Annotated in this window: 40 protein-coding genes, 1 tRNA gene and 2 pseudogenes; 28 read left to right on the forward strand and 15 right to left on the reverse strand. The window is 58.0% G+C overall.

The genetic code is table 11. The features are described from left to right. Positions 1–106 precede the first annotated feature (106 nt). Both WB650_RS11310 and WB650_RS11315 read left to right on the forward strand, forming a co-directional pair. The gene (locus WB650_RS11310; protein ID WP_423960474.1) at positions 107–592 is read left to right on the forward strand and encodes a hypothetical protein; all 486 of its coding nucleotides are present in this window, start codon (positions 107–109) and stop codon (positions 590–592) included. 77 nt (positions 593–669) lie between these two features. Beyond that, complete coding sequence (locus WB650_RS11315; RefSeq protein WP_423960475.1) at positions 670–1,497, forward strand: IS1 family transposase; 828 nt, start codon at positions 670–672, stop codon at positions 1,495–1,497. A 97-nt stretch (positions 1,498–1,594) separates the two neighbouring features. Here WB650_RS11315 and WB650_RS11320 read toward each other — a convergent pair whose 3' ends face one another. Then, a complete protein-coding gene (locus tag WB650_RS11320; RefSeq protein WP_423960477.1) occupies positions 1,595–5,491 on the reverse strand; it encodes a choice-of-anchor D domain-containing protein in 3,897 nt (1,298 codons plus the stop codon). A gap of 426 nt (positions 5,492–5,917) precedes the next feature. Here WB650_RS11320 and WB650_RS11325 point away from each other — a divergent pair, with 426 nt between their 5' ends. After that, positions 5,918–7,201, forward strand: coding sequence for an alpha/beta hydrolase (locus WB650_RS11325; protein ID WP_422305171.1), 1,284 nt, complete (start codon positions 5,918–5,920; stop codon positions 7,199–7,201). Positions 7,202–7,629: 428 nt separating this feature from the next. Here WB650_RS11325 and WB650_RS11330 read toward each other — a convergent pair whose 3' ends face one another. Continuing rightward, on the reverse strand, positions 7,630–9,789 hold the full coding sequence (locus WB650_RS11330) for an amidohydrolase family protein (RefSeq protein ID WP_423960478.1): 2,160 nt from the start codon (positions 9,787–9,789) through the stop codon (positions 7,630–7,632). Between the two features lie 100 nt (positions 9,790–9,889). Here WB650_RS11330 and WB650_RS11335 point away from each other — a divergent pair, with 100 nt between their 5' ends. After that, the gene (locus WB650_RS11335) at positions 9,890–10,843 is read left to right on the forward strand and encodes a TIGR03560 family F420-dependent LLM class oxidoreductase (protein WP_422305249.1); all 954 of its coding nucleotides are present in this window, start codon (positions 9,890–9,892) and stop codon (positions 10,841–10,843) included. Here the strand turns inward: WB650_RS11335 and WB650_RS11340 are convergent. Next, complete coding sequence (locus WB650_RS11340; RefSeq protein ID WP_423960481.1) at positions 10,798–11,625, reverse strand: class I SAM-dependent methyltransferase; 828 nt, start codon at positions 11,623–11,625, stop codon at positions 10,798–10,800. The two genes, WB650_RS11335 and WB650_RS11340, sit on opposite strands and share 46 nt — an antisense overlap. Positions 11,626–11,814: 189 nt before the next feature. Between WB650_RS11340 and WB650_RS11345 the strand changes: the two genes are divergently transcribed. From WB650_RS11345 to trbL, 18 genes and pseudogenes are all read left to right on the forward strand, one after another. After that, a tRNA-Thr gene (locus WB650_RS11345) sits at positions 11,815–11,890 on the forward strand. Between the two features lie 290 nt (positions 11,891–12,180). Then, complete coding sequence (locus WB650_RS11350) at positions 12,181–12,846, forward strand: VirB8/TrbF family protein (RefSeq protein ID WP_423960483.1); 666 nt, start codon at positions 12,181–12,183, stop codon at positions 12,844–12,846. A 12-nt stretch (positions 12,847–12,858) separates the two neighbouring features. Then, positions 12,859–13,800, forward strand: coding sequence for a P-type conjugative transfer protein TrbG (gene trbG / locus WB650_RS11355; protein WP_423960485.1), 942 nt, complete (start codon positions 12,859–12,861; stop codon positions 13,798–13,800). Positions 13,801–13,803: 3 nt separating this feature from the next. Beyond that, a complete protein-coding gene (locus tag WB650_RS11360; protein ID WP_423960487.1) occupies positions 13,804–14,982 on the forward strand; it encodes a TrbI/VirB10 family protein in 1,179 nt (392 codons plus the stop codon). Positions 14,983–14,998: 16 nt separating this feature from the next. Then, positions 14,999–15,184: pseudogene (locus tag WB650_RS11365) on the forward strand (DUF2274 domain-containing protein); the annotation flags it as partial. 64 nt (positions 15,185–15,248) lie between these two features. Continuing rightward, on the forward strand, positions 15,249–15,524 hold the full coding sequence (locus WB650_RS11370; protein ID WP_423960488.1) for a DUF2274 domain-containing protein: 276 nt from the start codon (positions 15,249–15,251) through the stop codon (positions 15,522–15,524). Positions 15,525–15,612: 88 nt separating this feature from the next. Continuing rightward, positions 15,613–16,158, forward strand: coding sequence for a conjugative transfer signal peptidase TraF (gene traF / locus WB650_RS11375; protein WP_423960490.1), 546 nt, complete (start codon positions 15,613–15,615; stop codon positions 16,156–16,158). A 3-nt stretch (positions 16,159–16,161) separates the two neighbouring features. Then, a complete protein-coding gene (gene traD / locus WB650_RS11380) occupies positions 16,162–16,551 on the forward strand; it encodes a conjugal transfer protein TraD (protein WP_423960492.1) in 390 nt (129 codons plus the stop codon). Beyond that, on the forward strand, positions 16,544–17,806 hold the full coding sequence (locus tag WB650_RS11385; protein WP_423960493.1) for a DUF3363 domain-containing protein: 1,263 nt from the start codon (positions 16,544–16,546) through the stop codon (positions 17,804–17,806). The genes traD and WB650_RS11385 overlap by 8 nt, the downstream gene beginning before the upstream one ends. Further along, positions 17,803–19,713: a type IV secretory system conjugative DNA transfer family protein gene (locus tag WB650_RS11390; RefSeq protein WP_423960495.1), complete on the forward strand. Its 1,911-nt coding sequence runs from the start codon at positions 17,803–17,805 to the stop codon at positions 19,711–19,713. Before WB650_RS11385 ends, WB650_RS11390 begins: the two co-directional genes overlap by 4 nt. Before the next feature lie 29 nt (positions 19,714–19,742). After that, positions 19,743–20,225: a hypothetical protein gene (locus WB650_RS11395; RefSeq protein ID WP_423960497.1), complete on the forward strand. Its 483-nt coding sequence runs from the start codon at positions 19,743–19,745 to the stop codon at positions 20,223–20,225. Further along, on the forward strand, positions 20,149–21,168 hold the full coding sequence (gene trbB / locus WB650_RS11400; RefSeq protein ID WP_423960499.1) for a P-type conjugative transfer ATPase TrbB: 1,020 nt from the start codon (positions 20,149–20,151) through the stop codon (positions 21,166–21,168). Before WB650_RS11395 ends, trbB begins: the two co-directional genes overlap by 77 nt. After that, a complete protein-coding gene (locus WB650_RS11405) occupies positions 21,149–21,499 on the forward strand; it encodes a TrbC/VirB2 family protein (protein ID WP_423960501.1) in 351 nt (116 codons plus the stop codon). Before trbB ends, WB650_RS11405 begins: the two co-directional genes overlap by 20 nt. A 25-nt stretch (positions 21,500–21,524) precedes the next feature. Continuing rightward, entirely contained in the window at positions 21,525–21,857 is a 333-nt protein-coding gene (gene trbD / locus WB650_RS11410; RefSeq protein ID WP_423960503.1) for a conjugal transfer protein TrbD, read from the forward strand. Between the two features lie 12 nt (positions 21,858–21,869). Next, positions 21,870–24,389: a helicase HerA domain-containing protein gene (locus WB650_RS11415; RefSeq protein ID WP_423960504.1), complete on the forward strand. Its 2,520-nt coding sequence runs from the start codon at positions 21,870–21,872 to the stop codon at positions 24,387–24,389. Beyond that, positions 24,386–25,132, forward strand: a complete 747-nt coding sequence (locus tag WB650_RS11420; RefSeq protein WP_423960506.1) for a hypothetical protein — start codon at positions 24,386–24,388, stop codon at positions 25,130–25,132. The genes WB650_RS11415 and WB650_RS11420 overlap by 4 nt, the downstream gene beginning before the upstream one ends. Positions 25,133–25,146: 14 nt before the next feature. Further along, the gene (locus WB650_RS11425) at positions 25,147–25,488 is read left to right on the forward strand and encodes a hypothetical protein (RefSeq protein WP_423960507.1); all 342 of its coding nucleotides are present in this window, start codon (positions 25,147–25,149) and stop codon (positions 25,486–25,488) included. 9 nt (positions 25,489–25,497) lie between these two features. After that, positions 25,498–26,589: a P-type conjugative transfer protein TrbL gene (gene trbL / locus WB650_RS11430; RefSeq protein ID WP_423960509.1), complete on the forward strand. Its 1,092-nt coding sequence runs from the start codon at positions 25,498–25,500 to the stop codon at positions 26,587–26,589. Between the two features lie 85 nt (positions 26,590–26,674). Here trbL and WB650_RS11435 read toward each other — a convergent pair whose 3' ends face one another. The 3 genes from WB650_RS11435 to WB650_RS11445 all read right to left on the reverse strand — a co-directional run bounded on the left by WB650_RS11435 (position 26,675) and on the right by WB650_RS11445 (position 29,540). Continuing rightward, positions 26,675–26,974 (reverse strand): hypothetical protein, encoded by a 300-nt coding sequence (locus tag WB650_RS11435; protein ID WP_423960511.1) that lies wholly within the window; start codon positions 26,972–26,974, stop codon positions 26,675–26,677. Between the two features lie 417 nt (positions 26,975–27,391). Then, entirely contained in the window at positions 27,392–28,597 is a 1,206-nt protein-coding gene (locus WB650_RS11440; protein ID WP_423960513.1) for a hypothetical protein, read from the reverse strand. Between the two features lie 82 nt (positions 28,598–28,679). Next, the gene (locus WB650_RS11445) at positions 28,680–29,540 is read right to left on the reverse strand and encodes a serine/threonine protein kinase (RefSeq protein WP_423960515.1); all 861 of its coding nucleotides are present in this window, start codon (positions 29,538–29,540) and stop codon (positions 28,680–28,682) included. A gap of 1,172 nt (positions 29,541–30,712) precedes the next feature. On the opposite strand from WB650_RS11445, the gene WB650_RS11450 reads away from it, so the two are divergent. Genes WB650_RS11450 through WB650_RS11470 form a run of 5 tightly spaced genes read left to right on the forward strand, consistent with a single transcriptional unit; the run spans position 30,713 to position 39,969 of the window. Then, positions 30,713–31,045, forward strand: coding sequence for an XRE family transcriptional regulator (locus WB650_RS11450; protein WP_423960516.1), 333 nt, complete (start codon positions 30,713–30,715; stop codon positions 31,043–31,045). Positions 31,046–31,076: 31 nt separating this feature from the next. Then, positions 31,077–34,283 (forward strand): helicase-related protein, encoded by a 3,207-nt coding sequence (locus WB650_RS11455; RefSeq protein WP_423960518.1) that lies wholly within the window; start codon positions 31,077–31,079, stop codon positions 34,281–34,283. After that, positions 34,280–35,047, forward strand: coding sequence for a DUF4391 domain-containing protein (locus WB650_RS11460; RefSeq protein WP_423960519.1), 768 nt, complete (start codon positions 34,280–34,282; stop codon positions 35,045–35,047). Before WB650_RS11455 ends, WB650_RS11460 begins: the two co-directional genes overlap by 4 nt. Positions 35,048–35,058: 11 nt before the next feature. Then, positions 35,059–36,948, forward strand: coding sequence for a site-specific DNA-methyltransferase (locus WB650_RS11465; RefSeq protein ID WP_423960521.1), 1,890 nt, complete (start codon positions 35,059–35,061; stop codon positions 36,946–36,948). Positions 36,949–36,957: 9 nt separating this feature from the next. Further along, positions 36,958–39,969 (forward strand): type III restriction-modification system endonuclease, encoded by a 3,012-nt coding sequence (locus WB650_RS11470; protein ID WP_423960523.1) that lies wholly within the window; start codon positions 36,958–36,960, stop codon positions 39,967–39,969. Between the two features lie 30 nt (positions 39,970–39,999). On the opposite strand, the gene WB650_RS11475 is transcribed toward WB650_RS11470, so the two are convergent. The 9 genes and pseudogenes from WB650_RS11475 to WB650_RS11515 all read right to left on the reverse strand — a co-directional run bounded on the left by WB650_RS11475 (position 40,000) and on the right by WB650_RS11515 (position 53,056). Continuing rightward, entirely contained in the window at positions 40,000–43,422 is a 3,423-nt protein-coding gene (locus tag WB650_RS11475) for a TM0106 family RecB-like putative nuclease (protein WP_423960525.1), read from the reverse strand. Positions 43,423–43,448: 26 nt separating this feature from the next. Next, positions 43,449–44,576 carry a hypothetical protein gene (locus WB650_RS11480; RefSeq protein WP_423960527.1) on the reverse strand — a complete coding sequence of 376 codons (1,128 nt, stop codon included), beginning with the start codon at positions 44,574–44,576 and terminating at the stop codon, positions 43,449–43,451. A gap of 25 nt (positions 44,577–44,601) precedes the next feature. Continuing rightward, a complete protein-coding gene (locus WB650_RS11485; protein ID WP_423960528.1) occupies positions 44,602–44,970 on the reverse strand; it encodes a hypothetical protein in 369 nt (122 codons plus the stop codon). Further along, a complete protein-coding gene (locus WB650_RS11490) occupies positions 44,967–47,393 on the reverse strand; it encodes a hypothetical protein (protein ID WP_423960530.1) in 2,427 nt (808 codons plus the stop codon). Before WB650_RS11490 ends, WB650_RS11485 begins: the two co-directional genes overlap by 4 nt. Beyond that, the gene (locus WB650_RS11495) at positions 47,345–48,283 is read right to left on the reverse strand and encodes a PD-(D/E)XK nuclease family protein (RefSeq protein WP_423960532.1); all 939 of its coding nucleotides are present in this window, start codon (positions 48,281–48,283) and stop codon (positions 47,345–47,347) included. The genes WB650_RS11490 and WB650_RS11495 overlap by 49 nt, the downstream gene beginning before the upstream one ends. Then, positions 48,280–48,630: a helix-turn-helix domain-containing protein gene (locus tag WB650_RS11500; protein WP_423960534.1), complete on the reverse strand. Its 351-nt coding sequence runs from the start codon at positions 48,628–48,630 to the stop codon at positions 48,280–48,282. Before WB650_RS11500 ends, WB650_RS11495 begins: the two co-directional genes overlap by 4 nt. A gap of 56 nt (positions 48,631–48,686) precedes the next feature. After that, positions 48,687–48,965 (reverse strand): annotated as a pseudogene (locus WB650_RS11505) (DUF1801 domain-containing protein); the annotation flags it as partial. 125 nt (positions 48,966–49,090) lie between these two features. Beyond that, positions 49,091–51,256, reverse strand: a complete 2,166-nt coding sequence (locus WB650_RS11510; protein WP_423960536.1) for a CHAT domain-containing protein — start codon at positions 51,254–51,256, stop codon at positions 49,091–49,093. A 54-nt stretch (positions 51,257–51,310) separates the two neighbouring features. Beyond that, positions 51,311–53,056 (reverse strand): AIPR family protein, encoded by a 1,746-nt coding sequence (locus tag WB650_RS11515; protein WP_423960538.1) that lies wholly within the window; start codon positions 53,054–53,056, stop codon positions 51,311–51,313. Positions 53,057–53,317: 261 nt separating this feature from the next. On the opposite strand from WB650_RS11515, the gene WB650_RS11520 reads away from it, so the two are divergent. Continuing rightward, on the forward strand, positions 53,318–54,589 hold the full coding sequence (locus WB650_RS11520) for an IS110 family transposase (protein ID WP_423960539.1): 1,272 nt from the start codon (positions 53,318–53,320) through the stop codon (positions 54,587–54,589). The last annotated feature ends 346 nt before the right edge of the window (positions 54,590–54,935 follow it).

Here is a 54,935-nt window from a genome sequence, read left to right on the forward strand (position 1 = left end):
ACCCATGATAGTCGATATTGACCAAAATGCGGTGGCCGCTCCGGCGGCCACCGCCGTTACAGGATACGACTGCTACGCCTGCGCAGCATGATCGGAGAAGGTTCAAGTGCCTGAGCGCGAAGCAAACCTCGCAGCCGCCTTCAAGGTCGCAAGACGCGCGAAGCTAACCGACATCGTCGTTACGGCAATCACTGCGAAACGCAACGGCGAGTTGAGTGGGAAAATTGAACCTCAGCTATCTGATCGGTACGAAATACTCGCGGGCGAAGAGAACAAACTAAAAATTCTCTGTCGTCACAGTCTAGAAGCTGCCAGCGCCGATCAGCCCGTCGCAGAAATCCACGTTGATCTAAATCTCATCTACGACCTAGCGGCTGGAGACCCCATAAACGAAGCTGATTTAGTAGCATTTGCGAATGCAAATGGCGCGTATAATTCGTGGCCCTTCATCCGCGAAATGTTCAATTGTCTGACACTTCGATTAGGACTTCCCGGATTCGTCTTGCCGAGCTTGTTACTTGTAAACCCCAAACCGCCTGCTCCGCCCGCTCCTACAGCACCAGCAGCGCCAACCGAATCGCCAACGGAATAGCTTCTGAAGAAAGGCTGTTGGGTGCGTGGCACACTTGCGTCTTGACATTGCATGACTGCTCATGCATAATTGCTAATATGAACAAGTTGAGCGAAAGCGAAGAAACGACCGTCGTTTCGGCGTTGGTAGAAGGCAATTCGATTCGCAGTGTCGAGCGCATGACTGGCATCCATCGCGACACGATCATGCGACTCGCGGTTCGCGTTGCCGATGGTTGCGACAGCCTAATGGACGAAATGATGCGCGGCCTGACCTGTCCGCGACTCCAGCTTGATGAAATCTGGGCCTATGTCGGGATGAAGCAAAAGACGGCGCGTCGGCTTGATCAGACTGATGAATTTGGCGACGTTTACACGTTCGTTGCGATTGATGCGGATAGCAAGCTCGTTCCGTGCTGGCACGTCGGAAAGCGGACGTGGAATGACACGGCCCTCTTTATCGGCGACCTGCGCCCGCGCATCGTGAATCGTCCGCAGATCACAACCGATGCGTTTGCGGCCTACTACGGCACAATCCGGCGCGCGTTTGATTCTCAGGTTGACTACGCCCAGATTCACAAAGTGTTCGCATCCGAGTTGAACACTGGGCGCGGTCGTTACTCTCCGCCCGTTATGGTGGAATGCGCGCGGGAATCGCTGATCGGCTCGCCTGACGAGGATCACATTTCGACCAGCTACGTTGAACGGCAGAATCTCACGATGCGGATGCAGATGCGCCGGTTCACGCGCCTGACCAATGGATTCTCAAAGAAGCGGGCGAACCATGCCGCTGCTGTCGCTCTCCATTTCGCGCACTACAATCTGGTACGCATTCACAAGACACTGCGGATGACGCCCGCGATGGCGCATGGCATCAGCGATCATATTTGGACGGTAAGCGAATTAATCGAGCGAGTTTCAAATTAGGACACTACCGCGGCGCGAAGGCTGGCTGCGTCGGTGCGAGAACAATGCTGAGGGCGGCCGCGAGGTGATACTCGCGGCCGCCCGATCTTCTACGCGATCAGAACGCCACTACGACGGCTGGCGTGAAGGTGCACTCGTCCATGTTGACGCGAACCACCTTCGACTTCAGTTTGCCGCCGATCTTCAGCTGCACTTTGATCCGATAGGTACCGTCCTTGAGCTGGTACGGGTTGCCGAGATCGCCAAAATCCCCATGATACGAGAACGTCGGGCACGGCGCCGTTCCGGTTACCGTCTGCAAGGTCGCGTTATTGATGGTCCTGATCGTGAAGATTCCGTTTTGCTGTTCAGGCCCAAACGCCTCCTGCAGCTCGATTCTCTTCACCGTCCCCGTCACCGGGACTCCGCCCTCGGTCACCAGCACTCGCAGACCGCGACGAACTCCTTCGCCGCAGAACGGCACGTGAGTTGTTGTGGTAGCGCCGGTGATCGGATCGTTGACGTAGGTTACATCCACCGTGCCCGTGCTGAATTGCGCGATAGCGAATGGCGCGAAGACCAGGTCTAGGTCTCCCGAGCCGAGCTGTCCGCCAGCAGGCACCGACAGGGGCAAGGTTGGAAGTCCAGTCAGCGAATAATCCAGGCCCGGAGGCGAGACACTCGATTGAGTCAGGCCAATGCTGTTGATCTGCACCGGGCAGGTGCCTGCGTTGGCGATCGGGACCCCGAGTGTCGCGGAGCACGCGCCAGTCGCTTGGATGACAGTCGGCGGGAACGTGATACCGGTCGGGAACGTCAGCGAGCCGGAACCCAGCGCCGTATTTCCGGTGAGAGGAATAACGACCACTGGATTGACCGGGTCGTCGCTAGTGATTGTGAGACTGCACGACTTTGGTCCTGCGGAGGTCGGTGTGAAGTTAACGCCGACGTCGAGTGCAGAATCCGGACTGACCGCGGCGGGGAACTCAGCCGGGTTCACCAGGGTGAAGTCCGCACAGGAGATTACTGCCGACGACACATTCAGGTTGCAGGTGCCAACGTTGTTTATCTTCAGAGTCTGCGGTGGCGTCGTTCCGGAGCAGCTCGGCGTCCCGAAGCTACCGCTGCCTGTAACGTTGATGGTTCCGCTTCCTTCGCTGCCGGTCGCAGTAAGAGTGGTTATCGGTGCGCCAGGATCGTTGCTGCTGATGGCGATGGTCGCGGTCTGCGGTCCGACGATCGTCGGGGTGAATTGAATCGTGAAATCGACATGAGCATCTGGGCTGATCGTCACCGGCGTCGTTGGATTCGGTGCGACAGTGAAATCGGTCGAGCCCGCCGATCGCAGGACACTGTTGATAATGAGGTTGGTTGTGCCGACATTGAAGACCTCGAGGTTCAACGACACCGTACTGCCCGCGCAAGTGGGTCCGAACTCGAGGTTGTTTTGCGGATTGACCGCGATCACCGGTCCGGTCGCTGCAGCGAACTCGAAAACGCCGCGCCCAAAGGTCGAAGCGCGTAGCACTCCGGCAGTCGGATTGATCTGCAAGTCGGAGACGACCGCGTTGGGGAAGTGCAAGGCGTCGAGCGTCGTCCACGTCACGCCGCCATCCACCGATCGAAGTACGCCGAGGTCGCTGCCGGCGTAAATGGTGGTCGGCGTTGTCCCGCCGTCAAGCGCCAGTCCGTCGAACGGAACGTCGAGGGGCGGTGAGACGTCAGTAACCGTTCCGGGCACCACGGCGCCTGACGAAACCGTGAACTTGACTTTGAACACGTGGCCGCCCGGAAACCCGGAAAATCCCGACGTCACAAAATACAGGACCGTCGGGTCGTTCGGATCGAACGCCAACCGGGTTATGCCCAAAGCGGGCGTGCCGGGTATTAGAGTGAACGCGGGTGTCACGCCCAAAGCGTTGACGCTGATGTAAAGCGAGTTGCCGTCGATGACTGCCAGGTTGTTGGAATTCGCAGGCGCGACTGCAGAAGGACCGACATTCGAAAACGCTGTGAAGTTGGTTATCTGTGCCCAGGTTGTTCCGAAGTTTTTGCTCTGAAACAGCTGACCGGGAATGTTAGTTGGCGGCGCCGGCGGCGGCACGGTCGTGTTTGCGGCGCCACTAAAGTAGAGGAACCCCGCGTTGTTGGGATCTACCGTGATCGCATTTGCGAATGTCTGTACCTGGTTATTGGTGTGCGGGTCGGTCGGGATGTTGTTGGTGATGTCGGCCCATGTGCTACCGCTATCGGTCGATATATTCGGCCCACCGTTGTCTATCGCATACGCGGTCGCCACGTTTTGCAGGTCGAAGATCGTGTTGAGACCGTCACCGCCCAGGTGATTGATCCACCCGGGGGCCCCTGTCCATTTGTTATTTCCGTTGTCCTGAAATGCGCCGAGAGTGACGCTGGCAGTCGCGTCGCGCTTGATGTCCATGTGATAGAGAAGGCCGGTCTGCAATCCGCCCGCGTTAATCGTCGCGGGTCCAGCTCCGGTCCCAGTCCAGGTTGCGCCCATGTCGAGGCTGCGCCAGATGCCGCCGTCATTGCCGGCGTAAACGACTGAAGGCGTGCCCTTAACGAAGGCCCACGAATGACTGTCGGCGTGGATGCCGTTGGTGATGTCGGAGAAAGCGACGCCCGAGTTGGTCGATATCCAGGTATCAGTGCCGCCCCAATAGATTATGTCGTTGATGCCATCGCCCGGAGACGCCGGATCAACCGCGATCGTATTGGTGTAGAAGCATTGGCAGACGCCACCGGCCAGGTTGGGGCCGGTACCCTGGAAGGCCCAGGTCGCGCCCTGATCGGCACTCTCGAAGATACCCAGGATGTTATAGTAAGGATCGTTTGGGATCGGGAAGTTTCCGCCCGTACCCTCGATCGTAGCGTAAATCACCTGCACTCCAGCCGGATTGGGGATGGCGGTCGGAGGAGCGAGAGAAATCGCGACCTTGCCGATGGCGGCCGTGCTGGTCAACGTGCTGTGAGCCGCTAACTGGGCCGCAACGACCGGCGTGGTGCTGTTAAGAGATTGAGTCCAGCTCGTGCCGCCGTTGGTTGACTGCACGACGCCGAGGCCTTGGACTCCGGCGAACAGGACGCGACTTCCCACCGGCGAGGACGCGTCGAATCCCAACGAATCGGCCTGGAAGCCGCTGCCGCCAGTTCCCACCGTCCAGTTCTGTCCCGAGTCAGTCGAGAAATAGAGTCCGGTGCTCGCCGCAAGGTAGAGGTTGGCACTGTTGGCGGGATCCACTGCGATACCAAAGATGCTCTGCCCTACGAATTGATTCGCGTTACCGACGTTCCCGGCGGGAGTTCCGGAACCGAGCACGATCCAGCTTGCGCCGCCATCGGTGGACTTCAGAATGCCAATCGTGGTGTTGAGTTGTGTCCCTTGCGCACCAGTCACCTTAAGGAAGGAGGAAGTGCCGACATAGAGAATGTCGGTGTTGTTCGGATCGATTGCGATCGCGCCGGGCTCGCCGATCGCAAGCATCGGCTCGTGGTCGGTCAGCGGCGTCCAGGTGGCGCCCGCATCGATCGTTTTCCAAATGCCGCCGTCGGTCGCACCGATGTAAATCACGCTCGGGTTAGTTGGACTGATCGCGATCGAGTCGATACGGCCGTTCCAAACGGACGTGCCAGCGGTGATTCCACTAGGTCCGATCGGTTTCCAGACCAATCCAGTAACGCTGCTGGCTAGCGTCTTGGCTTTCGTCGATCCAAGACTCGTCACTGGCGATCCGATCGAAATCGCGGACCACTCCTTCATCGCGTTCTGATATGCGTCCGGAGGAATCGGACCTCCTGATGTGCGTTGATCGCCCATGATCCGGGCAAGCGCAGTCGCATCGCTGGCTATGTGCTTCGGTGTTTTTACTGCGCCCACTCCGTCCTGCGAAAACGAGACGCTCATCCATAGCGTCGGAACTACGACCAGCACTGTTGCGAAAACAAGTGCGCGGTGCCGGAACCTCTTGGCCAGCGATGCGAATTGAATTTTCATGATCCCCTCCCAACGTTTAGAACGGATACTCGACTTCAGCTCCGGTTGCGCGCGAGTTAGTCACGCCTTACCGATTTCCGAAATCACAACGAACTCTCACAAGCGATCGTTGGCTGTCACTAAAGCTGACGCGGCTCTTCGTCAGCTTTCTTCCGGACAGTTTCGCCAAACGATCTTCTGCGAGGTACGGTGCCGTTCGTTCTGGATTAAGTCAAATTTTTTAACTGACTGTAGGAATCAAAGAAACACGGTAAAACATGAAGAATTGGCAGTTAGCTTGGATTTGATAATTGGAACGTGCAAAAGATCACAATCTCGAACTGGTCCGCTCTGCTTTTTTATCAACAGTTATGGTAAACCGCGGAACATTGCGGACGGTTTGAGAGTCATCGTTGATTCTCGTGCGCGAGTGCGGGGGAGGCCCACATGCCCAAGGCGCCAGCCGACTACCAGTTGCGGTACCCGATTGATTTCGGCGATATCGATCCATCAATTCGCCAACTGCCCGTGCAGCTTTATGCTGCCGACTTCGGCAAATCGCGCGGTATCCTTTATACGCCGGCCACGGGCAAGCCGCGCACCGTCGTGATCATGGCGCATCCGCGCGCCGACTTCAGCACGCACTATTCGATTCCGTACTGGGTAGAGGCCGGTTTTGCCGCATTCGGTTTCAACACGCGCTACCTGAACAACGACGCGATGATGCTTCACGAAAATCTCCTGCTCGATCTCGCCGCAGGCATTCGATTCCTGCGCGAAGAGCAAGGGTTTGAGAAAATTGTGATGCTCGGAAATTCCGGCGGCGGATCGCTGTTCGCGTACTACGACTCGCAAGCGCGCACACCAGCAGGCAATCGCGTGACAGCACCGCCGGGCGGCGGTCCTCCCAATCTGAACAAGTTCGATCTGCCGACCGCTGACGGATATGTCGCGCTCGCCGCGCATCCGGGACAGGGGATGGTGCTGGCATCGTGTCTCGACGCGGCGGTGGTCGATGAATCTGATCCGCTCGCGAGCGATCCCGCGCTGGATATGTACGACGAGCGCAACGGCTTCAAAACGCCGCCGGCCGAGAGCCGCTACGCGCAGGATTTCGTCGATCGGTACCGTGCGGCGCAACTCGCGCGATGCGCACGAGTCGATGCGATTGCGCGGCGTCATATCGCCGATGCGAGTCACGGCCGAGTCGCGATGCGCGCGCCCGATTTCGCGGGGTCGAGCGCTGACAACCGCAATTACTTCGCGCGGCGCGCGATGGCGCCGACGTACATGATCGTTTATCGCACGCAGGCAAATCTCAACTATCTCGATCTCTCGATCGATCCGTCGGAACGCGCGACCGGTTCGATCATCTCGCCGCGGCCCGATCTCGCAAACTACTCGCCATTCGGGCTCGGTCGGATCGTAACGCCTGACGCGTGGCTCTCGACGTGGTCGGGACTGTCGTCGTACGCCAGGATGGCGTCGAATCTGCCGAAGGTCACTGTGCCGACTCTGGTGGTCGGCGCGAATGGCGACCAGGACATTTTCAATTCCGACGTGCGCGGTGAGTTCGAAGCGTCGGGGGCAAGCGACAAGACTCTCGCGTTCATCGAAGGCGCCGATCATTTCATGCGTGCCGGCGGCACCAAGGCGCATCTCGGCGATCCGCGGCCGCGGCTAATGAAATTACTGACGGAGTGGACGCGCGAACGCTTCGCGGTGAGTTAGAGTCGGTAGGAATCAAATGTGGAACCCGCCCTGGGTTCCACACCTCCTTGGGCAGGGGTGACCTCCTTCGGCTTCGCTCAGGACAAGCTCTGCACCCAGTGATAGGAAATCGCGAAATGTCGAAGACGACCTTTCGCTCTCAGGTTCTTGGGGAGCCGGTGCGGGGAATTACCTCGCCCCAGTTGGATGTTGCGTTCCACGCAACCTGTTATTCGCCTATCCCGCGGTTTTGCGGGAGAGGTCGCGCCCTGGCGCGGGTGAGGGGAGAGCTTTACGGGAGAGGAAGCCGGCCGTATCGCGGCCGGTAGGTGCTTCTGCGATCGCAGCACAAGAGCATGCTTGCTCACTTTTTGTGTGCCCTGTCCTGGTGTCATTCTTGAGCGAAGCGAAGAATCCCGGATCCTTGCTGGCGTTCCGACGAAGACCCTCTACGGATGCTCGCTTAGTGTGACATTTACAATCTGGTGCCTCTCGCCGCGTACGATCTCGATCGGCACCATATGCCCAGGCGCCGATTGCCACAGAAGAGCTTTTACGCGCTCCGGATCAGTTACCTTCTCGTTGCCAACGCCAATGATTGTGTCGCCGGTTTTCAGGCCTGCGACCTCAGCTGGCGATTCTTTAGTAACGCTTCCGATGATCAACCTCGATGCGGAAAATTTGCCTTTTGATCCGGGTATCGCAGGCATTGGGATCAGATCGACTCCTATCGAGGCGCCGGAGCCGAATCGAAACCGCGAGACTTCTAGTTGATAAATTCCCATCCGGTCGCCGCCGATGAATGCGCCGGTGATGTCGTGGCCGTCGGTGCGGAAGGCGGAAAGCGGAATCGTATGCTGCTCCCATTCCTTGCTCGCGCCAAAGGGAACTGACGCCGGCACTCTCCCGCGGCTCTGGGTGAAGATCGATATTCCGTACGAGCCACCATTTCCCCTGGCCCAGAAACTAAGGTCCTTCACGCCGGAGTAATTTACGGGAGAGAATCCCCATCCGACCGGGAAATACATCACGCCTGCGAACGGCTCCGCGATTCCCGATTTCACATTGCCCTCGATGCTCATCGTCCCGGACGCGTGATCGGGGCCGCCTTCTGTCACGCTCACGTGCACCTTCGAATTTCCGCCGAATCGGAGATCGCTCCACGGCCACCATCCACGGCCGAAGCGCCACGCCTCGTTTCTTTGCGCGATTGATTCTCTGAAAGCGTCGCGGTCGAACCTGACGCCCTGCTTCCAGATTGCGACGATGTCCTTGGTGGCTCCTATGTCGACGGTCGGATCGCCGCGAACCAGAAGCAGGTCCGCACGCAGTCCAGGCGCGATCCTGCCACGGTCGTTGAGTGAAAATATTTTAGCGGGAACCGAGGTCGCGTCGGTCAGCGCTTCTACCGGCGACAGCCCAGCCTTCACCACAGTATCGAGTTCGGCATGCATCAACGCGCCTGCGGTCGCACCGTTCGCCGCGTCAGTTCCCACCAGTATTGGAACGCCCGCGCGATCGAGTAAGCACAGAGTCTCTTCGGCATTTGAAAATGCCTCGTATTGATCGGGCGCAATTCCTTTCAGGCTTTCGCGCTCTCTGATCTCGAAAGGAGTCGGGTTTCTGAGCTGTTGGATATGATGAAGGATCATGCCGTGAACCTGGGCTTTCACCGGAGCGATTCCCTTCAACAAACCTGTGTCCGAGGTAAGCAGATATGGCGCCAGCAGAGGATCGTCGACGATAGTGTCGCCGCCGCCATCGTTTCCGAACAGAAACCTGGGAATCGCAAGCGTAGTCTCGACGAATGCATGGTGCGCCTTCACGAACGTGCCGAATTCTTTTGCCGGCGGGCGGTCGTGTGGCAGGTGGGCGAGTCCGTCAGCGCCCGCCTCGATCGCCTCGATCGCACCTTCGTAAGAACCGATATGCACGAGTACAAGTTTGCCGCGCTTGTGTGCGGCTCTCACCACCGCGGCCATCGTCTCCCGCGACATCACCGAATAGTTGTCGCCGAAGTTGTACATGATCTTGATGTAATCGGAGCCTTCCGCGATGCGCGCGTCGACGAACGCAGCCGCCTCTTCCGGCGTGTTGATGGTCGGTATCGGGAAACCCTCTTCGGTACCGTGACCAGCGGGTGAGGTGACGCATGTGCCCGCGGTCCGGAAGTCGGCAACATCGAAGGCGCCTTTCGACTCCTGTTCCTTCCAGTGCATCGCCTGGCGCCAGCGCATGAACATGTCGAGCTCGGTCGTGACGCCAAACGCCAGCGCAGACGCGAGCACATCGCGGGTCCAGATATGAACGTGCGAATCGATTAAACCAGGCATCAGAGTATCGCCGGTGGCGTCGATAATCTGGGCATCCGATGGCGTCGCTATTTTGGGGCCGACGGCGGCTATTTTGCCGTCGCTTACGACCACGGTGGCGCCGGTGATTATTTTCTCCCCGTCGAACACCCGCGCATTGGATATGACGAAAGACGATGCGCTTTTCTGGCCGACGCTTACGCGAGCAGAAGCCAGAATGAAGATGACGGCGATCGTTAGAATCAGCCCGCCGCTTGCGGATCTCAGAAACTGATTGCAGGATCGACGAGCTCGCATAAGCGGCAGATTCATATCAGTGCAACCGCACTTTTTCGAACGACATCACACGCTAGAGTGCTGGAATCCAAATGGTCAATCGCACACAGGAGAAATCGAAATGACGACGCATCCGATTCGATTCGGAATACAAACCGGCCAGCAGCTGGTCGAGTGGAAGGAGCTGAGAGACCTGTGGTGCAGCGCCGACGGCTGGGGCTACGACTCGCTGTGGACCTTCGATCACTTCTATCCGATTTTCGTTCCCGACCCCACCGGGCCGTGCATGGAAGGATGGACCACGCTCACCGCACTCAGCCAGCAGACAAAGCGCGCGCGAATCGGCGCGATGGTGAACGGCAACACTTATCGCAACCCATGCGTCACGGCGAAGATGGCGGCGACGCTCGACCACGTCAGCGACGGCCGTCTCAACCTGGGAATTGGCGCCGGATGGTTCGAGCTCGAGCATCGTAGTTTCGGAATCGACTTCAAGACGATTCCCGGACGGCTGCAGGCGCTCGATGAATCAATCCAAATCATCAAGGGGATGTTCGATCAGGAAAAAACGACGCTGCATGGGCGGCATTACAACGTCACCGACGCGGTCTGCAATCCCAAGCCGCTGCAGAAACCGCATCCACCGATAATGATCGGCGGGCAGGGTCAGAAAGTCCTGCTGAAGATCGTCGCAAAGCACGCCGACATGTGGAACGTCCCGAACGCGAGTGCGGAGCGATACGCCGATCTTGTGAAGACGATCGAGCGGCACGGAGATATGGTAGGACGCGACACGGATCAGATCGAGAAAACGATCATGATGGGGCTGACGTATCGAGCGCCGGCGGAGCGCGAGAAAGCGGCGCTTGGTCGAATCATGGCGATTTCGGGCGCTACGCCGGAACAGGCGCGTCGTCAGATGATGATTGGATCGCGCGACGAATGCCTGGAGACGATCGACCGTTACCTGAAGGTCGGAGTGACGCACTTCATCTTCACGCTGCCGCGACCGTTCTATCTCGACGAAGTTCAGCGCTTTGCCGAAGAGGTGATTCCCGCCGTGCGGTCGAAATAACGAGCGGTGACGACTACACAGTCGGCGGCGGCGGAATGGGCAGCGTCGTACGGCGCGGCGATCGCGGCAAACGCACCGGACTCGAGATCACGCTCAAGCTCCGCCAATCCCCGAGCAATTCCGGCACTCGAAAGCCGCCGAAATCCCGAGGTCGATGCGCGGAAACTCGAATCGAACAACAGATGAGGCCGGGTGCGCGCCGCTTCGAATGTAAGATCGCGGTCTCCCGAGTAAAAAATCTTCGCCGCCGCGACGCGCGAAAATCCGGCATGAAACATCGCGGTGATCAGGCTGCCAAGCGTCGGATGAAGCGGCAGCAGCACGTCGTCAATCTCCGGAAAATAGTGGCGATACCACAGCGTCTCGAGATTTTCGCGGACTACCGCCTGCGACACGACGCCCACGCGCGCGACTCGGCTGAATTCGGCAAGGGCAGTATGAAGCGTCGGAAGATGGTGCAGCACATTCACGCCAGCAATCGCATCCACGGAGCGGGTGCGAAGCGGGAGCGCTGACACGTCGGAAAGAATCCAAGGTCCCGGGTTCTTGTGCGCGCCAATTTCGACCATCGCCGGCGAACGATCGAGCGCAGTCACCGAGAATCCGCTTGCCGTCAATGCGCCGGTATAATTGCCTCTGCCGGCGCCGACTTCGAGCAGGGATCGAGCGCCCAACGATCGCAGACCCTCGAGCAGCGCGACGGCAATCGCAGGTTCGACGCACCGCGAATTGTCATAAGCGGTGGCAACCTGGCCGTAGTTGATCGAAGTGGGAACTGGCACGGCAAAAATCTCGAGATGTGCTTCGAACAAACGATGCGCCCGACGCTGCTTTGAGGCAACCGGCGGACGCAGTGAGAGTCAGAATCAGCAGACGAAGAAAACGACCAACGAGTCGCGACCGAAGTCTTTCTCGGCAGCGCCCGCTTCGCTAATCTGCTACTCCGGTCGCCGAGCGGACGCGATTAGAGAGCCACCCTAGCTCAGTTGGTAGAGCAGCTGATTCGTAATCAGCAGGTCGTCGGTTCGAATCCGACGGGTGGCTCCAGAAACCCCAATAAAATCAATAGTTTATGACGATGGGTCGAGCCGCTGGATCGGCCATCGTCATTCTGTGTCCACACCGTGTCCACAAACTGCGGCCGCATCTGAAATTAGATGCGGACTCCTCGCACCCAAGTGCCGTCCCGGCTGAATCGGGGCGCTAGCCTTGGAGCTACTCTCCTCCGGTTGCTCATCCAGTGACGCTGTCATGCAGGCGCGGAAATTGCTGAAGCTCAGAACTCAGCGAGCACGAATTCACAACAAGTGCTCGACCGCTAGCAACGAGGCGTCAGCATGGAAGGCAGCGTCTATCTGAAAGCGCGGCAGGAATGGGACGAGCGTTACGCTGATCTGGTTCTCGGCAAACGTAACTGGCAGATCACCGCCGCCGGCATGATGGTCATTACGCTGGTGCTGGCCATCGGGATGGTCTGGGTCAGCACGCGAAGCAAGTTCGTTCCGTACGTCGTGGAAGTCGACAAGCTCGGCTACGCGATCGGCGCGCCGAGCGCGCTCACCGAGAACACCACGCGGATCAGCACTGACCGGATGGTGCGGTACGAGCTCGCGGCTTTCATCCGCAATGCTCGCGAGGTGATCACCGATCCGGCAGCCGAGCACCAGCTGATCGGCCAGGTGTACAGCCGCGCTCGTGGACCGGCTTACAAGTTTCTCGAGAACTACTATCACGAGAACGACCTCGAACATGATCCGTTCAAGGTCGCTCAGCACCAATCCGTCAGCGTCCAGATCGATTCAATCCTGCCGCTGTCGAAAGCGACGTGGCAGGTGCGATGGACCGAGGAAACATCAGGCCTCGACGGTTCTCCGATCGCCACGAGTCATTGGGAAGCGGCGCTCGACACCTCGATCATTTCCGCAACCTCCGACTCCTCGATCCTGGACAATCCGCTCGGCTTCTATGTAACGCAGCTCAATTGGACCGAGCAGCGGAGTTAGGGGGCGATCACCATGAAGTTCATCGGCAAATTTGGTTTCATCGCGCTCTCGCTGACGCTCGGCGCCTGCTCAGCAAAGCAAGCGCCACCACCACCGCCGCTAACGCTGGTGACAAAGGCCGTACCACCTCCCGAGCCGGAGCCCGCACCGCTCTCCGGCGCTCAGATACTCGCGCAGCAGCCCCAAGAGGTTCAGGAGGCGGTTAAACAACATCAGCAGGACGGCGCGTGGCAGGTTTATAAGACGCCGCGTCGCGAGCTCTACCCGTATGATGAAGGACAAGAGCCTGCAGTTGACTGCGCTCCGCTTCGCACGACCGACATCCAGCTTGAGCCGGGCGAGACGATCACCGACGTCGCCAGCGGCGACAGTGAACGCTGGCTCGTAACGCCAGCTTCATCAGGCGATCCGCGTAACCCGACTCCGCACCTTGCAATCAAACCCACGGCGCCGGGCATCAGCACCAATCTGACGATCTACACGACGAAGCACATTTACCACCTGATGCTGCGCTCGCGCGCCGGGCGCGAAATACAGGAAGTTGCCTTCTATTACCCGGAAGATCTCGAACAGGCGATGCAGAATGCCGACCACACAGCCGCCGAGGCGCGTGACCCTCAATCGCAACCGGACGGAGTGGTCGCTTCTCTGGCTTCACTCGATCCGGGCGCGCTCAATTTTTCTTACGCGGTGTCTGGACCAAAGCTGCCGTGGAAGCCGGTCCGAGCATTCGATGACGGCACGCACATCTACATCCAGATGCCCGCGACTACGAAGTCGAGCGAAGCTCCCGCGCTGTTGGTCGCCGCGGGCGACGGCAGCGAGATGGTGAACTATCGCGTCAGGGGTGACTACTACGTGGTCGACAAACTCTTCGACCAGGCGGTGCTGGTTTCAGGCGTCGGTCGCGAGCAGGATCGAGTCAGCATCCAGTACACCGGCGCGGCGAGGTGAATCATGGCCACCGCAACGGCAATTGGACCGACCGGCCCGCGCGTTCACCAACCGCGCGGAGGCGGCGCACGACTGACTCGCACTCTGGTTATCGTCGCTGGCGTAGCAATCGCAACAGCAATGTTCGTGATGATCGTTGCGCTGCATTCGGACTCGCCGGATTCCAGCCAAGCAGTTCGGAGCGACGATGCAGCCACCGTGACATCCAACGAGGAACGCGCTGCGATCGCGGAACTGGAAGCGAAGGCCAGGAATCCGAAACCGCCTGAAATCAAGTCTGTTCCACTTCCGCCGCCGTCGCCGACGCTGACGACGCAGGCTCCTGCTGTTCCACTACCAGCGCGTCCACCGAGCAGGCTGGCCGAGTTGCAGGAGGAGGAATATGTGAAGGCGCTCTCCGCGCCGCCGATGGTCGAAGCGTTTCACCACGGCGAGACTTTGGAAGTTCCAAGCGTCGCCAGTCAGGCAGGGACAACCAGGCCGTACGATCTGATGATCACTCCATCTGGCCAGAGTAACGGCACCAGTGCGATCGCGAGCGTCAAACCGGCGGAGTCTCCGTATCTGATCACAGCAGGCAGCGTTATTCCGGCGGTGCTGATCAGCGGCATCAACTCGGAACTGCCCGGACCAATTCTGGCGCAGGTTCGCGAAAACGTCTTCGACAGCGCATCCGGACGGTGGGTTCTGATTCCTCAAGGCTCCAAGGTCATCGGCTCGTACCAGACCAACGCAGCGTATGGACAGGAGCGCGCCCAGATCGAATGGAAGCGGGTGATTTTCCCGAACTCGTCAAGCATAGACATCCCGGACATGCCGGGGGCCGACCAGGCGGGCTATGCGGGGTTCAGCGATGAGGTGAACAACCACTACCTGAGGACGTTCGGCACAGCGGCGCTCATTTCTGTCATCAGTGCAGGCCAGATGGTTGGGCAGCTGGGAGCGTTCGGCGGAGGCACGGGGTTCTCCGGCCCCTACGGGTACGGCTACTCGACGCCAAACCAAATGTCATTGCTCAGTGAGACGGGCGGCGCGGCGGCCAGTCAGCAACTCGGACAAGTCGCGCAGAGCAGTCTTCAGCGCGGAATGAACATCCCGCCAACGTTGGAGATACGACCGGGCTATCAGTTCAACGTGATGGTCACGAACGACCTCGTACTGCCAGGGCCTTACCGGAACTGAGGCGGAGGGCAGCAAAATGGAAATCGGAACCGAAAAGAAGACGCTCACTTCAAGCTATCTCACGCTGACGATAGGCGGCCACCTCAAGAAGGAGATCGACGCGTACGTTGAGTACGCTCATAGGGTCGGGCGTCAGGAAATCGATCCTGCGGAGATGGTGCGGTTGATGCTTTGGCACTTCCTCGAGACCACCGAGGGGTTCAGCGCGTGGCGCTCGACGCGCATCTACGAGAACTCACATCGACTCACACAAAGGAGTTGGAGAGATGAAACTCAGACTCAGGGACAAGGATTTACCGCCCGTACAATTGCGGCTCACTTTGCCCGGCAGCCTCAAGGCGTCGCTGGACGAATACGTCGGCTATTTGCACGACAGCTTGCATCGGGAAACGGACGCCAAGGAAGTCGCGATCGAGATGCTGAAGCATTTCGTTGAGAGCGACCGTGACTTCAGAGGCTGGCGGAGCAAGCGGGAAGAAGGCGGCGGGAGGTTGGCGCAGAGGGAGGAGAAGAACGGGGCAGGCGGGGCGATGCGGTCGTAGGGCAAGATAAAGGTTTTACCGTACTGTGGACGCCTTTCGTCAGATTCTCTTTCTCCGGCGCGGGATTTCTTCCCCGTACCGCATCGCCGTGCCCCGTACCCGAACAATCGCCAGGCGAGCACTGTTTCCGGTCGTCCTCTGCGCCGGAATCGCAATACCACTTTTAAGCTTCGAGCTTCTGGGATTGAGGATCGCTCTTACAGATAGCGCGTGCCCGCCGGGGATCTATCGGATGGTTAGCCGCGCACCGTCGCGCGGCGACTTGGTGCTGGCGTGTCTGCCAGATGCGATCGCACAACTCGGCAGCGCGCGCGGCTATCTCTTGCGCGGACGCGGTTGCGGCGACGGCATCGAGCCGGTCGGCAAACGGCTCAGTGCGCTGCCCGGCGACTCGGTTGAAGTCGTGCCCGATTACGTCGCGGTCAACGGCCAACGTTTGCAACACTCGGCGACGCTTTTGCGCGACAGCCGTGACCGATCGGTGGAGCACGTCCCGTGGGGTCGCTACACGGTGCCGACAAATCAGGTGTGGCTATTCGGAACTAAAGACGCGCGCAGTTGGGACTCTCGTTACTTCGGCCCGGTGCCGGCGAGCTCAGTTCGAGCCGCGCTGGAGCCGGTTCTCACGTGGTGACTTATGGCGGACGGACTGCACACCAGAGAGCAGGGACTTAGAGTCCATCATCTCGCGAATCTCGGCGGGTTGGTCGCGATTGCGGGCTTGGACCGCGAGCCGCCCGACTTACTGCTCGGTGGACTGCTTGAACTTGCCGCGCGTCTGCCGGACCTTCCGGCTACGCGTCGTACCGAAATCGCTTCGGCCGGACGAGCGGAACTCGACACACGGGCAACCTCAAAGCGCGCCTGGAAATCCTGGAGTCGATCCAAGGAGCTGCACAGTCTAACGCTTTCGAGCGGGCACATCCGGCGCATCATCGGCGCGCTGGGCGGCGACGAGCCATGCAATTCAGCTGAGCTACCGCGGATGATGCTGCGACTCCTTGGTGGGGAAACATCAGATGAGTGATCTGGTCCGCCGCGATATCGAGATGCAACCTCGCCCTCCGCGCCGGCGCGGCGAACGGCATCGCGCGAGGCGGTGGTGGCTCGCGGCGGCGAAGCGACAAGGCCGAGCAACCCAGTCTCGGCGTACGAACACCCGACTTGGACAACGCGGCGCGGGCGTCCAACGCGAACCGCGCGCCTTCATGCAGCGAAGCGTGGTCAAGGTTTCGTACTCGCGCAACGCGAGGTCGGTATCGTGGGCCGCGCACGGACGCTATCTCGCGCGGGAAGGCGCGCAGCGCGAGGACGCGAAGGGACTCGGCTTCGATTCGAATCGGGACGACATTAACCTCTCTCAACTTCTAGCTAGCTGGCAGAAAGCGGGCGACCCGAGGCTGTTTCGGATCATCATCTCGCCTGAGAACGGCGCCGTAATGGATCTCAAAGAGCATGCGCGCGAGCTGGTCGCCCAGATGGAACGCGACCTCGGAACGCGCCTTGAGTGGGCGGCGATTGATCATCACAACACCGACAACCCGCACGTCCATATTCTGATCCGTGGTGTCACCGAATCGGGCAACGCGCTTTCGATCGACCGCGCCTACATCAAGTCGGGGATCCGCGACAGGAGCCAGGAGATAGCGAGCCGCAAGTTGGGTCTCAGGGTTGAGCGCGACATTCTGGAATCGAGGAAGCAGGCCGTCACGCGTGATCAGTTCACGGAAATAGATCGCGCGCTGCTCGGTCGGGCGGACGCGCGGAACATCGTCACGTTCAATGATAAGCCGCACAGGAACGAAGGAGCGCGCGAGCGTCAGGCTCAAAACATAGCGCGGCTTCGCCTCCTAGAGAGCATGGGGCTCGCGCGTCAACTCGACCAACTTTCTTGGCAAATCTCACCCGACTTGGAACAGACACTGCGCCAGCACCAGCTTTCGATCGACATCATCAAAACCAGGGCGCGGCACCTCGATCAGATTCATGACCGGCGCGCGCCGGTTCACATCACGGAATTGAAACCGGGCGAACAGGTGAGCGGCCGGGTCATCGGCACCGGCCTCGAGAACGAGACGACCGACCGCCGCTACCTGATGATCGAAGGCAACGACGGCCGGCTCCATTACATCCGTCAGACACCGGCAATCGAAAAGGCGCGTGGCGAGCGGCGGCTTGAAGTCGGCGCGGTTACGACTCTTAGCGGCAAGGAATTCGAAAAGAACGGGCGAAAGGTCACCTACGTACACGTTGCCGAGCACGGAAAAGGACGAACACGATGATGACTAGTGAGTCGCTACCATACCGGACGCCGGTATTTCGCACGGTCGCCGAGCGGGACGTACGCCTCACCGCGACAGCCGCAGTCGCCTTTACTGCGGTGTTCTCGCTCGCGATCGCAACCCAACACGTCGCCGCGCTACTCGGACATTCCGCAGTGTTGGGCGCACCGCTCGTCGACTTGCCCCTCGTCGGATCTCTTTACCGGCCGTGGGGAATTCTGACCTGGGCATGGGAGTGGCAACACGTCGCCGCTGCCAAACCGATGCTAAGCGCCGGAATGCGCATATTCGAATATCCAACCTTGATCGTCACAGTTGTGGCGATGATCGCCGTTCATCTGACCCGGCGAGTCGGAGCCAGAGCAGACGATCTTCACGGTTCAGCTCACTGGGCCAGCAGGAAGGAGATCGGCGCCACCGGGCTGCTCGACGCCGATGGCGGCGTTTATGTAGGCGCATGGCGAAATGGAAGGAAGACTCATTACCTCCGCGATTCGGGACCATCGCATGTGCTCGCTTTTGCGCCGACGCGAACCGGCAAAGGCGTGGGACTGGTAATCCCGACCCTGCTCAGTTGGCCCGACAGCGTCGTGGTCCACGACATCAAAGGCGAGAACTGGAAGGCCACGGCGGGCTGGCGACAGAAAGGCTTCGGCAACCTTTGCCTGCGATTCGATCCGACGTGCACTGACGGCACAGGAGCTCGGTACAACCCGCTCGCCGAAATCCGACTCGGACCCGAAGAGGTCAAGGACGCGCAAAACATCGCTGACATGCTGATCGATCCGGCCGGCAACGTCCCCCGCGATCATTGGGACCTGACCGCGCATGATCTCCTCACCGGCGTGATCCTTCAGGTGATCCACGCGGAGCCCGACAAGACACTCGCTGGATGTCTGAAATTTCTGAACCCGCCGGATCGCGATCAGGAGAAGGCAGTCCAGGCCATGATCGATACGTCACACGGCCGCGAAATCACCCACGCCGTGATCGCCGGAACGGCACAGGCGGTACTCAGCAAAAGCCCCAACGAACGCACTTCGGTCCTCAGCACGGCGACCCGTTGCCTAACTTTGTATCGAGATCCGATCGTCGCCGCGAATACGTCCGCATCGGACTTTTCCATTGCCGATCTCAAGCATCACGATCGGCCGGTCAGTCTCTATCTCACCGTGCCGCCGTCCGACCTTACGCGGACGCGACCGTTGATGCGCCTTTTGCTCGCGCAACTCGGAGCACGACTCACTGAGAGCACATCTCCAGACGACCACGTAGCGCCGATGCGGCGCCTGTTGCTGATGTTGGACGAGTTTCCGGCGCTCGGACGGCTCGACTTCTTCCAGAGCTCGCTCTCGTACGCCGCCGGCTACGGAATCAAGGCTTATCTGGTCGCTCAAGACCTGAGTCAGCTTTACGCCGCTTACGGCCACGACGAATCAATCGTTTCGAATTGCGCGGTTCGCATCGCATACGCGCCCAACAAGATTGAAACCGCACGACTGATTTCCGAGATGGCGGGCACGGCAACGGTGCGCCACCAGCACCGCAGCTATTCGGACAGTCGGACCACCTTCTCAGAACCCTCGATGCAACGCCCATTGATCACGCCAGACGAGACGATGCGATTGCCAGAGGAGGCGGCATTGATCTTCGCTCCAGGAAGTCCCCCGATCTACGGAGCCAAGATTCGTTACTACCTTGACCAGGAATTTTCGGCCCGCGCGAAGCTCGCTCCGCCCCAACACTCGGATCGAGTCAGCTCCGGCCGCGAATGGCCAGAGACGCCCGTTTCGGTAGCGAACCATAAGGATCAAAACACAAATCAGGCGACCGACCAGCATTCAGTCACCGAGCCGGAGCGCGAACAGGGTCGAAGAGATTCACGCAAGAAGTGGTTATTCAAGTGAGAAACAATGCACGGGAAGTTTCCTGTTATTTGAGTATCGAAGAAGCTGACCGCTTCCGAGGGGCCGCATCTGCAAACAAAGTCTCGCTGTCCCGCTATCTTCGGCAGTGCCTGCTCGACTACGAGCGTCTGAGCGACGACGGCAGCCGAGCACCAAACGGTTTCGCGCTAGTCGAGATGGAGGAGCGGCTCGCGCTTAACATCGAACTGCAGAGCCGGCAGGTCAATTCGCTTTGCAGCGAGTTGCATGTCTTATTCGCGATGGTCGACCGGCTCGCGTTCGTTTCGTTGGTACACCTGCCCGAGATTCCTGCGGAACTGCGCGAAAGCGCGCTGACAGCCGGAACCCGTCTCTACAACAACTGGCGTAATGCGGTGATGGAACTGACCGAGACCAACACCGAAACCGATTCTATTACTGCACAACCGACCGACGATGCGGCCAACGGACGACACCAACGACAGGAGAATGATGATGGGCTTGGCAGCGATTCAATCGACGCGGCTAGATGAGCGGCTCCGGCGCGAACTCGGTCCGAGCGTACTGGCGGCTCTCGACGACCCAGACGTGATCGAGATCATCCTCAATCCGGATGGGGCACTTTGGCTTGAATCTCATCGCGGAGGGATGCGGCCTTCAGGAACAAAAATGCACGCCGTTCAGGCGGAACGGCTGATCGGAACCGTGGCGTTCGCCCTCAACACCGTCGCGAACGATCAACGGCCAGTCATCGAATGCGAACTACCACTGGACGGAAGCCGCTTCACTGGCTGGTTGCCGCCCGTCGTCAGCTCCCCGTCGTTTGTGATCCGAAAACACGCTCGACTCATCTATACGCTCGACGACTATCTCGCCCACGGCATCATCGACGCCAATCAGGCAGAAGAGTTTCGAGGCGCCGTCGCCAGACGCGAAAACGTCGTGCTCGCCGGCGGAACCGGCTCCGGCAAGACGACTCTGGCGAACGCCCTGCTTCACGAGATGGTCCGCCTCGGAAATCCTAACGAGCGCTTCATTATCATCGAGGACACTCTCGAATTGCATTGCGACGCGCCGAACGTGATGCAGCTTCATACGACCGTCGCCGCGGACCTCACATTCCTTACACGCACCACAATGAGAGCACGTCCCGACCGCATAATCATCGGTGAAGTTCGCGGCGGAGAAGCGCTGGCTCTGCTCAAAGCATGGAATACTGGACACCCCGGTGGCGTGACTACAGTGCACGCCAATAGCGCAGCAGCCGCGCTCACTCGACTGGGCAGTCTCGTTCAAGAGGCGGGAGTACCGCCCCAGCCGGATCTAATTTCACAGGCTGTCAATGTCTTGGCCTTTATCATACGTACGCCCAAGGGGCGGCGCGTGACGGAGATGGTTCGCGTTGAAGGCTACGATACCGCCCTCGGTTTCAAAATCAGTTCGATAGGAGGTCGTCATGAAGTCGATCATCAGTAGGATTCATTCCCGCAAAGATCAGTGGTTCAGCAAGCTGGGCTACGCGATCGCCGTGGTAACGATTTTGTGGCCTGCGCAAGCGCTCGCAACTACGGGAGTCGGAACTCTGCCATGGGATGCGCCGCTCGCGACGATTCAGGGAGATCTGCAGGGCACCGTCGCCCACGCCGCGACCACGATAGCCGTCATCGGCTGCGGACTTACGTGGACTTTTAGCGAGCACGGCACTGGCGCGCGGAAGATGTCCGCCGTCGCTCTTGGAGGAGCGGCGGCGCTTGGAGCAACTCAGTTGATGACGGCGCTATTTCCATTCGCGCCCGCGCTCTTCTAGTCAGACGACCGGATGGGATGCAGTGATGGACACTGAGGTTCAACGAACGCTGATCCATCAAGCGCTCACGCGGCCGGTCCTGCTTGGAGGCGCGGAACGGCGTCTTGCGATCCTGAACTGGCTGATAGTCGCAGCGCTGATCTTCGGCGTCGGCCTGCATCTGTACACGGTTGCGATCGCGACGATCCTGGGCACCGCGGGTCACTGGGCGCTTCGACAGGCAGCCAAGTTCGATGCGCAACTGAGCGAGGTTTACATCCGGCATCTGCATTACCAGCGGTATTATCCGCCGCGTGCCGCGATCACCGCCCCAGCGGCACCCGTTCATCCGGCAGTGCCGAGGCTTCGGAAGTACTAGAGGACAGCAGTGATGTTCAAAGAGTTCAGAAACCTTCAGCGCAAGTCAGATCGACTCGGAGGTTTTGCAGACCTCCTCAACTACGCGGCGCTCATCGACCCCGGCATAGCTCTATTGAAGGACGGCTCGCTCCTGGCCGGCTGGCGCTATGGCGGTCCTGACTTGAACTCCGCAAGTCCCGAGGAAATGACGGCTCTCGTTCATCAGGTAAATGCCGGTCTCGCGCGGTCGGGCGACGGCTGGATGATGAACGTCGATCTCATCCGCAAACCGAGTATCGGCTATCCGGAAGTCGGAGCCCTCCCAGACCCCGTTACGGCGCTGATCGATCACGAGCGCCGGCTTCACTATACGGAGGAAGGCCAGCACTTCGAGAGTCGCTTCGCGTTAACTCTCTCCTGGACGCCACCCACCGAGATGCAGTCGCGAGCCGCTGGCCTGTTCTTTCAAGGCCGCAGAGCAACCGATTGGGAGGAGACACTCGATTTTTTCAGGCGCAGCCTCGCGGAAAATGAAGACGCCCTGAGCGCCAGACTCCTCATGCACCGTATGGACGACGTTGCGCTCCTGTCACACCTGAACTCCTGCATCTCCGCACACCACGATCCCATTAGAACGCCTACCGAGGGTACCTTTCTCGACGTTCTACTCGGCAATCACGAATTCCATGCGGGCTTCCAGCCCATGCTGGATGACCTTCACATTCGCCTGATTGGCCTGACTGGCCTTCCACTTCACTCGTGGCCCGAAGTCACTGCATTTCTCGATGAACTCGCAATTCCGTACCGCTGGTCGACGCGCTTCATTTTCCTCGATCCGGCCGAGGCCGAGCGGGCTCTCCGCATCCAGCGGCGCAACTGGTTTCAGAAGCGCCATGGGCTGTCCGGCATGATCAAACAAGTGTTCAGCAACGGCGCGTCCCAGAGCTTTGAGAACAAAGATGCGTTGGCTATGGCTGAAGACGCGGACGATGCGCTTGCCGAGGCGAGCTCGAATCGGGTCCGCTTTGGTTACTACACGAGCAGCATCATTTTGATGGACGAGAATCGTTTGGCAGCCGAGTCCAACGCGAGAGAGATCGCAAAGCAACTGCAGCATCATGGCTTTCCCGCTGTCATCGAGCACGTCAACGCGAACGAGGCGTACCTTGGCTCGCTTCCAGGCCACGGCTATCGGAACGTTCGACGACCGCTAATCCACACGCGCAACCTCGCCGACCTCATGCCGACTACCAACGTGTGGCCCGGGGAGGAGGTGAACCCCTGTCCCTTCTATCCGGAAAACAGTCCGCCGCTTTGCTATGCGGCGACCACTGGCGGAACGCCGTTTCGGCTCAACCTCCATGTTGGCGACGTCGGCCACACGCTGATCTTTGGTCCGACTGGCTCCGGCAAATCGACGCTACTCGGCCTGTTGATCGCGCAGTTCTTCCGTTATCCGAACGCACAAGTCTTCTGTTTCGATAAAGGCCTGTCAGCATTCGTGCTTACCAGAGCGGCCGGCGGCGATCACTATGATCTCGGAGAAAGCGAAATCTCTTTCTGTCCACTGGCGAACGTAAACGACGACAACGAACGGATGTGGGCGCAGGATTGGCTGGAAACTCTGCTCAACTTGCAAGGTGTGACCCTCCTTCCCCAACATCGGAAAGCGATCTGGCGTGCCCTCCAGCTACTGGGCGACAGCGGATCTGACGCCCGAACCATCACGGACCTGGTTCGACTGCTTCAGGATCAGACGCTACGCGACGGGCTCGACTTCTATTCTCTTCACGGCCCGATGGGCCGTTTCCTCGACGCTGACAATGACTTACTCAGCAGCAGCCGCTTTCAGACTTTTGAGATCGAAGCGCTGATGGCGATGGGCGAGAAGGTCCTCCTGCCCGTACTCACATATCTCTTTCACCGGATCGACCAGCGCCTGGACGGGAGACCGACCCTCATCGTGCTTGATGAAGCGTGGGTGATGCTCGCCAACGGTGCGTTTGGTGCGAAGATCGAGGATTGGTTGCGAACGCTCCGCAAGAAGAACGCCGCCGTCGTGCTTTCCACCCAAAGTCTGGTTGAAGTCGCCAATTCCCCTCAGCGCGACGTGATTCTCGAGTCGTGTCCGACGAAGATTCTGCTCCCCAATCCCGAGGCGCAGAATCCCGTCACCGCAGATCTCTATCGCAAGTTCGGTCTGACCAGCAGGCAGATCGAAATGCTGTCGCTCGCCGTACCGAAGCGCCAGTACTACTACCTTTCGTCCGCCGGGCGGCGCCTCTTCGATCTGGCGCTCGGAGAGGCCACTTTGGCTTTCATCGGTTCGGGATCGAAGCCGGACATTCTGCAGGCTCATCAACTGATCGCCAAACATGGAGATCGATGGGCGAGCGAATGGCTTCGCATCCGAGGATTGGACGACTGGGCGGAATACATCGGCAGACTCTGCGGTCGTGTCAAAGCGTCCAGCAGGGCCTCGTTCAGCACTAGTCGCGTGCCGCCGCTCCACACGAACGGCACAGCAAAACAGGCGGAGATAGATCAATGAAGGGGAAAAGGTTCTTCGAATTCTCATTGACGATATTGGTCGCTATCGGTTGGCTGTTGTTCGCTTGCGGTCCCGCGGACGCTCTGTTCGGTGCCGGCGACGTAGTGTTCGATCCGACGATGTACGCGAGCCAGCTTCAGCAGCTTCAGCAAGAGACTCAAACCGTCCGCACCGAAGCGCAGCAGCTTCAGTACATGATCCAGAACACCACAGGCGGATACGCCGGCGTGTGGCAATCGAGTCAGTCTATGCTCGACGAACTGGGCGGAATCATTCAGCAGGAGGGCGGACTATCTTACACGCTCAGTAATCTGCAGTCGCAATTCCAGCAACAGTTTCCCGGCTACACCGTGCCATCCAATCCGGACCAGCAGGAAGCCAAGAATATTGCCACCACCTTGAATACTCTCAACGGCACTCTGGCGGCAGCCCAATCGCAAGCGCAAAATTTCGCTAATGAGCAGGCGCAATTCGGCGAGCTCGAAGGCATGAACAAGACCGCCGTGGGAAATTTGCAGGCAATCCAGGTCGGCAACGAAATTGCCTTGCAACAGGCGCAGCAGATTCAGATGCTGAGGCAGTTGGTCGTCGCCATGATCAACGCGCAGAATGTCGTCGCCGCCAATGCAGTCAATCGCGCCGCGGCCGAAGACGCCAGCACCCAACAGTGGCTCAGCGCCGGACCGACTATACCGTTCTCATCAACCATGCCGAACAACGGTCTTAACGCCCCTGCCCAATAGACGGAAGGCCTCCTATGAAAGGACTCAAGTTTTGCGTGCTGGCCGCTTTCCTTTTCCTCGGAGCCTGCAACGGCAAATCCGATGACACCAGTGCTCCGCTTGCCGTCCTTCAATCTCCAAACGCCGCCGAAAACTATGGAGACCAGTTCTGGAACGACCAACTTCAGAGAAAAACAGAGCTTTGGGGGAAAGCACTCGGCTTTTGCCAGCAGGCCGATCACAAGTTCTTAATCAACTGTCAGCCGGTACTGGCAGCGGCTGCGCCGCGAGTTCCGTTCTCGACGACTATGCCCGCTAACGGCTTAGGCGGCGGGCTCGTTCCGGTCCCCTCTCCCAACGTGCAAGGGACTCATTGAGGACGCGCGATGAACAACCTCGACAATATAGGGCAGACTTTCCAGTGGGCAGGCCAACGCTACATGGCGATCATGCAGCCCTTCGCTGAGAAGATATTCTTCGGCTTGGTACTCATCGAAATTGTCATCACGTGTGTTCACTTCCTCACGGATCAAGAAGAGCCAACACGCCTGCTAACAGAATTTGTAAAGAAATTTCTCGCGTTCGGCTTTCTCTACGCAATGATCGTGAACGCGCCGATGTGGTTCAGCGCAATCATTCAGGGCTTTCAGGAGATTGGGGGACAAGCGGCCGGGATTCCCGACCTTAGCCCGAGCACAGTTTTCAACAATGGCCTTGCGATGTTTCAGACGATCTATCGCGGCTTCGGGAGTTTGGGATGGTTTCACCTCACGATCGCATCGCTGATTGCTCTCGTCGCAGGGTTGATCATGTTTCTATCGTTTGCCCTTATCGCCGGGCAAATGCTGCTCGCCCTTTCCGAGGCGTACATCGGCGTTGGCGGTGGCGTACTGATATTGGGCTTCAGCGGTTCTCGATGGACGATCAAGTTTGCTGAGGGTTTCCTTGGTTGGATCGTCGGCGTCGGCATCAAGCTTTTTTTCTTATACCTGCTCGTCGGCGTGGGCATGACGATCATTGCCGGCTGGAACGCTGCTCTAACGGGATGGACGGTAGCTGACCCAACGCTTCCTCTGACCATCGCGGGCGGCGCGCTGATCTTCATGCTCCTCGCATGGACAATTCCAAATACTGCCGCTTCGGTTGTTGGCGGCGCCGTTTCCCTCAATCTAAGCCACGCGTTTGAAGCTGCGATGGCCGGCTACGGGCTGGGCCGGATTCTGACGCGCCAGAACGCCGCAGGAGCTGAATCGGGCGCCGCATCGCAAGCTGGTAATTCGCTCGGAGCAAGCCTCGAAGCCGGCGACAGAGCCGCCACTAACGGCGCTCGCTCGGCGTCAACCCATCCGACGGTTCAGATGCCCTCCAGCCTTCGCGCGTCCGCTTCGTCCAGTCCAAGTGGAAACCAAACGGCGGGTCTGGCTCGCGGCCCCGCGACTCAACAGGCAAAGCATACCGCCCAGACCAGTCTTCTTTGAGGATCACAAGGTCGCCCGGATTTCGCGATCCCCGGCTGGATACCATCGGCGACCCTCGGTTAGTTTTGCACCGGCGACTGCAAGCTCACTCCGCAGCGACGGGGATAAACAACTCGTGTACTCTGTTGCGAAGCGCATGCTTTTCCGAAAGACCCAGCGTCAGGTGACAGGCCCGAATGAGCTCTCGCCATTCCGCCTCGCTCGAAGGGCATTGGCGTGCGTCGGGAAACTTGTCACCGATGAAGTAGACGAGGACCAAGCGTGCGGGGACCTTCCTGAGGACGTTCAAAAAATAAAGGCAGGCAAGACGGTTCGCGTATTGGTAATACGTCCCCAGCCACTGAAAATCCCGATGCACGCTCAGGTGGCGTTTGACCTTTGACATTGTGGACTCGATCAGGGTGCGCCCTTTTCCCACGGCGCCACATACGTGCGAACAGAACTCTGGGTGATTCGCTTTAGTCTCGAACAGTTACCACTCGCCGGAAGTCGCATCTCTCGCGACGCCGTCCCAATTGGGCGGACTTCCTGTCTGAGGCCAAAATGCTCGCCATGCTTCTAGCGTCTCTCGTTGGCTTGGATCGGTTTTAAGGAACTCGAGTCCTCGCGGCTCCTTTTCAAAAGCGCCAGCGTCCGGATATACCCACTCGATCCGTGCGTCGGTTCTTCCAATATTTCGTCTTATCTGTTGATCCAACGCGTCGGGTAGAACTCGTCGGTAGTGGTCGAAGTGCCATTCGCTTCCATAACCGTTCCCTTTTCGCCCCAAGCTATTTGCCCTCCCGTGCAACAGTAGTTGCGCCTAAATGGCTGTCCATCTCCGCCGAAGGATTGGAGCGCGAGTGGCGGTGAGAACGGACAATGCCGCACGATTCACGTCGATAATTTCTCTGAAGTCCCGGAGCTGCCCCTTAATTCCCGCCGCGTGGAGCCTCGCGAGTAGTGTCGCGGCGTCGTTCAACACGGACTCGTGAAAAGCGACGGAATCGTCGTACGTGCCTAGCGAGGCCGCAGTGCACTGGGCGCGAAGACAGTGCAAATAGTGCCGGAATGCAGTCTGTTCAGTAAAGCCCACCGATGACGGCTGTTGCCCGCTGAAGAGGATACCGGAATATGGGCTGTCCAACGGCGCAGGAGGAGCGAGTAGGCTTAGTACCTGCTGTCTGCGAGCAATATCTAGAAATGGAATTGTATATTCCGACAACGACTGCGGACAGTAGTACCAAGTAGTGCGTTGCCTAATCTCCTCGTCATACGACGCGCGGAATTTGTCGGGAGGAAAAGACCGCACGTTCATCCAAGTTCCAGAGCAGATCGCGTCCGCTTTCGCACAGGCAGCAATCAGCATCTGATGGTTGCAGTAACCGAGTACTACGCTGGCCCCGCGAAGTCGAAGTCCGGCTGCAACATCCAATACGTTTGCGAGCCAGTTCGGATCATTGACCAAATAATTCCCACCGGGATGTTCACACACTATATAGTAGCCCGCGGGTTCCCATGTCTCGGCACGTTCAAGAAGGACGGCGATTTGATCCTGGTTACGCGCCGCGTCGGCACTAAGAGCTATGGTCATGTAAAGGGGGAACCCGGTGTCGAGTGCTGTAGCCTCTTCCAAAATGGATCGATGGATTTCAAGCCAATCGTCGTTTATCGTATCAGCCAACACGCCGGGCAAAATGAACGTTGCGGATCCAATAGATTGGTTGAGGTCTCTAAGTCGAGTGAGAAGTTCTGTCAATGCCGGGCCTTGCCAGAACGTCCCCGTTGAGTAGGACTCCGGCCAATATTGGTGCGAGCAAAGACGCTCGTGATCTGCACGAGGAAGATAGAACTGGGGATCCAGAAGCACATTGCCTCCAGGCAATTCTCGTATGGTTTGTGACAGTCTCACGAGCTGCTCATCTGTGAGGTCTCTGGGGCTAAGAACAACGGTGCCTCCCTGCCACGCTGAGACCAAAAACCTGCAGTGCTCCATCATGCCGTAGCCAAACTGGAGATATAGCTCCATCAGTCGTTCCCCCCATCGAATCTGCCAACGTCGGCGGAGGTATGCGGTGAACATCCCGACGTGCAAGTAAAGCTCCACGCGTTTAGATTCCTTCGGCGTCGCATATTTCCTTCATCCAATCATAGGCTTCCCTCACAGTCGAAGGACGGTGGTCACGCCTCTTCTGCGTCATAGCTGCGACCAAGTCCGCAAATTTTTGTGCATTAGCAAACGTTAGACTCAAACGTGGAAGCGGCATCGTTTCTACACGCGTCAGCTGTTCCATCGCATCTCGCGCGCCGTCAGCGAAAGGATTCCGCCCCGTGGCGCACTCATAAAGTGTTACGCCGAGGGCAAACAGGTCGCATCGCGCGTCAATTTCCGTTTTAACGTTGCGATATTGCTCCTGCGGCGCGTAACCGACAGTAAATTTTCCGAAGGCGGAAACAGTTGCTGTGATGGAATCCAGGTCGAGATGTCTCGCGATACCGAAATCTATCAGCCAGAAGCTGCCGGAGTTGTCGCGGATGATGTTTTCTGGCTTAACATCGCGATGCACGATTTTCGCCTGTTCCGCGTCAAGCAGCGCCTCTAGTGTATGCAGGCCAAGTCGAAGCAAGTCCGAAATCGACAATGGACCTACAACGAGCAGTTCACGCACAGTCTTGCCAGCAATTTTTCGTTCACGGAACCAAGAGCAGTCGCCCACTGGGGTGCTCATTGTTCCGACCTCCAAGATGGACGGGACTCGCTCAGAGTTGACTTGAGAGACAGCTAGCAGTTCTCTTCTCGTTTGTTCGTGGTCCTGCCGAGGATGGATGAGCTTTAAGACCACTTCACCGTCGATCGGATGAACCCCGGCGAAGACGAGCTTCTGGCCACCCACACTAAGGGGGTTCAGGTTCGAAAGGCGAGGAAACTGCTGTCGCAGCCAAACCAAATCGATTGCGTTGAGACCATTCAAGGCAAGAGCTCTCCGTTACTCTCGGATACCCGCCAAGCCCATTCGTTGAAAAGCCAAGACACGTAGGACCGTGGACGTGCTCGCCGTAACGGCGAAGTCTTCGAGGCAATCGTGTCACCTGGACAACAAATGCGTATCCCGCGTGACTTGGCCACACTGCGGAGGTGTTTCGTCGCCTTGCTACGCGGAAGGAGCACGTAAGACTCCGACGCAAACCATGTGTTGAGGAAAGCTTGGTCCAGTGCCGAAGACCATTCAGATACTTTTGCTTCGATCGCAATGATTCGGCGAACCGCAAATGCGTGAGACAATGGCCGGGGCACATACAGCAGGCTTCTGTGATGAACCAATCGCGCGGCACGAAGCCGGTCTAGCGAAGCGGCGAGTCCTCGCCGAAAGACAGACTTCAAAATATCGTGCGTCGCAAAACCACGGCCGTGCAGATACAGATAGTGGAGTAGCCGGATGTCGTCGCGCAAGAGACCAGATCGTTCAGGGTTCCAGCGTCGCGTGGCTGCCACATTCCAGATCACGACAACGAGGTCTGGGAACCCGGATGCAATCCGCGGCTCGCAAAAGATCGTGGCATGACAGCCGCGCGGCATAGGCAAACGCAAGTCCTCGAGAAATTGCGTGACGAGATCAGTTTCAGGTCCAGGACGACGCCGGCGGAACGCTGCGCCGACGGCAAGCGCACTCGAACGGTAATCGACAATCGTATGGGTCATGCGGGTTGAGTCGAAGTGCCGCCTGCCCGAGTCAGGCGAAGGCCGCGCTGCTGAATTTTCATTCGAAGGCAAATGGCTCACCGGTTTTTGACGGTTTTCCTGCCGATCATCTCACCTACCTGCGGTCAGCTCATCCTAACGCACGCTCGCATGAAGCGGTCGAGGTCGCCCCGCCATTCGGGTCAAGCTATCATCTTGTCACTGGGAGTATGCCGCGCTCGCGTACGTTTTGCAGCAGGGTACTAATATACTCAGGAAAGCGTTCACAGATTTGGCGGTAATCGAGAAGGCCCTGCCGGTGCTCGGACCTTCGCTTAACAGCAGCTCCCTTCTCGGCTGGTATCTTGCTCCGATCAAGCATTCCACTTGCTCGGCATATCAGATTTGCCATAGCCTTTTCGTGCCTTGACGAGCGTCAAACCCTTCAGCTGGATTTCTTCAAACATGGACAAACGGAAACAAAACAAATTGGAATCGGCCGGGTGGAAAATCGGGACCGCCGAGGACTTTTTGGGCATAAAGGACGAAGAGACCGCCTTCATTGAGGTCAAAATTGGGCTGGCACAGGCAATAAAGAAACAGAGGGTCGGGCGCCGGATGACACAGCAACAACTTGGGCGACTTCTCGGTTCCAGCCAATCCAGGGTCGCAAAGATGGAAGCCGCAGATTCCTCGGTGAGCATCGACCTTATGGTCCGATCCCTGCTGCGAATGGGGGCGACCCGGAAGGACGTTGCGTCTTTTGTCGCCAAGCCTGCGCGAAGGCGTGCAGCTTGATCGATCACCCTAAGAGCGGGCGTTGACCAGCGTGAAGCTCATCAAAAATACCGGCGATGACCGCGTAATTGACGAGGTCCGCGCCGCGCTTCGTCCACAATCTAAGCTAGACATCGCCACCGCAGCATTCTCGCTCTTCGCGTTCGCCGAGACCAGGGAACTGCTCAAAAACGTCGCAACGTGCCGTTTGGTCGTCCCGACCCATCCTGATACTGAACCGCAACTGTTCGGGAGCGATGCCGACCGTCCCTTTCGTAACCGCCTCAACATCAGGGCACGGGCTCGGGAGCTCGCCGCCTGGATCGATAAAAAGGTCGATCTGCGTGATGCGCCGATGCCTCTTCCGCAGTCGCTTATCGCCATCGGCAACGGTGCCGATCAACCCGCTCGGGTTCTCACTGGACACTGCGCATTTACCACGGATGGTCTTGGTCTCACGCCCGGCAACCGGTTCAGTTTGATTCAGTGCGCCGAAACTGACGCCGAATGTGCCATTCTTGGGAGCTGGTTTGATTCACTCTGGAAGAGCTTGTCCGCCACGCCGGATGCGAAGAATACATTCCTGAGGCATCTGCACGAGCTGATGGCCCACAAAGCCCCGTCGCTCGTTTATTTCCTGACCCTTTTTCATCTCTTCAAGGATCTAGGCGATGAGCTGGACGAGGAACGCATCGTCAAGTCCGCAACTGGAATCCGCAACACAACCGTCTGGAAAAAGCTGTTCAAGTTTCAACGCGACGGAGTCATTGGCGCGATCGACAAACTCGAACGCTTGGGCGGCTGCATCATCGCCGACAGCGTGGGACTCGGGAAGACCTTCGAGGCCCTGGCCATCATCAAATACTACGAACTGCGTAACGACCGCGTGTTGGTGCTGGTGCCAAAGCGGTTGCGGGACAACTGGACACTCTACAAATCGAACGACCGCCGCAACAGTCTCAGCGCAGACCGACTTCATTACGACGTGCTCAATCATACAGACCTGTCCCGCGACACCGGTCACTCAGGCGACATCGACTTGGCGCACGTCAATTGGGGCAACTACGATCTCGTCGTCATAGACGAGTCGCACAATTTCCGCAACAAGGCCGCTCACAAGGATCGCGAAACCAGATACGATCGCCTGATGCGCGCCATCATCAAGGCGGGCGTGAAAACGCGCGTGCTCATGCTCTCGGCTACGCCGGTCAACAACCGCTTAGCGGACCTCAAGAACCAGATCGCTTTCGTCACCGAGGGCGACGACACGGCGCTCGCGGGAAACCAAATTCCGAGTGTCGAGGCTACCACGCGGAAGGCGCAACTCCAGTTCAACCGCTGGCTCGCGCTGGAAGATGATCGGACGCCGACGCGTCTGCTGGACATGCTCGGATTCGACTATTTCAAACTACTCGATTTGCTGACAATTGCGCGCTCGCGCAAGCACATCGAGAAGTATTACGGGACGCTGGAAATGGGCCAATTCCCCGAGCGTCTCCCACCGATCAATATCAAGGCCGACGTCGATCGTGCCGGCGAGTTTCGCTCCATACGCGAAATCAATAACGAGATTCGCCGGCTCAACCTTAGCGCCTACGCTCCCCTGCGTTACGTGCTGCCCCACAAGCAGGCGGCCTACGACGAGAAGTACAGCACGCGGCTGCATGGCGGCCAGCGTATGTTCCGCCAGGCTGACCGCGAGGAAAGCCTCATCCACTTGCTGCGCGTCAACATCTTGAAACGAATGGAGAGCGCGGTCACCTCCTTCGCCTCTACGATCAAGCGTCAGCTTGACGACGTAACCGCAATGCTCGCGCGGCTCGATGCACACGACGCGTCGGTGGACGAAATCTCTATCGAGGATATTGAGGTCGATGACCCCGGCTTTGAGACGCTGCTCATCGGGCGCGAGGTCAAGGTGCTCCTGCAGGATGTCGACCGCGTGCGCTGGCGGCAGGACTTGATCGAAGACCGCAACCGGCTCGACACGCTGTTATCGGCGGCTCGGCAGGTCGTTCCCGCACGCGACGACAAGTTGCGCCGGCTCCGCGAACTGATCCAGAACAAGGTCCGCAACCCTATCAATCCCGGCAACCGCAAGATCATCGTCTTTACCGCTTTCGCCGACACCGCCGAATACCTTTACCGCGAGCTGGCGGATTGGGCGCAATCGACTCTTGGTTTGCACAGCGCGCTGGTGACTGGCGCCGGCTACAACAAGACGACGCTGCCCGGGTTGCGCGCCGACTTCTCGACCATCCTCAGCAGCTTTTCGCCACGCTCCAAAGAGCGCCCCGCGGAACTAACGGACGAGGGAGAAATCGACCTTTTGATCGCCACGGATTGCATTTCCGAAGGGCAGAACCTGCAGGATTGCGATACCCTCATCAACTACGACATCCATTGGAACCCGGTCCGTATTATCCAGCGCTTCGGACGTATTGATCGAATCGGCTCCACGAATGAGCGCATTCAGCTCGTCAACTTCTGGCCTAACCTCGAGCTTGAGGAGTACATCAACCTCGAACAGCGTGTCAGTGGCCGTATGGTATTGCTCGACATCTCCGCAACGGGTGAGGAGAACCTTATCGAGCAGCAATCGGGCGATCCGATGAACGATCTCGAGTACCGCCGTAGACAGCTTCAGCAATTGCAGGAAGCTGTTATCGATCTGGAAGACCTGGGCGGGGGCGGCATCTCCATCGCCGACCTGACTCTGAACGACTTCCGTATCGATTTGTCGGGCTACCTGCGCGACAATCTGGCTCTCCTGGAACGACTGGCTCTAGGCACCTTCGCCGTCACGACGACTCAGGGTGACGGCGAAGGAGCGATAGCGCCGGGCGTGATCTTTTGCCTGCGCGCGGTTGGCGAGCCCGCCCTCAAGAGCATCGAACCCGGTTATCCGCTTGCTCCTCACTACCTCGTGCATGTTGGCGAGGACGGTGCCGTCGTGCTGCCTTATACCCAAGCGAAGCAGGCGCTCGACCGGCTCAAGAAGCTTTGCATCGGTCGCGATCTGCCTGACGCCACAGCCACAGCCCGCTTTGACAAGGCAACACGCCACGGCGAAGAGATGGCCGCGGTGCAGAAGCAACTAGCCGCCGCTGTCGCCGCAATAACTGGCAAGAAGGAAGAGCGCGCCGTAGCGAGTCTCTTCTCTCCCGGCGGCACGCACGCGATGAAGGGTGAGTTCGCCGGCATTAATGACTTCGAGGTGGTTGCCTATCTCGTGGTCCTTCCGGAATCCGAGGCATGAGCAGTGGCGCAGTTGCAGACGTGATTGCCGCGCTGGCGCTGCCCGCCGATACGCGAGTCGAGCGGCGCGTGCCCAAGAAACTACTGCTGGAGCAAGGTGCTCCGACAGCGTCGGACAAGCGGCAAATCCAGGACGGTATCGAGGATGTGGAGTGGGTAGCAGCCCTGAAGCCCAACAATATCGGGGTGCCCGCGTTTCGAGACGCCGTCCGCGAATATCTGGAAATCTCCGTTCTCACAGTCACGCTTCGCGACCAAGCCAAATCTCCGCGCCTCACCGAGTTGATCCATCGTGCGATTCCGTATCCTGTCGTTCTCGTGAGCGTGCAGGCCGACAGTCAATCGCTGTCGCTCGCGCACAAGCGATGGTCGCAGGGCGAAGCGGGCGCGGTCGTTATCGAGGAAGTGCGCCGCACGTGCCCGATGCCGCAAACGTTGCCTGCGCCAATCGACGCGGCGTTCCTCGCAAGTATCGCGCTTTCCGGGATACGCGCCAGAGACCTCTTCGAGCTATATCAACGCTGGATTGACCTCGTGATAGCGCTGGAAGCGGCGTCGATTACGGGAGTGTTCGCGACTCCGGAGAGCGCCGAACGGGCAACTGCCCGTCGCGAGGCGCTCGCCGCTCACGCGCGTCTGCGACACGATATCGCAGCGATACGCGCGCAGGCGGCGCGGGAGACGCAGATGAACCGCCGAGTGGACCTTAACCTCGCCATCAAGCGGCTGGAGACTGAACTCGCCGCAGCTGCGAAAGCACTGTAAAAGGGAGCTGCATGAGGAAACTGACCGCAGAGGACGCGGAGACGAAATCGCCGGATATCGTCGCGGAGAATATCGAGCGCCTCAAGGAGATCTTCCCTGAGGCGTTTGGCGAGGGAAAGGTCGATTTTGAAGTTCTGAAGCAGCTACTCGGTGGCGCGATCGACGAGCGCGACGAGAAGTATGGCCTCAACTGGCACGGCAAGCGCCGCGCGCGCCAGCTCGCGCTCACGCCTTCGACGGGAACCTTGCGGCCCTGCCCCGAGGAGAGCGTCGATTGGGAAAAGACGCAGAACCTCATGATCGAAGGCGACAACCTTGAGGTTCTGAAGCTGCTGCATAAGAGCTACGCCGGCAAGGTAAAGCTCATCTATATCGACCCGCCGTACAATACGGGTAAGGACTTCGTCTACAAGGACGATTTTCAGGACAACATCAAAAACTATTTGATGCTCACCGGGCAGATCGATTCGGATGGCCGCAAGATCTCTAGCAATACCGAATCGTCGGGCCGCTTCCACACTGAGTGGCTCAACATGATGTATCCACGGCTCAAGATAGCCCGGAATCTTCTCCGCGATGATGGGGTCATTTTTATCAGCGTGGACGACGGTGAGCTGGACAATCTCCGAAAGGTTTGCGCAGAGGTGTTCGGTGAAGAGAACTTCATTGTCCAGATTATATGGAGGAAAAGGAGTACCCCGCCTAACGACAAAACTATCGGCGCGAACCATGATTATATCCTGTGCTATGCCAAAGCTGCCGGAGCAGTAGGCCTTCGATTGCGAGAGCGGTCAGGCGAACAACTTGAGCGTTATCGAAACCCCGACAAGCATTCGAAGGGCCCATGGGCAGCCGGTGATTTGATGGCAAACGTAAAAGGCGGACGGTTCGTCAAGTCTCTCTACTTCCCAATTATCAATCCGCAAACGGGCGAAGAGCATTACCCCGGTAACAACGGAAACTGGAGATTCTCACCGGAGACCATCGCGCAATTGATTGCGAACGATGAGATCTACTTCGGCGAAGATGGACGCGGCAAACCGAAGCTCAAGCGCTTCCTGTCCGACGTAAAAGAAGGCATGACCTATCCATCCATTTGGGATTTTGTGCCCTTGAACACCAATGGTTCCAACGAGATGGGGGAGATTTTTGGGAATCCGACTATTTTCGAAAGCCCAAAACCAGTTGGCCTCCTCCAGGAACTCGTAAAAATTGGATCAACGCCGGACGCCCTTGTCATGGATTTCTTTGCAGGCTCAGGAACGGCGGGGCACGCTGTATATGCGCAAAACTTGGCCGATTCAGGAACTCGTCGCTTCATATTGATGCAGCTCCCTGAAGCCACTCCCTCTGACTCGGAGGGTGCAAAAGCGGGGTTCGCAACTATTGCAGAACTGACCAAAGAGCGTCTGCGCCGAGTCGGGAAGAAGATTCGCGAGGAAAACCCGATGTTTGCAGGTGACCTCGGCTTCCGCGTCTTCAAACTTGCCTCGACCAACATTCGAGAGTGGGATCCGAACCGCGATGATCTTCCGAAGACACTCGAAGAATCGGTCGAGCACTTGAAGACCGACCGAACCGAAGCAGACATTCTCTTTGAAATTCTCCTGAAGCTCGGTCTCGACCTGACCGTACCAATCGAAGACAAAACTATCGCCGGCAAGAAAGTCCATAGCGTCGGCGTCGGGACCTTGCTGGTTTGCCTTGCCGAGAAAATTGACAGGAAGGAAATCGAATTGCTGGCCCATGGCATCGCTGCCTGGCGCCGAGAGCTGGATCCGGCGGGCGAAACAACCGTCGTCTTCCGCGACAGCGCCTTTGACGACGACGTTGCCAAGACAAATATCGCCTCAATTCTTGAGCAAAACGGTTTCAAGCGCGAGTCCATCCAGAGCCTCTGAGGTCAAGGAATGAAGCTCCATTTCGAGCCGGACCTCGAATTCCAGCGGGCGGCAATAGAGTCCGTCACGGATTTGTTCCGCGGCCAGGAGATCTGCCGGACCGAGTTTACTGTGACTCGCCGGCCAGTCATTCACGGGCAGGCGTCACTAGGCCTGGGCATCTTGTTTGAGCAGGGAACGTTGGGCCTGGCCGAAAACGCTCTGGGCATCGGAAACCGGCTGACTCTTCTCGACGATGAAATCAACCAGAATCTAAACAAGATTCAGATTCGCGACGGACTACGCCCTACAAGTCTGACCTCGGGCGACTTCACTGTCGAAATGGAGACCGGCACCGGTAAGACTTACGTCTATCTCCGAACGATCTTCGAGCTCAACAAATACTACGGTTTCACCAAATTTCTGATCGTCGTTCCTTCCGTCGCCATTAAAGAGGGCGTTTACAAAATGCTCCAGATGACCGAGGAGCACTTCCGCGCCATCTATGCCAATACCCCATTCGACTACTTCATATACGACTCGACTAAACTCGGGCAGGTGCGCAACTTTGCCACCAGCCCCCACATCCAGATCATGATCGTAACGGTCGGCGCTATCAACAAGAAGGACGTCAACAACATTTACAAAGAGAGCGAGAAGACCGAGGACGAGAAGCCGGTGGATCTGATCAAGGCGACGCGTCCCATCCTGATTGTGGACGAGCCGCAGAGCGTCGATGGAGGCTTGGAGGGGCGTGGCAAGGAAGCGCTCGGCGCGATGAACCCGTTATGCACGCTGCGATACTCTGCCACTCATGTCGACAAACACCACATGGTCTACAGGCTCGACGCCGTGGACGCTTACGACCAGAAGCTTGTCAAGCAGATTGAGGTCGCATCGCTCGAAGTTGAAAACGCGTACAACAAGGCCTACGTGCGGTTGGTTGGAACCAGCAATAAGCGAGGCGTCATCAGCGCTCGCATAGAGGTCGATATTCGACGTCTCACAGGCGTGGCCCGCGAACAAAAGACTGTGCAGGACGGCGACGATCTAGAGCAGGTCACTGGGCGCGCTATCTATAAGGATTGCCGGATTGGCGAGATTCGCATCGGCAAGGGCAGCGAACTGGTCGAAGTCAAGGTGCCCGGCCGCGAGCACTGGCTACAACCTGGGCAGGCGATAGGCGATGTCGATGACGACGCGCTCAAGCGCCAGATGATTCGCCGCACAATCAAGGAGCATCTCGACAAGGAGAAGCGTCTGCGCCCGCAGGGCATCAAGGTTCTGAGCCTATTCTTCATAGATGTGGTGGCGCACTACCGCAGTTACGCGGCGGACGGCGAACTGCAAAAGGGCAAGTACGCCGTCATGTTCGAGGAGGAGTATAAGCGACTTGCAAACCATCCGGACTACCAAACGCTCTTCAAGGAAGTCGATCTAGAAAGCGACGCCAGCGCAGTGCACAACGGTTACTTCTCGATCGACAAAAGGAAGATCGGCGGTCGCACCGTCGAAGAATTCAAGGACACGCGCGGCGATAGCAAAGCCGACGATGATACCTACAACCTCATCATGCGCGAGAAAGAGAAGCTCTTGAGCTTCGACAGCAAACTCAAGTTCATCTTCTCTCATTCCGCGTTGCGCGAGGGTTGGGACAATCCGAACGTGTTCCAGATTTGCACTCTACGCGAGATTGGCACCGAGCGCGAGCGCCGACAGACAATAGGGCGCGGTCTGAGATTGTGCGTGAATCAGGATGGACAGCGCCTGCGCGGGTTTGACGTAAACACGCTGACCATTGTCGCAACCGAGGGCTACGAGCAATTCGCCGAACATCTGCAGAAAGAGATCGAGGACGATACCGGCATCCGCTTCGGCATCGTCGAAGAGCACCAGTTCGCCGCAATCACTATCACCGACGATATAGGTAAGACCTCCGCACTCGGCTTCGAGAAGTCACAAGCGATATGGAATCACCTCAAAGCGGCCGGGTATGTCGACGCAAAAGGGAAAGTGCAGGATACGCTGCGCGCAGCGCTTAAGGAGGGCAAAATTACGGTGCCATCCGAGTTCGAGCCACAGCTTCCTCAGGTGACGGACATTCTGCGCAAATTGGCCGGCAAGTTGGAGATCAAGAACGCTGACGAACGCGTTGTAATCAAGACGCGACAGGCGATTTTGGACAGTGAAGAGTTCAAGGCACTCTGGGATCGAATCAAGCACAAGACTACGTATCGCGTCTATTTCGACAACGACAAGCTCCTCTCCGATTGTACCCGCGCGCTTCGAGATGGCCCCGCGATAAGCAAAACCCGGCTGGTTGTCCGAAAAGCCGACCTTGAAATCGGCAAAGGCGGCGTCATCGCGACGGAAACATCTTCGGCCGGACCAGTCACTCTCGACGAGGCTGATATTGAACTTCCCGACTTGCTCACTGATCTGCAGGATCGCACTCAACTAACCCGTCGCAGCATCGCTCGCATCCTCACTAACAGCGAACGCCTGGAAGATTTCAAGCGCAATCCTCAGCAATTTATCGATCTCGCTGCCGAGGCGATCAATCGTGCCAAGCGGCTCGCGCTCGTCGACGGTATCAAGTACCAGCGTATCGGCGATCAGGAGTTCTATGCCCAGGAACTTTTCCGGCAAGAGGAATTAACCGGCTACCTGAAGCAGAGCCTGAAGGCCAGCAAATCGGTATACGACCGGGTGGTTTATCAGTCCGAGGGTATTGAGCGCGGCTTCGCCGAGCAGCTTGAAAACAATGATGCGGTCAAGCTCTACGCAAAGCTTCCGCTCTGGTTCAAAGTCCCAACGCCGCTAGGTTCCTACAATCCAGATTGGGCAGTCTTGATCGAACAGGACGGCGCCGAACGCCTATACCTGGTAGTTGAGACGAAAGGCAGCCTATTCAAAGACGACATACGCAGCACGGAAGGCGCTAAAATCGAATGCGGGAAAGCCCACTTTAAGGCGCTTGGGGTCGGTGACAATCCGGCCCGCTATCGTGTGGCTAGGAAGCTCGGAGATTTATTCGAGTGACTGTAGCCGCGCCCACGTCGGGCCTTTTTCTCAACCCACGCTTACCGTATTCGCCATCTCGGCGTATCGGCACAGAGCGTTAGCCAATTTCATCTGTCGCGGTGATTTGCACTCAGGCTCCAGCAGTCGCGGACTGACGATTAATATGCATGCGCAACGCGCCCGAGAAGTCGCGACATTCAACCGGTTGAGACTGTACAGGAACTCCATTCCCCGTGGCGCATCTTCCGGAGTTGATGTAGCCATCGAGTAGATTACGATCGGCGCTTGTTGGCCCTGAAACTTATCGACGGTGCCTACCCGAACGCCCCGCGACTGAAGCTTTTCACCCAGGAGAGCTACTTGCGCATTGTACGGCGCTAACACCAAAATGTCAGCGGGGCAAAGCGGATGCGGCACCCGCTTATCATCGATCCACTGCGCTCCATCGCGCAGCAGCAAAGAGACAACTTTAACCGCGGCATCGACCTCTTCAGGTGAACAGTTCTGATTTCCTTGGTGTGTCACAGGGACCAACCAAAGTCCCGCACCCTCGAATGGTGCGGTGCCTTCGAGCCGTTGCTCCTCTAATCCGGCCCGCGATTGAAGGCGACCCTCGTAAAACACCTCCGAGGTGAATTGGCAGACCTGCGGCGCTAATCTCCAAGTTTCTGGCATGAAAATGCCGCGATCGCTCGCGATCGTCTTGCGACCGTCGAGTACATACTCCAACGCCGAAACATCGGTTCCTTCCGGGTGGCTTCCCTGCTGAGGCTGTTCCAGCTGCTGTGGGTCGCCGAGAAGAACCGTGCTTTTTGCGCCAGTCGAAACTGCTAACACGTTTGCCAGCGACATCTGCCCTGCCTCATCAACAAGCAGGACATCCACCGCCTCATGCGCTTCCGCTCTCGCCCAGAACCACGCCGTACCACCCGCCACTTGGATCTCTCGATCGGCGATTTTCGCGAGAAGGGCGTCGTTGTCTTTGATCTCCTCGATCGCGCCAGGATCTTCGGTCTTGTCACTGACTTTATGCGCGCAGACCAGAGTCAGATTTAGCTCTCTAGCAGCGCGGAGCGTCGCCTCCAGCAGATTACGTATCACTTTGTGGCTCACCGCGGTCACGCCGACTCGCAGGCCACGGCGCACGGCTTCGCAGATCATGCGGGCTCCAGTGTAAGTTTTACCTGCGCCCGGAGGACCTTGGATCGCGAGGACCGTTTCATCCAACTCGTTTACTATCCGAACTGAGAACTGCACCGCGTTTTCTTGAGCACTCAGTTGGAAAGTACCTTGGTGGAGCCGAGGTGTTCTCTTCAGGAGCAGGTCTCTTGCCGCTCGGCAGCGAGAACCCTCAGTGATGCCGTGGTCGGCGATTTCCTCGGCAATCCTGAATAGGGCGTCTTCAAGAACTCCGGAGTCCACCACCAGGTAGGCGAAGACGGCGCTCGGATGATTTTCAGCCTGAGCGCCCCGCTTCTTTATATCGACCGTTTCTTTTGCGTAGTCGATTGCGTCAACTCCGCCGAAACTAGCTCCCTCTCCGAGCAGACGAAGATCGGCGCCCTCACGAATATCGCTGTCTTGTGGGGGAAACGAGTAACGATCGATGGGGCTTCTCTTCGTACCCCCGACTCTCTCCACAAATCTTAAACCAGAAAGCCCCTGTCGTTCGCCCAACAACTCATCATCGGACAGCTCGCGCAGCCGGAAGAATTCCCACCATTGGCACTTGGCTTCCCTGCGATGCCAGTCGAGCATATTTCCCAGGAGCCAGCGTGCTTGCTGCTCGCCAGTCCGCTCGGCGCGGACCGCAGGCAGATCAGCAGTCAACTTCGTCCTTAGCGTCTCGGCTCTCCGGCCTCTCTCATCTACCGTCTGAGGAGCTTGCCCGTCTGTAATCGCGGGTCGCGGCACCAAAGTTCCAGACCCTTCCAGCGAACTCCTCAAATCTTCCAGCCAATTTCGCAGATGCAAAGCTGACCTGCAGTCGTCGCCATTGTAGGCTTCGACGGCAACGCGATTCTCGGAGCTAATATCCTTGGGATAGCCAAGCTCCAGCGCAGCCTCGACCAACCGTCGATGCGTACCCGCATCCTGTAGAGAAATAGATCTCTCAAATGAATAGAACGGTTCGAGATCTTTGATGGAATATCTCTCGACGCTCGCGCGTAGCGAATGCCGGACGATCGAGTACAAATCAACGAAGATGCCAGCTCGAAGCATTCGATCCACATCGTTTTCACGAATCGCATGCCGACCCATCAGACGCTTGAAAGCGGAAGGTTCATAAGGAGCGTAGTGATACACATGCATGCCGGGGTCCGCCGCCCACGAATCAAGGACGACCTTCATCGCTGCATCAAATGCTTCGCGCTCCTCCTTCTCATCTGTCGCCCAGAATGAACGGTATGTTGTCGTGCCGCCGTCGACTATTGAGACAAGGCCGAACAAATACTCGCGTCCTGCATCCCCCACGAAAGGATCACCTTCAAGACCGAGAAAAATGTCGCCTTTTGAGGGCATGGGCAGACGGGTAAGCCCTTGTCCGATCTCGACCTGCAGAAGCTCATGATAGGGCTTTTTTCGATTTCGGCCTTCGAGCTGCACCCGAGCCTGCTCGCGGATTTTTTCATACGTCTCGACCCCGCCTCTGCTTGGCGTGAACGGCAATCGCTGCAGCGACCCTAGCTTCGCGAGGGTATTGATACCGTTCGCTGTCAGCTCTCGCGTCTGGAGCCTAGAAATCCCCGCCACTAGCGACAGATCATCGTCGGCATGGCGGCGTCTGTCACACTCAATCCGCCATCTGCACACGTCGCAGTGTTCGACTGGAATTGGGTAATTGGCTGCCGCAAGTGCCGCCGGATCGTCCAGAATGGCTCTACCCAAATGACCCCGAATCAAACGGAAGTACGCGGCGTATTCCTGAACCCGATAACTACGAACCGGATGTTCGAGGTCTGGTGTGATAACGTGAAATTGCTCAGGCAGTATTTTCTGAACACTCGCCAGCAAGTCGGTGTACGTCGCGAGCTGGAGAATCGTTCCACCCTGCGTCTCCTTTGCCAGCTTTGTGTCCTCGACCTCGTAAGACCAATCGCCAAAAGCACTCGGCTCCGATACCTTGAGGAGTACATCAGGTCTTCCGAGCCACTCGCCCTCGCGCAACGCTCCTTGCAGAATTGCCTCGGCCCCGGCTTTCATTGCTTCCAAGGTATGCTGGACCGCCTCCTCGCCGTGATAATCCTCTATATTGACGATCTTCAGTCCGCGGCTCGCGAGTTCCGCAGCGTACCTTCGCTCATAGTCCTGTCCCCGCTTTTGAAGAATAGCGACGGCCGGATCGTTCCACCTTGGCGCCTCACGCAGCCCGCTCGCGACGGCCAGGTCCAAGGCCGTCTTATGTCGACAAGCGAGGAATCCGGATAAGTCAGTCGGGCTAAGATCGAGAATCCCTTCACTGACTCGCATTTTCCTTCCTTACCGACGAAGACATCTCAGCAGTTGAGCACCGCGGCGGACCCTTCGCACAGCGAGAACAGTTCCTGTACGGCTCGCGCCTCCCATCTGTGATAACTCGCGGGATCGCGCCAAAAGTTCCGCCACGCCTCGTTGAGCGTCAGATGAACAGGATCGCTTGTGCCAGGACGCGCGAGCCGACATTCCATATCCGCTATACCTTTGGCGGCTTTTTCAACCACAGAAGTGATTAATTCATTAGGATAGCAGTGCATATAGTCCGGCACGGCTGAATCGGTCGTCAGGTCCAGCGCTTCCCGCCAGCGGCGGTTTATCTCCGCCGCGTCGTTCTGAAACCCTGAGCGGCGCAACGCCTCGAGAATTGCCCGCATCCGCGCGTCGTCGGCAGGGTGGCTAAGGTTGCGGAGGCCGTCCGGCAGCGCGAATGCGTTGCCACCAATCTTCAGATAGAGATGCAAGTGCGACCACGCGAAAGCAGGTCCCACCGTTAAAACCGCGTATAAGTCGCAAAAAAATTCCGTCAGCCAGTATTTCGACCAAAGGAGCTCCCAGAGATCGATCTGATCCTTGAACGCGCGCGGGCCGCGGCGCGGCCCCTCTCTTGCCCGTTGTGAGGCGAAATAATCGTGTATGTGCGCCATGCACGTGAGGTACTGCGTCCGCAGCTTATCGAGCACTGGATGATTTTCATGCGTGAGAAGCGGATGACCGAGTTCGTGGTACAAATCGGGCAGGTGGAGCAGAAAGCTGCCTTCCGCCGGAGGAATGAACATTAGGTTCAGCTTGGTATCGATGTAGAAATAGCTGGTCGAAAGCGTTGTTACTGTGGGCGTCAATGCTGGATGGTTGATCTCCTGGCAAATCCGATAGAGAAGGCGGTTCGCATGGTGATCGTCTTTATGGGCGCGATTAAGTACCGCGATGGCAGTGGTCTCGATATGGTCGAGATCGGCGATGGCACGCTTGAACTGACGCAGCCGCGCGTGATGCAGCGCGCGCCTGCCTGCGGCAGGCACGTCCTGCAGATTGCGTAGGTGCCTGATTACATCATCGAGCTCGTTCTCGCTGGTTCGGACGAGCGCGCCGTAGTCACGCGGCAGCGAGCGGGGAATCTTCCCCTTGAGGAGCCGTGCGCGCTCGATCAATTGCGGCAATGTTCCCTGAAAATACTCACCGAGCATGCGACCCGTGCATCCTCGCATGCATGTCCGCACGCTCCGATTCCAGAACGCGAGCCAGCTCCTCAAGGCGCCCAATCACCGTTTGCGAAGCATCGCCCCGATCGATCGCATCGGCTATTTCGTTCCAGTTCGCATTTGCCGCCACTCTATTTTCCCGAAGGACGTTGACCAGAAGCATCGCGTTGAGATTTGCCGTGGGCGCCGCCTGTAATGTGCGTAACAAGCCTGCCAATGTTTCGCGTTCCTTTTTTCCGGCGTTGCTACCCTTGCACTCGAGATCGATGATGACCTGGTCGATCAATTCGGCGCAGTCGCGCAGTTGCGCATAAAGATGAGTGTAGAGACCCGGATCGCTCATGCTCTTTCCCTCTTCTCGCCATCATTTTCTTCGTTCTGTTCGGCCTCGTAGATCAGCGCTTCCTGGTCGAATTCGCTGGCCTCCTCTCCAAGCCAGCGGTCTGTCATTTTGATCGTCACAGGATAGCGTGAGCAGTCCTCCGGCCGCGTCCATGCGAGCGTCGTCAAAGCATAGACGTCTTCAAGCGCATCGACGAAGTGTATGCCTTCGAGCACGCAGCGGACATGGAGCGGCTGAACGGTGCCGGCGTGCCGAAACGCTCGACCCGTCGAGCACAAGAATCCCTCGTTCCCGTTGATGATCGCATAAAGGCCAACTTGCGGATTTTGCACAAACGGTTTCGGTCCGTCGGTCCGCTGCACTTCAAAGAGACGCAGCCGCACGGGCGCGCTCTTTGATATTTCGAGCACCGTCAGTGTGCCGTCGGCCGCGACCACGCCTTCCTTCTTCAGCTTGTCGATGGCAGCGGCAGCGCCGTCCATTTCCGCCTGAAAACAGCGGCCGTCGCGATGGATCACGATAGATTTCAGCGGCCGTCCGAGGCGGATTTTCTCGTCGCGGATGATTTCGGCCAGATGCGTGAGGACCTGCGCTTTCAGCAACTTCTCCTTCTGCCGCGACGTGTGGCAGTACGACTTCACGGACAATCCGTTCTGCCCGATGACGGTGAATCCCGCTGTTTGGTTCTTCACGTCGATGCCAATTGTGACCTCCGCGTGCAACGGCGTCGCCAACACGAATGGCCAGAAATTATTCGTCAGGAGAACCTTGTTCAGAGCAACATTGCGCAAATATCCCATGAGGCGGCTGCGCTGGTTTTCCCTGATCTCGTAGCGCGGCGTGCCGTCTCTTGCTGACGCCATGACGTAGCTGTGCTCACCCATTTCCGAGTGGTTGACGGCTGCGAAAATGTCGTTCTTGCGGAGTTCGCGGATCACCATAGCTGCCAGCAAATCGTGCTCGCGCACCTTGCGGTCACTCGTTGGATGAAGCATGACGACGGCGTATGCCGATTCCATGAAGCGATCGCCAACCGCTTCGAGAATCGCTTTGCCCTGATCGCGGTAAGTGCGCGGGCCACGATCCTTGTAGGTGATAATGTCTGGCTTATAGCCGCCGCCTTCCGGAAAGAGATTATCGACAGCCTGCTTGAGATCGGCAACAAATCGCTCGCCCCAGCTCTCCCACACGGACTGCGGCAGGATAAGATACTGGCGGCGGAACCTTTCCTTCACGTAGAACCCCGCGTGGGCGTCGCGCAGCAAATCGATCCGTTTGCGGCCGAGAGCATCGAGGCTGACTTGGCTCGCACCCGTCGTGCCCCGTACGCTCAGTTTGCACCCGTTGCCAAATTCAAAGTCCGGGACGCGGAAGAACTTCCGTTCGATCCGCTCGGGCTCGCGTGATACGCGGACAGCGATCTGATTGAACCGCAGCTCCGTCAGATACTCGCCGACAAAGCGGCTTGCCTGTTCGCGCCGAATGTGCGGCGGTAATATGGCCCCCTGATGCAGAGCGTTTTCCTGTGTATCGCACACAGGATAACAGAGACCCGAGGGCGCGGCTCTGTCTTCGCCCCGGTTGTTGCGGTAGCGAATCACCGACGCGTCGTGCGGCAGACTTGCCAGCTCCGCCGGCAACGGTTTCCTCGACGCACGCGCGATGAACTCGAACAGCGAGACAGGTCCGTCGGTCGTCCTGATTTGTTCTTCGCTGACATTCAGGTCCGAGAACGTTTCAATCCGTATCTCGTACCATTGGTGGCCATAGCGGTAGACGCAACGCTGGCCCTGAAACGTCCGGAACGTCAGTCGGCTGAGATGAACGGGCAGCGAGGCCGTACGTATATATTTGCTGTGTACATCGACGCAGAGTCCGATGCGTCCCGAAGGGGCTATGGCCGCCCGCGCGCCGAACCCGCGGTAGCGCCCGATGCCGTTGTCCTGCTCGAACGGAGTCTTGTCGAAGAAACCCATGCCCGAAGAGGGTTGCCATAGCCTGTTATTGCGGAACAGCGGCGCCTGCATCATGAACTGGATGAAGCGTAAGCAAATGGAGTCGTTCTCCGAATTGCGGACGTTGAAATCGAGCGGGATGCCGCTTTCGACCTTGTCCAAATGGACGTAAGTCCTCACCAAGGGGAACGTCTGCGGCACGTTGGCGACATCGCCCGGCACGACAAGATAAGGCCCATCGGGCCGCTCGACGATGAGGACTGGCATTTTGAGCTTGTAACTGAGATCGCGCGTCAGCGTGTCGCGGTTCTGAAAATACTCATCCTGATCGCGCCGCAGGTTTCGAACGCGGTAGGTGTCGTAACGGAGCTTCAGGTCGTTCAGATTCAGAATGGGAAATATGTTGGTTTCGATGTCCGTCACTGCAACGCCTCCCAGCACATGGACCGGTACGGGCAGCTCGCGCACGCCGAGGCGTAACGCGTCGCTGGAAAGTCCGTGGGTGGTAACATCGAAGCCTTCCCGTTCATGCCGTCCGTTGCCAGAAGCATGCTTTCGAAGCTCCGAGCGATGAATCCGTCGGCCTCCGCGATATGCTCATCTGTCAGGCGATGCCGACGCAACTTTCCCGTCAACAACTGGACTTCGAGGAGTCCGACGTCGGTCTCACAAAACGGTTCCGTAACCGGAAAATCGCTGTGCACTGTGCCGCGTGCGAGCGCGGCCGCATAGACTGCGAGCTGCAACCACGCGTCCCGCCATCCGAAGACGTGGACTTTCCAGTCCACGATCGCCGGCACACGCCCTTTCTTGAAAACGATCAAATCAGGGACGGCGCGGACGGTAGTGTCGGCGTGGGTAAAACTGAGGGCGCGCTGCATGATGAGGCGATCTGCTGTCCGCAGACGCGCTATCAATTCATCCATCGAGAAGAACGACTGAATGGCTCGCCCGACTTCGTCGCGCGCCCGCTTGACTTCCGCTTCATCGAGAACCCCACCATATTCAAGGACGTGAAATGCCGCAAAATCATCGCCAAGGGCGGTCGGATTAAATCCTTTCTCGTGAAGCCGGTGCGCACGGCCGACGGCAAGCTGACGGTCAAAACGAGCCATCGCGGAAGCGAGCGCCTGATCGGAGGTTATCGAGCGTCCCTGACCGAACGCCGGAAGCACCTCCTGGCTGAGCACCTGATCGACAAGATTTCCACGCCACGCGCTGAGGCTCTGGAGCTTGCTGAGCCGCCATGCATGGCGGCGCATTTCGTCCTTAGCCTTCGCACTGGCGAGCTGCGTCTTGAAAAACCACTGCCTTTGGCAGCGTTCGAACATCTTCGCGGTGGAGACCGACCAGATCATGCGCGATCCTTCCGGTTTCGCTGTGACCGAATGAATCGCAGATATTCTACAATCGAATCTTCTTCTTCAGGCGTTGTTTTTCCGATTCGCGCCGCGAGCCGGTTGCGCGCGCTGCCTGTCTTCACGTTTTGCGGAAGCGGATACCCGGCAAGTTCCATAACGGTCGCATAAGGAAGATCATAGAGTACGCTCAGCTTGTGCAGTACGACCGGCGACGGTGATTGCACCTTGGCCGTCTCAAGTTGGCTCAAATACGCGTTCGAAATGCCGACGGCCTCCTGCACCGCCCTCAAGGTTAGATTCCGGCGCTTACGGGCATCGGCAAGCAGTTCCCCAAGCTTGTCCATCTTCGGCGTCATACCTGCTTGATATAACAAGCACGGTCGGCGTGTCAAGCGGACTCGCTCGAGTTGAAAAGACGGGCCGGATCTTCAGAGATGCGCCCTTGGAGAAGGTAAGCTTCACGACATTCTTCTAGGATTCGCCAGTCCAGATGATCCCGTCGTGCGACCAAATCGGAGTGCCCCTCCACTTCCATTCCTCAACGACATCCGGTTCTGCTTCCTTGATCAGCTTGCGCATTCTGCTGAGGGTTTCCCGCGCCAGTCCCCGAGTTCGGCGATTCTTTTCGAGATGAGCTCCGATGCCGACTGGCACCTCAGCTCGCGCCCGACTTTTTCATGTTCTCATCCTAGAAGTTCTAGATACATTTCATTTGCAAGACAGTGGAGGATAGTCATGTAAGTCTTAGGGTCTCCGTCTCCGTTCGATCTGAGCAGGAGTCGGCACTTGTTCCTCCTTCGGCACTTATTCCCCCTTTTGCTGAGGTCGTACCGTGGGATTCGAAGACGCGATCTCGTCGAATCCCGCGTCGTGCAGAACAATCAGGTCTGGCCAACCCATAATCACGTAGAGTGCCGACTCTGGAAGGTAGCCGCGGCTTCGAATCCATCCTGTGAACTTTTCTTCGAGCCCTTGCTCGCAGGCCATCTCCTTGAGGACTGTCTCGGTATCAGCATAAATCGAACCCTTCCGAAGGCGGCCCACTGAGCGAATTCGCATGAACTGTTCTAAGACGCTCAGTCCACTGCGCACGTCTTCAGTCAGAGCCCACGTCGCCAGGCCGGGGCTCGCAGTCAGAACATCATTAATCGCGTTCGTCGCAGTGGTATGGTGCCAGACGTCTTCGAGTGTTCGCATATCGGTTGCACCACGTACAGTCTCCGCTAGGTTTAAAAAAAAGCGGGCCATGAGCGTGGCATTGTGACGTACATCGACTGGAACCATAGGACCGATGACGACCAGAGCGCCGCGTCGGAGAAACAGGTCTCCGATATTCACGCTTCCAGACCCGCGAGGAGAAACTTGGCATGCGCTCAGACATACGATCTTCGGAAGCTCGCCAAGTTCTTCTTCAAGAACCAACTGGTCGCCACAGAAAAATCCGGTACGGCTCGATCGCTCATCAAAATGGCCATGGGCGCTTATCATGACGACATCGTAGCGACCGCGCGCCAGTGCCTCCCTCAACCTATCCGGCCGTACGAACTCGATCACGTCGCATTCGACGTTTGGAGCCTCACGCACAGCCTTCGCAGCTATCTCCCATCCCGTGCGAGAAAGTCGTCCCACCAACTCATTCGCCGGGGTGCACTCGGCAATCAAGATCCTGAGTCCGATTTTGGCGTATATAGACGAGATTGGTGCGAGCTCAAACTGCAACGTCTGTGTGAGAGGTAAAAGCGGCCTATAGTGAATGGGAACTGCAAAGCCCAAGGGATCCTCTCCATCGGTCAGAATCCCTAGTCCAAAAGGAAATTCGCAGAACGCGGCCACAGAAGACGCGTGACGAATTGCCTCATCCTTTCTGCGGTCAAAGGACCTCGCCACAACCTCCCCGATTCTGCGTAGTACCCTCCAGACGAACCGAGGCTTCGGGTTACCGTTCGCCCAAGTCGCTTCTAAGGTCGCAAGGAGCTGAAACGCCTCGTCATCAATCTTCTCGGAGATGAATCCCACGCCTCCTCGAGCTAGTGCGCGATGAGCCACCAGAAAGCTCAAGATGCATAGCTCTATCGATGTGTCTGTGAGGTTCAGATCGACTCCTCGCCTGCGGATCTCTCGCTCTATCTCTCGGGAAGCCGACTTCGGAGACGAACCCCAGATTCCCACCGCGACCGGAAAACGGAAACGTGCTCGCTCCTCCGCTAACTTCGCTTCAAAGACCCGTTTGGCATCCTCAAAGGTTGTACCCGCCGCTTCGAGCCTTGCGGTCAGAGAGAGGACGTTTTGGCAGTGCAACGCATATGCAAGAATCTCATTTTGAGTTGCGAAATCGTTGGGCACTGCGTCGTCCGAACCACCCCGGAGATTTCGGCCTACGAAATGCGCCGGGAGCAACGATGCTTTGAGAGAGGGCGCTCGCAAAAGGCGCGAGATTGCAACCTTCAATGGTTCGTCTGGCTTCATTACTTCGTGCAACTCTTGCCAATGCTGCTGTAAACGATCTTCGCCTAGCTCGGAAATAAGGCTCACGTCTACAACATCCTCGAAGTCAGCAATCAGATTGCTAGCTTCTTCGAGAACCTCCTCGTGCAGAAAGATTAATTTTGGAGAGCCGTCGTTCAGCCCTCTGATTAGCATACGATCGACTCGGACCGGCACAAGTGCAATTCTGTGCGGAACATTCAAACGTTGAAAGTCTTTCAGAGCTCGTGCACCAATCGGAGCGAAGTCAAAGCGACTCCGCGGTAGGTGTAGACAGTACCAAAGCACCGGTAAGATCGGTGTGAGGCTTCGGTCTAGCGTATGGACCAGTGTGATCTCTCCGCTGAGCCAATGCGCAATATATTCGGAAGCGTTTAGGGTGAGCTTGTACACCTCTCCATGGTCGCGGCCAGCGAAAAGGATTACGTAGAGGGGCTGATCCGCAGTTGTCGCTTTGAGCGATTCAAGGTGGTTTTGGTCTGCCAACTGCCTAACCCCCTCAATCGCTAGCTAGCGTTCTTCTGCACTTACTCCGCGCTACTACTCTGCTGACCAACGAAACGAGAACTTATCTGCGGGAATCGAGATGCTCGCCATGATAGGCGCGAATTCGGGTGTGTTTAGACTTCTGAGGACGTTTACGATCGTCCCGGCGACGAGCTGCTCGTCGCTTACGGCTCCCCTACTTTTCAGCCAATTCTGGGGACTAAAGACCTTTCCAGCCGCGGTGCTCTGCGCCACAGCTTGGAGAAGGGACTGATTTAAACACTGTTTCGCTTGCGCCAAGATCATCCCTGAATACTTGATGGCTCCCATTGTCGCCGAGGGAAGTGGCACTTTATCGGATTGGTTGCTCGCGTGAGCTACCAATTGCGAGATTATAAACATCATATGAAACCGTGCAGCACCTTTCACTGCCTTAACAGCTTCATTGATATCGAGCTGGGCCCATTGTTTGTCGATTTCGCCGAGCCACATTCGGAGCGCGAGAATGGATTGCGGGTCAAGCTCCGAGTGAAAGAGCGTCTTGTACAACTCGTCGAACAACCGCGTTTCGTTAGTCGCCAGATTCGGTCGTTGACACTGCCATGAGATCACCATCTTTGCGTAGTCAGGAGAGTCGACGCAGTTGGCTGCATCTCTGTCTGCGGGACGCTCCTCACCTCGTTTGGTTATGAAATACGCTCCTGGAACCACAGCTTCGTAGCGTTTCTTGATCTCGCGCATAAACCTATCGTTGCTGCGTAGATCTCTCGGCTTTACTGCCGTCTGCGAGTTGGTATTGATGCTGATAGCTTCGCCCAGGTCGTACTGTGAGATTTCATAAAACCTAAAAAGTACAGAGCCGTGTGCTTGGCCGTTTTGGGCCACCTTGCCTGACGTCGCATAAATAGTAGACAACGACTGGCACCCATTGACGACCGAAAGAGCTCGAACCTTCAAGAGTTTCTTGTCAGCTGAGAGATTGAAGCTTTTGCACAGCGCTGTGATCCCATTGTGAAAGAAAAAGAAATAAGGTGCGCGCTCTGGGTTTACGAGAGTCGCTCGGAGTGCCTTATTAACTTTGTTCCCGATACCCAGGCTCTGCCGGACGTTTCTTCGGAAGAGCTTGCCATCGGCGATTCCCGGAAGCTTGAGACAGCGCTCAACGGGGAGCAGGGCCAACACCACTCGAATATTCCCCTCATTGCACACGAGACACCGGTCCGGATCCACCTCGATCTCGCAAGAGAGCTCGGGCAGATCGCGTTGCTCCGCCTCGGACAAACGAGTCTCCAGCAGCGCGGTGTCGACCAGCGTCAGACCGGCACTGAGTTCGGTGTCTTCTGCCATTTCCGTTTTGAACGCGTTGAAATCGGTCACTGCGGCCGGAGACAACTGACCGGTGGTTAGAAGCTCGAATTGCACATCATACTCATCTTGCAAACCAACTCTCATTGCTTCCAGGCGCTCGGCGAGCTTTCCCGAACACTCTAGCTGGAGCCTTGGTAAATCCTTCAGCCGAGTCCAAGCTGATAGCACTTCGCGAAGCGGTTCGGCGTCAATCGGCTCCGGCTTCACGAACTTGCCCTGAATTATCCGGATTAGCCGTTCCTCACCATCCTCAACCACAATGGCGTCGATCTGCTTATCGTTCGCACCATCTGTGATGGCCGCCTTTGTCTGGTGTACGTCCATAAGCAGAACCCGGTGCAGGTACCACGCCACGAAGCGCTGACCATCGTTGGGAAAATTATCCTTGTAAAAGGAATCGGCCTGCATTTCTTTCAAAATCTGTTCGTACATAATCGCTTTCCCCCGCGGATCGGACGGCACGCCCCGCTTTTCATTTCTCCCGGTCTATATCAGATTGACTCAACTGCTACGACCCGCGGCTCTTGTATGTTCCTCCCCTGATGGAGATCGTTGTGCCGAATGAAAGTTCCGGAGGTGTCGCGGCGCGTCGGCGCAGAGGGTGATTCCTCGCAGCGCAGATTGGCGCCCTCGGACGGTGCTCGAAGACCCGAACGGCATCCTGAGACGTGAAGCGTTCTCGTATGTACAAGCATGGACATGGGCATCGGCACCGAGGCTCCGGCACGACATAAAAACCAAGAGGTGGAGCGGATGAGATTTGCGGGAATCGATATCGGTGCTGAGCGACATGTGGTTGCGGTAGTGAATGAGAGCGGTGAAGTCTTGCGCAAGCCGGTTGCTTTTGGAGAAGACGCCGGCGGCTACCGGCGGCTCCGCGAGCTGCTCGGGGCGCCTGACGACTGCTTGATCGCGATGGAAGCGACCGGCGGCTATTGGCGTAATCTATTCGGATTCCTCGTCGCCGAAGGCTTCCGGGTCGCGGTGATCAACCCGCTTCGCACCAGACGGTTCGCTGAGGAAGATTTACAGCGCACCAAGACTGATGCGATCGACGCGCTCGGTATCGCGCGTTTCGCCCAACAGAAGCGCCCCGCGCCAACGAGCCTTTCGGAGAAGTCGCTGGCCGAGCTGCGCGATCTGGTGCGCTTGCGCCAACAGACGGTGCAACAGCTCGGCGACCGCGTCCGCCAGCTGCACCGCACCGTCCATCTGGTTTTTCCAGAGTTCCCTCGACTGATCCGGCGCCGCCTCGAGACTGAGATGGCAACCGCACTTCTCTTCCGTTACCCGACCGCGGTTTCCTTCAGCCGCGCTTCGGCCACCAAGCTTGCCCGAATTCGTTACGATGGTAGCCACTACGTCGGCGAGCAGCTCGCCCGCGCCCTCATCACTACCGCCAAGATCTCCGTGGCCCAGCACCACTCCGAGCCTCTCAAGCTGCAAGTCCGTTACGCCTGCCGAGACATCAACGTTCTTCGCCAGCGCATGCACGATCTCGAAGCCAACATCGAGCGCAGACTTGATGCCGAGGAGATCGGAAAGCTCCTCACCAGCATCGACGGGATCGGTCCGCAAGCCGCCGCCATCATCATCGCTGAGGTTGGAGATCCGGCCCGCTTTCGAAGCGTCGGCGCCTTGGCAAGTTACGTGGGCGTCACACCGCGAGTCCGTCAGTCAGGTAAACGACAGTTCTCGCACGGCGGCGCGACCCCACTTGGCAACGCGCGCCTCAGGTCCGCACTGTGGATGCCGACCCTAGCAGGCATTCGCTGTAACCCCTGGCTGCGCCGCTACTACTGGCGACTGCGAACTGCGGGCAAGCGACCCAAAGTCGCACTGCTCGCGACCATGCACAAACTCCTCGCGGCGATCTACAGCGTCTCCAAACGTCGACAACCATTCGTTCTCCCGCTCATTCCACCGCCATTTCCGCCCGCGGCGCTCGCCGAGTCAGAAGCCTGATCCACCACACAGTCCGAACCCCGACCAAGGTTTGTGACTGGCCGTCTCGAACGGCAGTCGCGTCAGCGACTGCATACTTGCCTCTTCCAGCCGCAGCGACGGCCGCGGTCAAGGGCGGCGCAGCCGGCGCGCGCAGCGCGCGAACCCTTGACGGCGACCGGCGCGGAGGCTATCCGCCAGTCCGTTCCCGCAACACCTCTTGACTAAGGCACACGGCATCTGCGCTGTGAGCCGCCCCGCTAACGCTCCGTAAACTTCGCACCGCGGCCCCACGCCGCACCCCAACTCCGCCTGCGATCTCCGCTTCGCTGCCGCTCTCAGTGGTGGCGTTCGCTGCGCTAGCACG

Source organism: Binatus sp. (SeqCode) (genome assembly GCF_049584895.1).
In the GTDB taxonomy this organism is placed as follows: domain Bacteria; phylum Desulfobacterota; class Binatia; order Binatales; family Binataceae; genus Binatus.

Coding starts and splice junctions, on each gene's coding strand:
- WB650_RS11475 (WP_423960525.1), bottom strand. CDS start 43,422: ATGCGAGTCAGTGAAGGGATTCTCGATCTTAGCCCGACTGACTTATCC.
- WB650_RS11515 (WP_423960538.1), bottom strand. CDS start 53,056: ATGTACGAACAGATTTTGAAAGAAATGCAGGCCGATTCCTTTTACAAG.
- WB650_RS11315 (WP_423960475.1), top strand. CDS start 670: ATGAACAAGTTGAGCGAAAGCGAAGAAACGACCGTCGTTTCGGCGTTG.
- WB650_RS11320 (WP_423960477.1), bottom strand. CDS start 5,491: ATGAAAATTCAATTCGCATCGCTGGCCAAGAGGTTCCGGCACCGCGCA.
- WB650_RS11485 (WP_423960528.1), bottom strand. CDS start 44,970: ATGAGCGATCCGGGTCTCTACACTCATCTTTATGCGCAACTGCGCGAC.
- WB650_RS11415 (WP_423960504.1), top strand. CDS start 21,870: ATGTTCAAAGAGTTCAGAAACCTTCAGCGCAAGTCAGATCGACTCGGA.
- trbD (WP_423960503.1), top strand. CDS start 21,525: ATGGACACTGAGGTTCAACGAACGCTGATCCATCAAGCGCTCACGCGG.
- WB650_RS11420 (WP_423960506.1), top strand. CDS start 24,386: ATGAAGGGGAAAAGGTTCTTCGAATTCTCATTGACGATATTGGTCGCT.
- WB650_RS11495 (WP_423960532.1), bottom strand. CDS start 48,283: ATGATCTGGTCGGTCTCCACCGCGAAGATGTTCGAACGCTGCCAAAGG.
- trbG (WP_423960485.1), top strand. CDS start 12,859: ATGAAGTTCATCGGCAAATTTGGTTTCATCGCGCTCTCGCTGACGCTC.
- WB650_RS11460 (WP_423960519.1), top strand. CDS start 34,280: ATGAGCAGTGGCGCAGTTGCAGACGTGATTGCCGCGCTGGCGCTGCCC.
- WB650_RS11520 (WP_423960539.1), top strand. CDS start 53,318: ATGGACATGGGCATCGGCACCGAGGCTCCGGCACGACATAAAAACCAA.
- trbL (WP_423960509.1), top strand. CDS start 25,498: ATGAACAACCTCGACAATATAGGGCAGACTTTCCAGTGGGCAGGCCAA.
- WB650_RS11325 (WP_422305171.1), top strand. CDS start 5,918: ATGCCCAAGGCGCCAGCCGACTACCAGTTGCGGTACCCGATTGATTTC.
- WB650_RS11350 (WP_423960483.1), top strand. CDS start 12,181: ATGGAAGGCAGCGTCTATCTGAAAGCGCGGCAGGAATGGGACGAGCGT.
- WB650_RS11440 (WP_423960513.1), bottom strand. CDS start 28,597: ATGGAGCTATATCTCCAGTTTGGCTACGGCATGATGGAGCACTGCAGG.
- WB650_RS11450 (WP_423960516.1), top strand. CDS start 30,713: ATGGACAAACGGAAACAAAACAAATTGGAATCGGCCGGGTGGAAAATC.
- WB650_RS11435 (WP_423960511.1), bottom strand. CDS start 26,974: ATGTCAAAGGTCAAACGCCACCTGAGCGTGCATCGGGATTTTCAGTGG.
- WB650_RS11335 (WP_422305249.1), top strand. CDS start 9,890: ATGACGACGCATCCGATTCGATTCGGAATACAAACCGGCCAGCAGCTG.
- WB650_RS11425 (WP_423960507.1), top strand. CDS start 25,147: ATGAAAGGACTCAAGTTTTGCGTGCTGGCCGCTTTCCTTTTCCTCGGA.
- WB650_RS11405 (WP_423960501.1), top strand. CDS start 21,149: ATGAAGTCGATCATCAGTAGGATTCATTCCCGCAAAGATCAGTGGTTC.
- WB650_RS11390 (WP_423960495.1), top strand. CDS start 17,803: ATGATGACTAGTGAGTCGCTACCATACCGGACGCCGGTATTTCGCACG.
- WB650_RS11370 (WP_423960488.1), top strand. CDS start 15,249: ATGAAACTCAGACTCAGGGACAAGGATTTACCGCCCGTACAATTGCGG.
- WB650_RS11360 (WP_423960487.1), top strand. CDS start 13,804: ATGGCCACCGCAACGGCAATTGGACCGACCGGCCCGCGCGTTCACCAA.
- WB650_RS11470 (WP_423960523.1), top strand. CDS start 36,958: ATGAAGCTCCATTTCGAGCCGGACCTCGAATTCCAGCGGGCGGCAATA.
- WB650_RS11500 (WP_423960534.1), bottom strand. CDS start 48,630: ATGGACAAGCTTGGGGAACTGCTTGCCGATGCCCGTAAGCGCCGGAAT.
- WB650_RS11385 (WP_423960493.1), top strand. CDS start 16,544: ATGAGTGATCTGGTCCGCCGCGATATCGAGATGCAACCTCGCCCTCCG.
- traD (WP_423960492.1), top strand. CDS start 16,162: ATGGCGGACGGACTGCACACCAGAGAGCAGGGACTTAGAGTCCATCAT.
- trbB (WP_423960499.1), top strand. CDS start 20,149: ATGCGGCCAACGGACGACACCAACGACAGGAGAATGATGATGGGCTTG.
- WB650_RS11330 (WP_423960478.1), bottom strand. CDS start 9,789: ATGCGAGCTCGTCGATCCTGCAATCAGTTTCTGAGATCCGCAAGCGGC.
- WB650_RS11465 (WP_423960521.1), top strand. CDS start 35,059: ATGAGGAAACTGACCGCAGAGGACGCGGAGACGAAATCGCCGGATATC.